Genomic DNA, 57,671 nt, shown 5'->3' with positions numbered 1-57,671 from the left:
ATTTTTAGTGAGTGAAGCTGGTGTATTTTTAGCCAATGTAAATGCTGTAAAACAAACAACCTCTACTGTTTTTGCACAGATAGATACTGGGTTTAATCACTTAATACGACCAATGCTTTATGGTTCGCAACATGACATTGTAAATATTTCTAATCCAAAAGGACGTGAACGCTTTTATTCTGTTGTAGGCTATATTTGTGAAACGGATACTTTTGCGAATAACAGACGTATTGCCGAAATAAATGAAGGTGATATCCTATGTTTTAAAAACGCTGGTGCTTATTGTTTCTCAATGGCAAGCAACTATAATTCGCGCTACAAACCTGCCGAAGTGTTACTCTATAAAGGAAAAGCGCAGCTCATAAGAAAGCGTGAGGTTTTTGAAGATATACTGCACAATCAGATAGAAATTGCTTTATAGACCAAAGTATCTGAGTTAACTTTTTGTCTATATAAGATACAACCTACAATCAATTACGATTATCTTTGATTAAAGTAATATCTTATATATGCCACAAATTGCGCCTAAAATAATCCGTCAAATTTTTGTTTTACTACTCATCTTACTCACAGGAAGTCTGATTTTTAGTGAAATGCTACCGTATTTGAGTGGTGTTTTAGGCGCCATTACGTTTTATATTTTATTGAGAAAACCAATGCGAATGTTGGTTAACAAATACAAATGGAAATCGAGTTTAGCCGCATTAACATTAATGTTGACTTCTTTTATTGTTGTTATGATTCCGCTAAGTGGATTTGGTATTATGTTAGGCAACAAAATAGCAGATGTTGCAAACCATAGCGAAAAGGTAATTAATGCTTTTAAAGATCAAATTGGTAAAATAAAATTTAAAACTGGTATTGACATTAACAGTCAAATAGATACAGCAGCTATTACCAGCTGGCTGTCTGAAAGCGCACAAAGCATGGTTGGCAATACATTTAATCTATTTATTGCCATAGGCTTAATGTACTTTATGCTTTATTTTATGCTTACCAACAGAAAAGAATTGCGCCAATCTTTACGCGATTATATACCAATGGATAATGACAACATTAATAAAATTGGTGACGAGGTACAAACTATGGTAAAGTCTAACGCTATTGGCATTCCTTTAGTCGCTATTGCTCAAGGTCTTATTGCCTTAATTGGTTTTTTAATTTTTGGAATTGACGAACCTTTATTTTGGTTTGTGATTGTAACTATTGGCTCTATGATTCCGTTTGTTGGGACTCTAGTTGGCATATTACCAGTCTTTTTATTAACGCTATCTAATGGTGACCATTATCAGGCTTGGGGCATTTTAATTTATGGTTTTGTTGTGGTTGGCTCAACAGACAATTTAATCCGTTTATTTGTTTTAAAAAAATTAGACAATGTGCATCCATTAATCACACTAATTGGTGTTATTGTTGGTGTTCCTCTATTTGGATTTATAGGTTTAATTTTTGGACCTTTACTGGTAAGTATGTTTATGGCTTTAGTAAAAATCTACAAGGAAGAATACGGAAAAGAAGCGCATCACCAATAATTATATGATAATACGCTGCAGTAGTATTCCAGTAAGCAATACGCTAACAACTCGTTTAATTTAGTATCTAACATAAGGCATCGCAACAGGAAGCCTTTCTTTTGCAGTTTACTCCTGCTCTAATTCTGCCTTATAAGAATCTATATTAGCTTTTTGTTTGGCTGGTAATTCTGGTTCTTTAATATCTGTATATACTTTTAAGGTATCATATAGAATTTTAGCGACAATATATCTTGCGGTTGGCTTATCATCAGCTGGTATATTAAACCAAGGTGCATGTTCTTTTGAGGTTCTGTTTAACAAATCCTCGTAACAGTCTTGATAGTCTTCCCAAAGCTTGCGTTCATCGAGATCGTCTGGTGAGAATTTCCAATTTTTTTCTGGTTTATTTAGTCGTCTAAGTAGTCTATTTTTTTGCTCGTCTTTAGAAAGATTTAAAAAGAATTTAAAAACAATAGTTCCGTTATCTGCGATATGCTTTTCAAAATTATTGATTTCGTCAAAACGACTATCCCAAAATGCGGCATCTACATCATCTAAACTATTAACATTTGGCATATTTTCATACATTAAATATTCTGGATGCACTCTAGTTACCAAAACATTTTCGTAATGTGTTCTATTAAAAATCCCAAACTTACCTCTTGCAGGTAATGCTATATAATGTCTCCAAAGATAATCGTGTTTTAACTCTAATTCTGTAGGTTTTTTAAAGCTATGTGCGACAATTCCTCTTACATTAAATTCTTTAAAAACTTCGCGTATTAAACTGTCTTTACCTGCTGTATCCATACCTTGAATACACATTAATACCGAATACTTACCATGTGCATACATGGTGTTTTGTATATCTGCTAAATCTTTACCTACATCACGTAAGGCTTTCTTTAACGCTTTCTTGTCTGCGTCTATATCAATATGTGTTGGGAGGTCTTTTATATTTATTTTTGACGAAATTCTGAAATCTTCTATATCAATCTTTTTCATAGTTACATTTAACGGTTTTGTATCTGCTGCGTTTTGCACGTTTAATCAACTAATTTAGCAAATAAAAACCGAATAGAAAATCTGAAGACCTTTTTGTAAACAGGTTCATATAACTATGTATGCTATATGACATTACCATCGTTTTTAATCACATCCTCCACAACTGTTGCATCCACTATCGCAAGATGAACAACCAGATATATCGAATTCAGAATCAAATGCGTCTAAAGTGTCGTCAATACTTTCAAAATAAGAATCAAAGCTATAATCGTCTTCAAAAATTTCTATATAAAACCACCAATCACTATCAGATTCATAAGCATCACTATGTTTAACTTTCTGTTCATTTAGTAAGGCTTTATCTATTGTTTTTAAAAGCTGAAAATCTAAATTTTTTAATAAAAAAATATTCCCTCCTATGTTAAGTATCAACTCTAATGCTTGCTGCTGATCATTATGAAGCAAATGATCTATACGATTGTCAATCTCATTTAAATAGTTTGCTATTTCGCTCCCTAATTTTTTGCCGTCTTGCGTGCGTTTGTTCAACTTAAAAAAACTCAACAACACGGATTGCTTAAAATAAGGTTTGATTTCTGTATTGCTTCTTGTTGATTTTATAAAACTCCAGATTCCGTTGGTAGTCTCGCATACCATTTTTATAAAATTCTTAAATAGTATTTCAATAGCTGGACTTTTTGTAAAAGGACTTAAAAAGATGGTTTCGTGGTTTTTGGGTGTGTATGCCTTGAAATTTTTGCCCGCAACAACATAAGTATAGGTTCTAAGATAAGGATCTCTTGGATGTGCTTTTTTGTCAATTTCTTTAATTTCAATCACCTTTTTTAGAAGTAAATCCATAAAAGTAAACTTCATTAACTCCTTTAATTGTACGTCGTCACAATCTTTAATGAGCAGTGTTTCAGCTGGTGTTATTTGAGATAAAATTTTCATTAGTTTTTAAATCGAGGTTTAGGTATGATCCAATTTCGCTTTCTGTTGACCCTTGTAAAGTGAATGTCGCTAAATCTAGTATCGACATCCAACCAAATGTCATTGGGAGGTTTTTCGTTAAATATTGAAGCATACAAATCAAGTGTTTTTACATACTGTTCTTTAAATAACGTTCTTTCTTCTGAACCTTTTGTTGGTCCATGATGTATTTGTTTTTGTATGGTGTTTGTACAAAGCTCAATCCAATAAGATTCTGTGTAAAGTAAATGCAGATGCCAAACTTGGTCTATTTGGTCTGAAGGTGTTTGCGGATAATCTGAAACGGCAATCAGAAAAATAAATTTTTTGTATTCTAATATTGTTCTCAGCGCATATTCTATTGACCAATCATTTTCTCTTGCCAATCGATCTGAAAATGTAAAAGAAGCATCGATGTCGTCAATCTCAAAATTTTTAATTTTATGCCATAACCTTTTTTGTTCTTCTGTCATTTGAGCCGTTAATATTGGTGCTTTTATATGTTTTTTTAAGGGATTGCTACCTACTTCAGCACCTAATTTAGCAAATAAAATATGTAAATCTCTCATTATTTTATTTACCTATCATGAGAATTAAATCTGCAATACAGAATTTAAGTTGCGTCATTTCAATTTATGCTCGTTTTGGATTCCGTTGGCGTAGGTAAATTAATTATCTAATTTTTCTTTTTAAAAACATATAGAATAGAAATTGCACCAATAAATTGGGTGTTAAAAAAATGGCCAGAATGATTGCGAAAAAATATAAATATTCCATATCGAATGCAATCTCGTTTTGAGAAGCACTTATCCAACCCAACATAAGCATCATCAATACGAATAGCATAAGTCCAATTTTAATACTCGGTTTAAATATCTTTTTTAGTATAGTTTCTGTGACTTCTAAGTTTTTATATGACCTATAACCATCGCCATAAAAAGCTAAGGCAGCAAGGGGAATCAAAGCTCCTGCAATTACTCCAAAACTGGAATGTCCTTGAATTGAAGAATTTATTAAAATTCCGCCAACAATTGCATTAATTATTCCTGCTATAATTATAGCAATATTTATATAATGATTTTTGAGTACAGCCATTTTATTACTGAATTTCTATGGGTTTTGTAAATAATTATTGCTGTTTGAGCAACTCATTTTGAAAACTTCTACGAACCGTTAATATTCTAACGGAATATGTGCACGTAAGTACTTCAAATGCCATTAATTTTTCACAGTGTTGACAGGAGTTTTTAATTTTCCTCATTAAATAATAAATTGTGAAGCCTTCCATATCCATACCATTTGCAACCGCTATCTTTTATTTCAAGAACTTCGTCATTATATTCCAATGTATAGTAATCAGTGGATGTACAACAACACGAATTCATATTGATTAATTCTAATTCAAAGTGTCTCAAATATTCGATTTCCTCAGCTGTTAGCTCCTTTTTTTTGCCATTAGTTTCGGCAATTATTTTGTTTCGTGTTTTATTAATTTTCATTCAAATCAATTTCCATCACTCCTGTATACTGATTATAAATTTTGAGTTTATTTGATTCCAAATCAAAATTCAAGACTCCAAAGTATTTTTTAGACTTAGGATATCCGAGTTTAGACATTTCAATTGATCGAGTAAGTCGCAAGTTGTTAAGTGAAAAACTATAAATTTTATGAGAATTTATATCTATTACTTTAACATCGTTTCTATCAACAAAATCAGGTGTTGCTATTCCGCAACTACCAGAAGATATTAGAATGAAGTTTTTTTTAAATACTTCTATAATTCGACATTGATTACCAGAATCAGTTGCTATAGAGTAAACCAATAGTTCATCAATCCAAAATTCATATTTAATTTCATTCCGTACAGTTTTTAAATTTAAACTATCGTAATGAAATATAGATTGTTCATTTTCAATTTCACTTGAAGTTTTGTAACTGCCTAAAAAATCAAGTTCATTTCCAATAAATTTCGGAAAAGTAGTTTTGTTAGTTAAGTTTTGTTTTGGCTTACAAGAAAAAACCATTAAAGTTAACAATAAGAAATATGTTATAAGGTTTGTTTTCATAATTAAGCCCAACACCTAAATATAATGAAGTTTTAATAGTTTTTACTTGATATACTAATTTCACTCCCTTATGAGGGATTTAAAAATACTATTTTGCACAAAAAAAGGCCAACACGAGGTTAGCCTTTTTGTTATTCTATGTTATTATATTTTATTTGTTGTAAAACATCACTTTCTGAGATTTAGAATAGTTATCGCCATAAATTTTAGCAATGTATACACCAGCACTGATGGTCTTAAATGCTACTGATTGTGAATTTACATGAAGCGACAAATCTTGTGTGGTTACCACTCTGCCTTGCATATCTATTAATGCAATTGACGCTTTAGACTGCAATACGCCGTTTACAACCAACACTGTAGAATTTGGGTCATTATAAATTTCTAATGCATCCTTTGTTAAATCATTTGTAGATAAAGCAGTATTAGAAATATTTAAATAAAAGCGTCCTGTACCAGACAAATCATTGGCAGGTGTTATAGTATAATCTGCCGTTGTCAACAAGGTAAAAGTATTAAGTAATGCATCTTGTAAATACACCTCTGTATGCATTGGCAATGTTGATTCATCTATACTAAACGTTAAAGATTCTCCTGCATTAGAATGCACACCAAGTGGTATCGTTACATTATTTAAATCAGAATCATGTAATGATTGAATAGCATACGGTTGGCCTTCATTTCCTTCTACAAGGTTAGAATATAAAGCAAAGTCAGAAATGTTCTCATGCCATGTTACAGCATCATATCCTACATCTAGACCTAAAGTAGAATTACTATTGAAGTAAAATGCCGTTTTGTATAAATCGTCACTCGTATTCGTTTTAAGCTTTAGATACGTTAATGGACTTGAAGCACTTCTTCCTACAATAAAATCGTCTGTATTTCCTGTAGTTCGCATTACTGGCTCAAATCTTATACTTCCAGAAACATTTGGTTCTGTGGCAATAAAGAACCCTTGACCTGGTGTAATAGCTGTTGTAGACGTAGTATTTGCTAAATTATAGATCGTCCAACCATCATGCGCTGCGCCATCATAACCATAAATACCATAGTAGGTTCCATTATTCATAATGGTCTGATTATTTGTATCATTTAAAAAGTCTTGTACACTTAAATAGGAAGGATAAGGATTTCCTATTAAATTCCAATTTAAGTTACTACTCGTAACCACAGGCACCGTAACTGTAGATGTTTCTACTGTGCCAGAAAACGCATATGTGCCATTATCCGTAGAACCTGTACGGTAACCAACACCTGCATCTAAGGTTGAAGCATCATCTCCAGGACCATAGTTGACATAAACATTGGTTGTACTATTATAAGGACCAAATAAAAATGCAGGATTTCCACCTATCGTACCCGATAAAATATTAGAATTAGCAGCTCTAAAATTACCAAACGTTTCGCCTGTTAATGGTGCACTTACCAAATCATTAAATGTTGTTGCATTACCAGACGTAGCAGCCGCATTGATATGTCTATTATAAATAACAGCACCTAGTATTGATCCATCTAATATTAAACTTGAATAACTGGTAGAAACCGATTCTAAAACAACATCACAATTAGCAGTTAATGCTGCTCCTGTATTTACCGTAAGACTTGCACCTGCTTCGACTTTAATTTGATTAGCTTCTACAACACTACTTGCTGCAATAGCCATATCTATACCTGTTGGTATTACAACATTGTCTATAGCTGTTGGTACGCTCGCTGGCGACCAATCTGCTGCTGTAGACCAGTCTGAACCTACTGCTGTTTTTGTAGCTCTTAAAGTTTCAAAAGTAAAGTAAGTACCATCGGCAAAATCTATACCTGCAGGCAATTCCCAACGTGTTCCATTTAATGTTAATTCGGTCATTGTAGCTCCTGTAGTAAAATCGGAATCACTTTGTTTGGTTATTAAATACAAACTTGTATCCTCAGTAGGAAGCTTGCTTGGCTCTGTACTACTGTCATCTGGCACCGAAATATATACAGTACCTACACTACCTGTTTCGTCTATACGCCAAATTCTATTTAATCTTTTATTTGAACAGTCTGTAGCACCAGTTGCACTCCATGTCATAGGTTCATTATTATTTCCCCAAGACATAAATGACAAATTAGTGGCATGGTCTGTTGTACGAGAACTGGCATTATTTGCAGACACAAAATCATTGTCTAATGCAAATGTGACTAGCGCATCTGTATTTTGAGATTTAGATATGCGTTGATTTAAATCTGATCGCTCATCTAGTCCTATTCCTGCAATATCATTGTTATAAGCACTATTGTCTGCTGCATTCCAAATTACAGTCCCAGACGTTCCATCCCAATCACTTGCATAATAATTAGTTGGTGTCGTTTGATTTAGTGTTATTCCATATTTTATGGCTAAATAAGATTCTATGGTTTCTATTTTGGCAGTACTTAATACTTGATTTTCAAAATATATAACCTCAGAGATATCACCTGAATAATAAGAATTATTGCTAGTACCATTAAAACTTGTTGCTTCTGACCCATCACCTACAAATCCGTATCGTGTATTATTACTATTTAGTGCAAGGTTTGTTCTATCTGCAACTAAATCTACAGCACCATTTAATCGAATTGTAGTTTCATTAACGTCATTAAGGTCAAATGTAAATCCACCAATATGCGGAATTCCATTATTAGTTATGGTTGGCGCCTTATTATCTACAATAGTTGAGCCAGACGGATGATAATAAAATCCTAGACGACCATCACCTGACACCGACGTATTAAACCACTCACTCCTATCAAAGTCTAGGAAAGCCCAATTGGTTGTATCATAGGAGTTTGATGCTTGTGAAGCATCAGAAAATGTTGTGGCATAAACGGTCCAAACATACACCTGATTTAAATTATCCGCACTTGTATAATTTTTATTTTCTATTGGTAATCGATCTGAACTCCCATCAAAAGTGAAGGTTGGATTAAAATTCATCAAATCTGCATTAGACGGACGATTGGCTGCACTTGGTTGAAGTAAATTGTTGGCATTTCCTGTTTGATCTGCAACAGCTTCTACATTACCACCACTTAGTGTAACACCATTATTGGCTTTATACCATAATGATGCACCCAATACACCTCCTGGTGCAAAATTGTCTTTTATGATAAAAGAGACTCTATCACCATCATTAACATTCACGCTTGTATAAAAATGCGTAGCATCCGAACTCATTGGTATACGTGTATCTGAATTATCAAACGTATCGTCTGTACTTACAATTAAATCAATAGATTCTCCATTAAATACACTTTTTGGCATTGCTAAATATACAGAGCCTGTTTCTCCGACTTCTGTGAAATACCATTTTCTATTTAAAATTAAATCACTACTTCCAGCATCAAAAACTTGAACACCTGTATTGTTTCCGTTATTACCAAATAATAATGAGGAACCTAAAGGTAAATCCGCTCTACTCACATCATTATTCAATGTTGTATAATCATTAGTGGTTGCTACAGTTAGTTGATCTTGACTATTAGATTGTGTAACTCTTTGATTTAATGCTCCTGTACTGCTGTCGTTTATAATTCCGGCAATATCATTCCAATAGGTTAGGTTATTCCAAATCGTCACATTTGAAGCGTTTACATAACTCCCAAAACTTTGATTAAGTGTTATACCATATTTTACGGCTAAATAAGATTCAATTTTCTGAATATCTGCTGCAGACAAGGCGTTTTGTTCATAAAAAATGATTTCAGCTATTTCTCCATCATAATATATGTTATTTGCGCCACCATTTTCTGCACCTGCTTCGGACCCATCACCAATAAAACCAAATCTATTAGAAAGTGTTACGATATTAGATGATGTGATATCTTCTTCATAATCAATATTTCCATCTAAACGCATTATTGATTCATCTGTAACCGCATTATTAAAAATAAATGTACCAATATGCGCATTATTATCATTTGATGTGGTATTTGCCACAAGATCTCGTGTACCTCCTGATTGATAAGACATGGCTAATCTTCCGTTACCATGTACATAAAAGTTAAAGGTTTCACTACGGTCAAAATCTAAAAAAGACCAATTGGTAGAATAGGACGTATTATTAAAGTCCGTTTTATATACTACAAACGTATAGAGTTGACTGATAGATTCATTAGCAGGATAACTTTTATTTGCAATAGCAAAACGATCGCTATTACCATCAAAAGTAAATGTGCTATTAAAATTCATTGTACTACTTTGTGCCGCCTGAGCACCTGCAGTTGGTTGAAATGCATTGTTACCTAAACCACTATCATCTGACCATGTTAACGTCCCAGAATTAGAGACGCCATAGTCGCCTCTCACCCATAATGACATATCGGTTTTTCCGACACCACCTGGAGATTGTGCAAATAGAGAATAAGTAAAAGCAAAACATAATAAGGTTAGAATAACGCTATTATTTTTCATAATAAAGGGGTTAAATATTAATTAAGGGACTGCAATATACAAACAATTTTACATTTCGTCTAAGAAATTTGCATTTTGTCGAAAAAAATTGCAGTCTTCACTATTTAGACACCTTTATTTACATAAGGTCACATTTCTTACCTATTTACTATTTTGAAGCGAAAGCTTTGACATCACTTTCACTTACTTCTTTTTCTCCTAATATTATTAATCGCTCTACCACATTTCTTAATTCACGGATGTTCCCTGTCCAATCATAGTTTTGTAGTAATTTTATGGCTTTTGCTGAAAATGTTTTTTTAGCGTTTCCTTGCTCTCCAGATATTTTTTCTGCAAAGTAATTTATGAGTAAAGGAATGTCATTACGTCTATCATTTAAAGCTGGTACTTCTATTAAAATAACGGCCAGTCTATGATACAAATCTTCCCTAAACTTACCATCTGCAATTTCTTTTTTAAGATTTTTGTTAGTTGCCGCTACGACTCTAACATTAACTTTTATATCCTTATCACTTCCTACGCGTTGTATTCTACTTTCTTGTAATGCCCGCAACACTTTTGCTTGTGCAGACAAACTCATATCGCCAATTTCATCTAAAAAAATCGTTCCGCCATTTGCAGCTTCAAACTTACCTGCTCTATCTTTTGCTGCAGATGTGAACGCGCCTTTTACATGACCAAATAATTCACTTTCTATTAACTCACTTGGTATGGCTGCACAATTCACCTCAATCATTGGGCCTTTTGATCGGTCGCTTTTTTGATGTAACCAATGCGCTACAAGTTCCTTACCTGTTCCATTGGGTCCTGTAATTAACACACGTGCATCTGTCGCTGCCACCTTATCTATCATATCTTTAATACGACTAATCCCTTCGCTTTCACCAATCATCTCATAGTTTTTACTGACTTTTTTCTTCAGCATTTTATTTTCCACCACAAGTTCTTTTCGGTCTAAAGCAATTCTTACTGTATTTAAAAGTCTATTTAAATCTGGTGGCTTAGAGATATAATCAAAAGCACCTAAACGCATTGTGTTTACCGCTGTGTCTAAATCGCCATGACCAGAAATCATTACCATAGGAATTTCTGGTTTTAACTTTTTTACAGCCTCTAAAACCTCAACACCATCCATTTTAGGCATTTTAATATCACATAAGACTAAATCGTAATCGTTCTTCTTAATTTTCTCAACACCTGCTAAACCATCTTCTGCTTCTTCTACTTGATACGCATCATTCTCTTCAGAAAGAATTTTAACTAATACTCTTCGTATAGCCGCTTCGTCTTCAATTATTAATATTTTTGACATAATTATATTTTAAATTTTATTCCACTTCTAAAATAGAACGTGTTTAAATCAGTTAACTTATAAAGATTATTTCTATTATCATCTCTTAATTGGTTATTCAACCTAAAGGTATAGCCAAGATAAGCATAAGCAACTAAATGCTTCGTAAAACAATATTCATAACCTAAGCCTCCTATAGCAACAGACAACGAAATATTGTCGGCAACACCACCATTGATTTGTATTGGGTTTTGAATATTTGCAAAATATCCGTCTAAAGCTACAAAAGATTGAAATATATTTTTTTCTTTATAAAAGTATTTGATATTAGATTTCGGAACCCCTAAACTATACGACCAATGCTTATTTACCAGTCTAAAATAACTTATAAACGGCAGCGGAAAGGGAACTCCTGTTGTGGTGTTATATGTAAGACCAAGTATTAACCGATAAGGTTTGTCTATATCTTCTGCGTCGGTTCGGTCTTTAATTCCAAAAACACCTCCATTTAAAAACATATCTTCCATAGAAAGGCTATGTGTTAATGTAGACGCAATTCTTGGACTTATTTTAAAACCTAGGCGCCAATCCTCATTCGCTTTAAACGTATAGCCAATGTTTAAATCTATAACATGAAGTTTATTAAGTTGGCTCGTATTGAAAGGATACTCGTCTTCAAGATTTAATAGAATTCTATTATATTCTCCACCTACAATTAAATAATCTTTATCTTTAATCTTTATTGGATAATTGACCAACGCTTTTAATCGCGTATAATGATCATCAGACCTGCTACTCGGAATAAAGGAATATTCTAAACGCGCTAAATCAGACAGTTGAGCTTTGACAATTTGTACACTACCTATTGAAATAAAAATAAACATTGCACAACATTTTGACCAACCAAAACTCATACTATTTATTTTTATTTATAATATGAATATCGCGTTGTGGAAATGGAATAGTGACGTCATTTTCTCTAAAAAGTCTTTCAATTTCGAACCGTAAATCACTTTTTGGAAACTGTGCTTTAAAACTATCTGCCAACGTAAAAACGAGTTTAAAATCTAAAGAACTCTCACCAAAATTAGTAAATATTACAGTAGGCTCAGGACTCGATAATACGTCCTCATGTGTACTAGCGGCTTGAAGCAATAATTTCTTTACTAATTGCACATCGCTTCCGTAAGCAACACCTACTTCTACACTTTCTCTTGTTGTGGTACCATTTTGAGTCCAGTTATACAAACTGTTTTCTAAATACAAATGATTTGGTATCACTAATACCTTATTATCTATTGTAACAGCCCTTGTGGTTCTCAGTTTTATTTCTTCAACACGACCTACTTTTCCATCAATTTCTATGATATCACCAACATGTACCGATTGGTCAATTAATATAAACACACCAGAAATTATATCTTGAAACAAGGTTTGCAATGCCAAACCAATTCCTATAAGTAGTGCGGCTGAAGCGGCGAAAACCGCTGTAACATTTACACCAACACTGTGCAATGTTATTAATAAAATAACAAGATATATTAACCATCTAAAATAACCATAAACGACATTAAATTTACCTTTATCATCATCAGGCAGATTTCTGGTAATAATTTTTAAAACAATTCTTAAAATTACCGTGGTTAAAAAAATTGCGGTTATTACGATGATTATATCTAAAATAGAAATACTGATATCTTTACCAATATCCATATGCAATTCTAAAAAGTGTTTGGTCTTTTCCCAAAATGAACTTTCTGTTATTGCTTCTTCTATTTTACTTAGATCTTGCATCACTTTTTAATATTTTAACCATTTAAATAATTCTTTATAGGTTGGTTTTTTACCATACATTAAAATGCCTACTCTGTAAATTTTAGCAGCAAACCATACAGCCAAAATAAAAGTACCTATTAATAAAAGTAGTGATAATCCTTGCTGCCAAAGCGGCACACCAAACGGAATACGCATTAACATTACAACGGGTGATGTTAACGGAATAAATGAAAACACTGTTGAAACCGTACCATGTGGATCTTCAATAACTGTAAACACACCAACGTAAACCGCCAAAATTAATGGCATAAGAATCGGCAACATAAACTGCTGTGTATCGGTCTCATTATCTACTGCTGCTCCTATGGCAGCATACAATGAGCTATACAGTAAATAACCACCAATAAAGAAAAACATAAATGCAATAATAAGATTGGTCATAGGTAAATGACCTACAGCTACAATTAAATTTTCGGCCATAGCTTGTGCACCTTCTGCTTGCATTGCCTGATTCATCATTTCTTGTTGTGGCGTTTTTACTTGCGTTAAATCAATATTAAAAATGGTCGATACAACGACCATTAAAACACCTCCTAATACGACCCAAATTACAAATTGGGTAACACCAGCCAAAGATGTTCCTATAATTTTACCCATCATTAATTGAATAGGTTTTACTGAAGATATAATAACCTCTATGATTCTACTTGTTTTTTCTTCTATGACACTTCGCATTATCATATTTCCGTAAATTATGATAAACATAAATAACAAGTAACCAGCCGCACCACCAAATGCTAACTTTACAATATTGTCAATTTTAGAGCTCTTTTCACCATCAAAACTTTCTTGCGCAATTTCTATATTAGTTTTAGATGCTTCTATCTGAGCGATGGTCACACCATCTTTTTGAAGTTTTAATTCTCGTAGTCGCTTCTCTATTTTTTGCTCTAATCCCCTAATGATACTTAATGATGGGGAATCTTGCGAGTAGAATTTTACATTATTAGCAAAGACACTTAATGAATCTACAGCTCCGATATGTAACAAACCATAATCTTCCTTTTCTTTAACTACAACTAAAGCATCAGTTAAGCTCAACCCACTTAAATTTGTATAGGTTGTATTTTCTGTATTATCAAAAATATCTTTTAAATACCCAGTTTCATCTAAAATTGATATTGTTCGCTGTTTATCATTGTTTAATTGAGACAAATAAGCAACCACTGCCACGAGCGCAATCATTATTATTGGACTTAAAAACGTCATAATCACAAATGATTTATTCTTCACTTTTGTGAAATACTCACGCCTTATAATTAATGGTAAATGATTCATCCTTAATTATTTTTTATAGTTTGAATAAAAATATCACTAGCCGAAGGTATAACTTCTACAAAGTGATGTACTTGTGCTCTAGATGTTAAAAAGGAAAGCAAGTCATTGGGCGAAGTCTGTTCACCTAACTTTATATTTAACTTAATGTCATCATTTAAATTGCGAAAGGTTGCAGGTAGAACTTCAAATTTCGCCTTGATTTCAGAAAACACCTTATCAGAATCCATTGATTCTAATCCAACTTCAAACGTATTGGTTTTATTTTGACGTTTTATATCATTTAATTTACCATCTAAAACCTTATTCGACTTATGAATTAATGCAATATGATCGCATAATTCTTCAACCGATTCCATTCTATGTGTTGAAAAAATCACAGTTGCACCTTCTTCTCTAAGCTGTAAAATTTCATCTTTTATTAGGTTGGCGTTAATAGGATCAAAACCCGAAAACGGCTCATCAAAAATTAATAATTTTGGTTGGTGCAAAACGGTAACTACAAATTGTATTTTTTGCGCTTGCCCTTTACTTAATTCTTGTATTTTTTTATTCCACCAATCGCCAATCTCAAGTTTTTCAAACCAATATTTTAGTCTTTTTTTGGCTTCAGATTTACTTAATCCTTTTAATTGCGCTAAGTACAAGCATTGTTCTCCAACTTTCATCGACTTATAGAGACCGCGTTCTTCAGGCAAATAACCAATATCCTTAATATGCTCTGGTTTAAGAGGCTGACCATCTAATAAAACAGTGCCTTGATCTGGCATAGTAATCTGGTTTATAATCCGAATTAACGTGGTTTTACCTGCTCCGTTTGGACCAAGCAATCCAAAGATACTACCCTTAGGCACAGCAATAGACACTTCATTTAGTGCTTTAAACTTTCCGAAACTTTTAGAAACGGAATTAGCAACTAATAAGTCATTCATATAAAACTAAATTTTAGAGATTGGTTATTAGGTAAAGATATTAAATGTATTAGATTTTGAATAATTAAATATTACATTTTGCACTATATTTAATTATTCCATTTTAGACATATTTTTTTATTAAAAAAGTCTGTTAAACCATGTCTCAACTGATCTAGACATAACACCCAAAGAGGCAGCAATATATACGATTTTTAGTAGTGCCTAAAAAAACAAAACCCACCCTCATGATTAGACAAGGATGGGAAAAAATTGCTATGAAAAAGAAAAATTATCGCTAATTGCTACTAGCGATAAGTCAAATATAGTATTTTTTCTTAAAAAGAAGCCTTTTATGAAAACATATCTTTCACTTTTTCAAAAAAAGATTTATCTGAGCTTTCTGGTTTAGGCTCAAAATGCTCATCTTCTCTCATACTTTCAAAAAATGCTTTTTGTTTTTTACTTAAGGTCTTTGGCGTCCAGACATTTACGTGCACCAACAAATCACCTTTACCATAACCGTTAATACTTGGAATTCCCTTTCCTCTTAATCTTAAAATTTTACCAGACTGTACACCAGGCTCTATTTTAATTCTTACTTTTCCTGTTACTGTATCAATTTCTTTTGAGTTTCCTAATACGGCATCTGGCAAACTCACATACATATCATAATGTAAATTATCACCTTCACGTTTTAAGGTAGCATGCTCTTCTTCTTGTATGGCAACTAATAGATCACCAGCTATACCATTTCCAGGAGCATCATTACCTTTTCCGGTTACCTTAAGCTGCATACCATCAACAACACCTGCTGGTATTTTAACTTTAACAGTTTCTTCTGCTACTTTTAAACCTTGCGCATCAGCATCTGCAGGTTTTTTATCTATTGATTGACCTGCTCCTCCACAAGTTGGGCAAGCTGCAGACGTCTGCATACGACCCAAAATAGTATTCGTTACTCTTGTGACTTGACCTGTTCCATTACAAGTAGAACACGTTTTATACGTTGTACCTGGTGCTTGAATCTTACGTTTTACTTTAATTTTCTTTTCAACACCATTGGCTATATCTTCTAAGGATAACGTCACTCTAATTCGTAGATTACTCCCTTTGACGACACGTTGTCTGCTGCCGCCTCCACCGAAACCGCCAAAACCGCCTCCAAAAATATCTCCAAATTGGCTAAATATGTCATCCATATTCATTCCGCCTCCACCGAAGCCACCTCCTGCACTACCATCAAATGCCTGATGACCAAACTGATCATAGCGTGCTCTTTTGTCAGCATCACTCAATATTTCGTAGGCTTCTGCCGCTTTTTTAAACTTTTCCTCAGCAGTACTATCATCCGGATTTTTATCTGGGTGATACTTCAAAGCCATTTTACGATAAGCCTTTTTTATTTCAGCTTCCGTTGCACCTTTGCTAATACCTAATACTTCGTAATAATCTTCTTTCATCAACTTTATGTCTTAGTTTCACATCAATTTGAAACTTGTATTCTAAATTCTTACTGCCCTATAACGACTTTAGGAAAACGTATAACTTTGTCTCCTAATTTATAACCGTGTTCTACCACATCAATAATTTTTCCTTTTAAATCATCTGATGGTGCCGGAATTTGAGTTATAGCCTCATGGTCATCTGCATTAAAAGTATCGCCTTTATTCACTTCTATTTTAGATAAGCCTTTTTGCTCTAATGTGTTTACCAATTTATTGTAAATCAACAACACACCTTTTCTTAATTCTTCGGCTTCTTTATCGTCTTCTATATGCATTAATGCACGCTCAAAATCATCTAAAACAGGTAACATAGACACCATTACATCTTGACTTGCTGTTTTAAATAACTCTATGCGTTCTTTAGTGGTTCGCTTTTTATAATTTTCAAATTCAGCAAACAAACGCATAAATTTATCCTTCTCAGCAACTAATTGATCTTGCAATTGCTCTTCTGGAGAACGTTCTTCTGGTGTTTCTACTTCTGCTTCTGCAGTTGTTGTGGCCTGATCCTCAACTTGTGGATCTTCTACTTTTGTATCTTTATCTTTTTTACTCATCTTGAGTTCTATTTTAATCTTAGGTTTTAGAATTCGCAAAAGTACTGCCATTATTATAAAAATGTCAAAATGTCATTAACATTTTTTTATCATTTTTTGATCTTACGATTCACTACCTTTGTTTAACATTAACTTTTACTAAAAAACAAATCAATATGAATACCCGAATTTTTAAAATTTTTAGTCTTATTGCACTAATAACTATGGCAAGCTGTGGCGACAAAGCCAAAGAAGCCGAAACAAAAGATGCCGAAGCAGCTGCAGTTGCTGAAGACACTGCAATTACATACAATGTTAATACCGCAGAATCTGGAATTGATTGGAAAGGCTTTAAGCCAACAGGATCTCATTTTGGTACAATTACGTTATCTGAAGGTACTTTAAATCTCAACGAAGCTACTATTGAAAGTGGAAGTTTTGTAATTGAAATGAATAGTATTGCTGTTTCAGATATACCAGCAGAAGAAGAAGGTAATGCTAAACTTGTTGGTCATTTAAAAAACGCTGACTTTTTTAATGTTGAAGATCACCCAACAGCTAAATTTGAAGTTACTGGTATAAGTACCGTTGAAGGTAAAACCATTCTATCTGGAAACTTAACAATAAAAGAAAAAACAAACAACATTAGCTTTCCTGTAACAACAGAGATTAAAGATGATATGCTGTCTTTAACCAGTGAAACATTTACAATAGATCGTTCTAAATGGAATATTGAATATGGTTCTAAATCATTTTTTGATAATTTAGGAGATAAATTTATCAATGACGACATTGAAATAAAGGTCGCTTTAACAGCAACAAAAGCATAAAGACTTCAAATAAGTCCATTAAAAGCAGTCAAATTATGGCTGCTTTTTTTTATGCAACATGTTCTGTAGCTATATAAAAACAAACTTAATTGCCGCAATCATAGCTATGAAACCAATAAATGCTAATAACACCCAAATTGTCCCTTTGTAATATTTTTTGTGAAGATTAAGATCTTTACGATACTGGTAACCTACAATGAGCACAAATGCAATAAAAAATAATATTCCAAAAATCAATTGACCAGTACTAAACATCTTCTTATTTTTATGCAAAAATAGGAATTAAACTCACAACTATGCAAGACAAAATTAATGCAGTTAAAGCATTTCACACGGCTTTTAAAATTGGACATCGCGAAACGCCTAAAGCAGATCTAGGACATGACAAAAATATGCTACGCTATAAGTTAATGCGTGAAGAAAACGAGGAATATCTCGAAGCTGCAAACAATAATGACTTGGTTGAAGTTGCTGATGCGCTAGGTGACATGTTATATATTTTGTGTGGCACTATAATAGAACATGGTATGCAACACAAAATAGAAGAAGTTTTTGAAGAGATTCAGCGCAGTAACATGAGTAAACTAGGTGCAGATGGCGAACCTATCTATAGAGAAGATGGTAAAGTCTTAAAAGGCCCAAATTATTTTAAACCCAACATAAAAGAGATTTTAGAATCCTAAAAAAAAGCAGCCAATTGGCTGCTTTTTTTATATAAGTATATAAGGTGTATTATTTAACTTCACGTCTCCATCCATGTGCATCATCAGACACATTGTATTGTATGTTTAATAATGTTTGTTTAAATAGTTTGGCATAAGAATCCTCTGCACCAACGCCAGAAATCTCAAATAACTCATCCTTATGTTGAAATGCTGAAATTTCACTTATCACTGCCGCTGTACCTGCACCAAACACTTCCTTTAAACTTCCATCTTTCGCAGCCTGCTTAATTTCATCAACCTTGACCTGTCTTACCTCACAAGTGATACCAAGATCCTCTGCCAACTGAATAATACTCTTACGTGTTATTCCATCCAAAATACGATCACTAACTGGTGCTGTAATCAACTTGTCATTTACTCTAAAAAACACGTTCATCGTACCAGCTTCTTCTAGAAATGAATGTGTATCTGCATCTGTCCAGATTATTTGCTGAAAACCTTCTTTTTGAGCTAAGCTTGTCGGATAAAATTGAGCCGCATAATTACCAGCTGCTTTTGCCGCACCTACACCACCATTGGCAGACCTACTAAACTGTTCTGCTACTAAAACTCGAACTGGCGAGTTATAATACGATTGTGCTGGTGAACAAATAATCATAAAACGATATGTATTTGCTGGCGATGCAGAAATCGCTGGCTCAGTTGCAATTACAAAAGGTCGTATATATAATGAATTGCCTAAACCTGGCTTAATCCAATCGCTATCTAATTTTAATAAAGCTTCTAAACCTTCAAAAAAATAATTTTCAGGAAAAGCAGGCATAGCCAAGCGTTCTGAAGATTTATTGATTCTTTCAAAATTTTGTTCAGGTCTAAAAAGAAACACCTTACCATGATCATCTTTATAAGCCTTCATACCTTCAAAAACTGCTTGTCCATAATGAAAAACACGAGCAGAAGGCTCAAATGTCATCGCTTGGTACGGCATAATTTTAGGCGCTTGCCATTGACCATTTTCATAATCACAGACAAACATATGGTCAGTAAACACTTTACCAAAATCTAACTTACTAAAATCTACCTCATTAATCTTTGTAGTTGTAGATTTTTCAATGCTAATATTCTCTGTCTGAATAGCCATAACTAAATGATGTTTAACTACAAAAATACATAATCAATAGCGTTAAAAAAAAGTAATATTCCTTAAAATTGTGTAAATTTACAAATCGATAAAAATTCAATATAAAATCTATCAATAATGAAAAAAATAATTTTACTTTCTGCCATTTGTTTCGCCATGTTTTCTTGTAAAAATGAAGCAAAAACGAGCACTGAAGTTAAAGAAGAAGTTAAAAAGGAAATAGCTTATGCTTCTTTTGGTAAAGAAATCTCTGATAGCGATGCCTTATCTGCCGAACGTATGGTAGAACACTATAAAGGACTTAAAGCAGGTGACACTATTAACTCTAAAATGAAAGGGAAAATTATTGAAGTTTGCTCTAAAAAAGGGTGTTGGATGACCATTGATGCTGGTACCGAAGAGATCATGGTAAAATTTAAAGATTACGGATTCTTTATGCCATTAAATGCGGAAGGTGAAGTTGTAATTCATGGTAAAGCTTTTGTTTCTGAAACGTCTGTAGATGAATTAAGACACTACGCAGAAGATGCTGGTAAATCTGAAGAAGAAGTAAATAAAATTACAGAACCTAAGTTTGAATACCGTTTTGAAGCTGATGGCGTTTTATTACAACAATAAAAGTCTTAGTATAGTTTTACTTTCATTTCTACTCTTATTAAATTGTAAAAACGAACAAAAAGTAGCCGAACCAACCACAAAAATAGTGGTTGAATACGACATGTATCAACCTTCTGAAATGGCAAACTTAATGAACGCCATGTATGCTTATAACCAACAGTTAAAAGCACAAATTGTGGCTGGCGAAACGCCAACGCATTTGCCTTTGGATTTAGCAAAGTTACATTCGGCAGAAATGACTGATAAAAAAGGAAGAACAGCTGCTTGGAATAGTTTTGTAAATGTATTTATTGAGTCGCAACACACCATTATAGATACCATCTCTAATGTAGATTTAAAAGAACGCTACAATGCATCAATTAATAATTGTTTAGGTTGCCATAAAACGGAATGTACAGGACCAATACCAAAGATTAAAAAACTATTGATTCAATAAATTGAAGCGAAAAATAATTACCACCTCAGATGGTTCTAAAACCATTCAAATAGAAGATTGGAACGAGCAATACCATTCCATTCATGGTGCTATACAAGAAGCAAACCACGTGTTTTTAAAACATGGTTTGCTTTTCTTTAATGCCGAATTCGATTCAGCATCTATAGAACATGCTTCTAAATCTGAACCAATTTCCATTTTAGAAATTGGTTTCGGTACAGGTCTCAATGCATTTTTAACCTTAATTGAAGCCGAAAAATTAAATTTAAAACTCCATTATACTGGTGTTGAAGCCTATCCTGTTCAACTTGAAGAAATTAACCAGCTTAATTATGTGGAATTAATTTCTAAATCTCACGAAGCTGTTTTTAATACATTACATAGCACGTCTTGGGAAACACCACACGATATCACTCCAGATTTTAAATTAGAAAAACAGGAGAAATTCTTTAAAGATATTACAGCTGTCAATGCCTACAATATCATTTATTTTGATGCTTTTGGTGCTCGCGTTCAACCCGATTTATGGACCGAAGATATTTTTAAAATAATGTATAACGCCTTACAAGACAATGGTATTTTAGTAACCTATTCTGCCAAAGGCAGCGTTAGACGTGCTATGCAAGCCGTTGGATTTATTGTTGAGCGTTTACCTGGACCTCCTGGGAAACGTGAAATGTTACGAGCCCTAAAAAAGAGCTCGTAACATTCAGCGACATGCAATGAGCTAAATGTTGAGAGCAACGAAACATTCAGTGAACGAACAGTGAACTAAATGTTACGAGCCAAAAAAAAGGAAAATAAACCTTAAAGTCACTTCGAATGAAATTCCTTTTTTTTGGAATTGCGTATAGAGAAACATCTATAAACATAAGGTTCTCGATACAATTTTTCGTGCCTCTAAAATCACTCGAACTGACGTTTATATTCAATAGCTAATATTTTCTAAACATATATTAACCTTATCGTCACTTCGAGTGAAATTCCCTTTTTAGGAATTTTGTATCGAGAAGCATCCATAACCATAAGGTTCTCGATACAATTTTTTTGTACCGCAAAATCACTTCAACTGATGGAAGCGTTTGCTTCAATATTTCAAACGTTAAATCCTAACAAAACACTTACAGAACCTTTACACCTTTCGTATCTTTACATAAAAAAGCAGAATGACCGTTTTAATAACAGGTGCAACAGGATTAATAGGACAAGAAATTGTAAAACAATGTCATGTTGAAGACATTAATGTACATTACTTAACGACTTCAAAATCGAAACTTAGTACAGCTCCCAATTACAAGGGTTTTTATTGGAATCCGAATAATAGCGAGATTGACCACAAATGTTTTGAAGGTGTTTCTGCCATCATAAATATGGTTGGTGCTTCTATTTCTAAACGCTGGACAGAGGATTACAAAACACAAATCTTAGAAAGCAGAACGAAAACTGCACAACTGCTTCAAGACACCATAAAAACACATAATTATAAGATTGACCACGTGGTTTCTGCTAGTGCTATTGGAATTTATCCAACAAGTATAGTTAATTATTATGAGGAAACAACTTCCGAAATGTCAGATTCGTTTTTAGGAAAAGTCGTTAAGGAATGGGAAACCGCAGTCGACGGATTTAAAACTTTAGGTTGTAAGGTAGCCAAGATAAGAATTGGCTTAGTTTTAGCCGAAGATGGTGGTGCTTTACCAGAAATTGTAAAACCCATAAAGTTTTGCGCTGGTGCTGCTTTTGGTAGTGGAAAACAATGGCAAAGCTGGATTCATGTTAAAGACTTAGCATCTCTCTTTGTCTTTGCGGTGCAACAAAACTTAGAAGGTATTTATAATGGTGTCGCACCTAATGCGGTTACTAACAAGGAACTGACTAAGGTTGCGGCTAATGTGTTACATCGTCCGTTGATTTTACCAAATATTCCAAAATTCGCTATGAAATTAGTTTTAGGGGAAATGCATATGCTTTTATTTGAAAGTCAACGCGTCAGTTCTCAAAAAATAGAAAATGAAGGTTTTAATTTTCAGTTTGCGAATTTGAAAACTGCTTTAGAGGATTTGTTGGGATAGATGGTTGATGGTTGACTGTTGACTGTTGACTGTTGACTGTTGACTGTTGATAAGTTTCAAAAATGCAGAAAAGCCTGTTTTTAATTTACCTCTATCGTCTGTTCGAGTGATTTTGAGGTACGAAAAATTTGTATCGAGAACCTTGGTTAGACCTAAAGCTTCTCGATACTAAATTTCTGAAAAACGAAATTTCATTCGAAGTGACGTTCGGCATGAAAGAGGTTTCGACTGCGCTCAACTTGATATTCATGTATAAATAACCTAATAAATCGTCTGTTCGAGTGATTTTTGAGGCACGAAAAAATTGTATCGAGAACCATAGTTAGTAATAAAGCTTCTCGATACTAAATTTCTGAAAAACGAAATTTCACTCGAAGTGATGTTGGGCATGAAAGAGGTTTCGACTGCGCTCAACTTGACATTCATGTATAAATAACCTAATAAATCGTCTGTTCGAGTGATTTTTGAGGCACGAAAAAATTGTATCGAGAACCATAGTTAGTAATAAAGCTTCTCGATACTAAATTTCTAAAAAACGAAATTTCACTCGAAGTGACGTTGGGTAATGAAAGAGGTTTCGACTGCGCTCAACCTGACATCGCGAATAAATTGAGCAAAAAAAAGAGGCAAATATTACTATTTGCCTCTTTTTTATAATTAGTATTTCATGTTAATCTTCAATCCAACCCATAATGGCATTGGCTACAAATCTTGGCTCAGGTGGTAAAGCATAAATGTCTTTTTCGTAATTTTTATTGTATGGAGAAATATTCATAATATTTCCGTCTACAACCAAAGTACTACTTCCTCCTGGGTCAAAGCCCATCGCTTTATCCATTCCATATTTTAGTAAAATATCTACCATATCAAAATGTGTAGCGCCTACAGATTCTCTAATACGACCGTTAACCATCAACACCATTAATTTACCTTCTTTGGTAATACCAACCGCAATTTTTGGACCTCGCATATCTGTAAAATCTAATCGTGCGGCTTGTGTTTTAATAGAGTTCGTGGTTTTCCAACCTTCGTCTTCCATATTTAGAATTTGTTGGCCTTCATCTATTAACATTGGTCCTGCTTCAATGGCATAAGAAATCTCATCCCATTTATAAGGCTGTTCTTCTGGCTCTAATAATTGAATTGATAACGGCTTACCTTCTTCAAACATGGTATCTGAAAATAAAGCTTCAGGAATAGATAATGTAATTCCAACCGGAATCACGCGTACATCGTCTTTTGGCTTCGTTTTTATAATTTCCTTTACCGTATTTCCCGCAATTCTTACAATCACATTGCCATTGCCAACATAAGATTCTTCAGTATATGACAAATCGTAAAAACATGGTTCTGTTTCGCTATGCGTATTGTAATTATCACTTGTAAATGTTAGTTCTTTTTCTTTTCCTTTAATGGTTAAACCCGCTTTACTATTCACTTTTCTAATATCTACATCACCATTTTTATAAATGATAAACGCAGGTTTATTAAAAAGTGGTGGACAAAACACTTTGTTATCCATAATTAATAAACCTAAAGGCGACCCAATATAAGTTTCTGGCAGTCCGAGTTTACCAACTAACTCTGGATTTAAAATATAACCACCATTCCAAGCCAATTCAATTTTATTAGGATTTTTACTCTTCTTCTTATACTCTTTTACAAGTGCTGGTACATTTTTAGGTTCTTTATTGGCAATATGTGCTGCGAATTTCCAATGGTGTTTTTTGGTGTCAATTTCGGCTAAAACACCACTCCAAGGTAAACCATCTTCATACACTCCACCTGCATACGATGATTTTACTTTATCTTCTGTTTTAGTGAGTTTTAAATCTTCTTTTATTTGAAGTAATAACTTTTCGATTGGTGTACCGTTTTCAATCGCATCTTTAGTGATAATACTTAGCAATTCCTTTTCGCTTAACGTATCTTTTAAATCTTGATACAAATCACTTTTTAAAACGATATCAAAATCTTTAGCGGTTTGTATTGGTGTAGGATACGCTAAGGTTGTACGCACACCTGCTGGTACAAACTGTATGAAGCCACTCCCTTTAGGAATTCCCATAATTTTTGCCGTCATACCATACAGTACTTTCCCGATATGGAAATGGTCTATTTCAATAATATCGGTCATCATGGCAGCCGATTCTCCATTGGTAATTAAGAAGCCGTTCGCCTCTTTAATATCTCGTAAAATCTTAATGGCTTTTGGTCCCATTTGTGGAAAATGCACACCTTCTGACCATTGTTTGGTTTCAATAATACGAACAACGCCAGCCTTATATAACAAACCTAATTCTGGCTCTTTTCCGCTTTCTAAATAGTCTTTAATATCTGCACTAGAGAACCATTTTGTAATTCGTGGTTCGTGAATAAAAATGTAGATTTTTTCTAACTTATCTACATTGGCATCCAGTATTTCTGAGGTTAACTCTTGCTGAATGGTTAAATTTAATTGAGCACGAATGGGTTGTAATACAAAATACTCTAATTCATGCTTAATATAACGACCAGGAAAATAGCCTTTAGGCACATTCTTTTTTAAATTCTTGGTTAATATTTTACGGTCATCTATGCCTAAATATTTACTGTTAGTTAATTGAAAAAGGGCTAATTCCCAATCAGCAAAAAACTGTGGTGCCAAGGTTAAATCTGGTAAATTTTTTGGTTTAAACACCTCTGTATAAATCATATTAACCAAACCTGTAATTTCTTGCAGTGTAAAGGCTTGATAGGCATACGACTTCTTATTTCTATGACGATACGCCAAAGCATGGTCGTGACGAATAGAAATTTCGCCATCTACGTATTTAAAAATATCATCAATAGCATTGTAGTATTTATGAATCAATTCAAGATTAGTATTTACCAAATCTGGAATATCATTTTCCATGGTTCTGGCATAGCGCATTACACGTCCTTTTACCAATTGCTCTTCAACTCTAAAGAAACTTGGGTCAATCAGTGATTTCAAATAATGCATAAAAGACAAACGACCATAACCGGGTAAATAATGTCTGGTTTTTTTATTGAGAATAGCATTGAGGTCGTCATTTTCAAAATCTACAGAGGCTTTATATTGTTTCAATAAGTTAATCACTTGCGGATTATCTTCAATAGACACCGACACCAATTGGTAATACATACGTTGCAAAATATAGCGTATGTTTTTCTCTAAGGCTTCTAGGCTGTAACGTTTTTTAATAACGCTTCTATTATGTGTTACATCTACCATTCTGTTTTGTGGATAAAACACATGGTCGCAAATACGCTCTGCCAATTTCTTTGGCACTTTAGACCCTTTAAATTCTAATACATTAAGACGAAGCGATTCATCTAAATGTCTACCAATAACCTCATCATACACTTCTCTTGGCTCATATTGTCTACAGAAAATTGGTGTTCCGCAAGCTGCAGCTTCTATAATTGGTAAACCGCGTCCTTCGGTTTGACTTGGTAATAAAATAAGCGAAGCCACATCAAAAAGTTGTTTGATATCTAATGGCTTTTTAAATTTCTTTTTAAAATCGTTTTTATCGAATTCACTAAATAAAAAACCAAGTAATACACGCGATTTAAATTCTTTTGGAAGCTCTTTTAAGAATTTTTTGAAATCCTTTTTTAAGTCGTGATAATAGTTTTGTTGACCATGAGGAATGGGTCCAGAAACAATTAAGGATAATTTTAATTGCGGATTAGTGATGAATTTTTCTGCAAAAGAATCGTATGCAAATAAACGTTTAATGAGTTTGAAATTTAACTCAATAGACTTTCTACTAATAACACGTGTTGGTTGTAAGAAGACAATGTTGTTGTTTACAAAATCGAATTTCTTAATGGTTTTATGACCTAATAAAATAGGTTTTAAAGAGCGTTTACTTTCTGTATGATGTGCCGCTGTGTGTACTGTAATGGTCTCCTTTTTATTGGCAAAAATGGTTGACACTTGCATAAACGCTTTAATAATATCGCGCTTACTCATGGCATGTAACTTGGTATCTACTGCAGTACCCAATAAGGCTACGTTTGCAGGATTATGACCATTAACATTGATAAGATGGTCTTGCTGAATTCTGTTGATATTCACGTTCATCCAAGAGCGACTTTCCCATGGATAAATGGTTTCTATAATTGAGAAAAATTCGCCAACATGTGCGTTGTGAAAAAAGAAATCTCTTGGTCCTTTTTTAAGACCTTTCTTTTTAATTTCTACTTCTCTATTACCACCTTCCCAATAAAAATCGTGATTATTATTAATCACAGGAATGCCTAAATATTCTGAAATTAAAACCGTTGCCAACGCCAAAGACACGTTACCAGGATTAGAACAGACATTAATAAGGTATAAAATGGAAATGTTATTCTCCTCAATATAACTTCCTAATTTTTCTACAAGTACTAAAACCTCAGCCCAAAACTTACCAATAAGATTATTGTAAGCTTCGCTACCACGTTCCATTTTAATTTTGAAGAAATCCTCGTACAAAGGCCAAGCATCAAAAGCTTCCATTTCTGGAATTACTTTTTTGAAGGCATCTTTAGGAATTAACTCATCGGCTTCTTCCTTAATTTCTCCAGCAATAAAATGCACTGGAATATTCGGATAAATATTCTTAAAAGTTTTGGCATACTTTTCGGTTTCTACCGTAATACCATCAATGGTAAAATAAAAGGTTAGGAATGCGATACCTCCTTTTTCAATATGTGTATCAAAAGTGGACGCATTGCCTTTAAAAGCAGATGTCTTTTTCTGCTCTTTAAATTTATCCATGAATAAACCTAAGTCAAACCAGGTATTTATTTTTTCATTTTTAAGCGTATTTAAAATCGTTGTAATTTTTGTTGTTTTCTTATCAGTCGTCATGTTCTAATTTTAAAATGTAAATAATTGGCTTAACTTTTCTTCTAATACTTCATACGAAAAGTGTTTTTTACCAATTTCAAAATTGTATTCTCCAATCTCAATACAGCGTTTTGGGTTGTAAATAATATCAGACATTTGCTTAACACTTTCTGGTGTAAGATTTCCATCTGAAATCATGACCGTTTCAAAACCTTTGTTACCAATATCTTGACTATAAACTGGTTTGTAATCATTCACAAAAATTGGTTTTTTAGCTAAAACGGTTTCTACAAAGGCATTACCAAAACCTTCATAGGTACTAAAATAGGTACATGCTCTTCCGTGTGCATACACATCTGATAAATCTTTATGGTCTAAAACTTTGTGTGCTGCAAAAATGACTTGGCTCGATAAATTTAAGTCGTGAATTTGGTCTATTAACTCATTGTAATAGGTCTTGTTTTCATCATCGTTATTATTACCTGTAATAACTAATTTAAGTTTTTTATCGTTTAGTTGGTCTATTAAAGAAATGGCCGTTTCAATCCCTTTTCGTCTTACAATACGTGTCACTTGCAGTAAGGCTATTTCGTCTTTTAAAACACCAACATCTCTAAGGAAAAACTCGTTTTCTGGCGTTGGCACACCATACACGCGATTAAAATCCATAACGTTTGGTACCATTATAGCATCAATATCAAAACGGTTTTTAAAGGTTTCTACACCAAATGTATTAATGACTGCATGCCTAACATCTGGTAATAACAATGGAAAATTATCATCTACATACTTATTGATTTCTGGATGCACAGAGACGTAACGTTCGCCACGTTCCCAATGAAAATCATGGTCGTGTGTTACAATAGGTAAACCTGTAGATTTAACTAATTTTTTAATGGCAACTCCCATTGATAAATGGCAAGGTAAAGCCGAAGCATTCTCAGAAAGCAGTACTTCTATGCGTTTTTCTAAAACCCAAGCTTCCATGGCTTGATGAATTTTATTTGAAGCATCCTCAACGTGACCTAGCAAAGGATAAGGGTCGTCGTCTGGCTCAAAAAAGGCCTTACGTTGTCCCCATTCTGCTTCAACGGAAAAGAAAGATAAAGGTGGATACAGGTAATCGTGGTCGTAATCCATGTCCCAAGATTCAAATTCGCCAGACATAATAAAGACTTCATGTCCTAGTTTTTTTAATACATCTATCCATTTTTCGGTTTCGAGCGCTACACCATCGACACCTCCAATTCTTCCAATAATAATTCCTATTCGCATATGACATTTAAAGTTTTGAGTTCTTTAAATATAGCGAATAGGAAAGTGGATTAAAAGGTTTTGAAGGACTGTATGTACAGATTTATGACTTCAAAAATTTAAGTGATATTTAATTATGTGTACTTTAATTTAGGTCGCTTATCTTAACGAAATGATAATACAGTTCATGCTGTAATGGATGATTTTGAGCTCTAAAAATGCCTAAAACCTCAAATTTAGATTCATTTTTATTCTGAAATTACAAATGCATCTTTCAGTTCTTTTTCGGTTGGATGCTCAAACCAAGTTTCCATAAAATCGAAGTTTTCTTTAGTCACTTCAAACTCAAAAGTAGCACCTTTGTCTTGGTTACGTTTCATCACACGTTCTAAACGTTGGGCTTTAGGAACGTCTAAAAAATGGAGTTTTATCTCGTAGTTATTCATTTCTGCAAATTTTCTAAACTTTTCGCGATGGCCAATTTTAGCCAATCCTAAATCTAAGATCGCGTCTGTCTTTGACGCTTCGAGCTGATGAATTAAATCTAACATTACACGTTCGGACCGTTCTATGCGCTCTAAAAACCAATCTAAACCATCCGTTTCCTTTTTGTCTGGCATAAACAATGTGTTATTCCACACATCAATAGAAAATACCAAACCGTTAATTCGTCGTTTTAACTCGTTAGCATAGGTGGTTTTTCCAGAACCTGTATTACCTACTATAAGATGAATCATTTTTTAAAATGTTTTATAAAACTGATTATTTTAATTGCTCAGCTACCCAATTTTTGAGCTCAGATGCATCCATTTTAATTAATTTCTCAATACGCTTATCTTTCTTTAAACCATTGCCTTTATTGGCAGAATACACTTTTATGAGACTATTAATACCAGAAATATTACCAGCTTCAACATTATCTTTATCATCTGGATTTTCAATAGCATATTTTATCCAGCCACCTATAAAAACAATTAAAAGCTCAGGATTTTTAGTCGTTAAATCTACCTGAAACGATTGCATAGAAATAGTAACGGTTGTTGTACCAGTGGCCCATTTCATTACATAAGCATTTGCCATAAGCCTTTTATCCGCTTCCTCACTCATTGGTGTATTTTCTAACCAATTAATACAGTCTACAATTTGTGGCTCATGTTTTACATAGTCTTCTGCGACTTCTAATTTTACATTCTCTGGAACCTCGAAAGTTTGAGACCAACTTAATTGTGCAACAAATAGGGTTAATGTAAATGCGAAAATGATGTTTTTTAATTTCATGATATTGGTTTGGTTAAATTATAAGTTTCTCTTTAATTCATATTTTACAACTCGTTACTAAACACTACTAATACTCTTGCTCAAAAATGGTGTTTCGTTCCGTGTTTTTCTTGTACATGTTCTTTTCTGGAAGCTCAAAATTTGCTTCAGTATTGTAATTTTTATGGTTTGGGTTGCGCATATAATCTAATTGATGTGCAATCATTTTTTGAAATGGTAACAAGAAATTAGATGTGTCGCAATCTTCTAATCCGCCTTCTTTAAGTAAGTTTAAAACCGTGTAAACCGACTCAATAGTGCTTAAACAAAGTGGCTCTGGTTGTTGTTTAATGATAAATGCTGATGTAATAGTGTTATCAAAACTCACGCGTTTTAAGGCTTGTAAATTCTTACTCAATTTAAGCATTTTGCGCGCACAAGGCCATGTGCCATCTAAAATAAAAAGGTGTGGACTTTTGCCTAAACCCATCTTAATCTCTGCACTACGCGCAACCGATAAGTTGAAACTCGCTTTACCTGGATACAACAAAAAACAATTGTCTTGCGTGGTTAGAATCTCATTAACGCGCTTATGCGTTGTAAAATCGACGCCAACTATAATCTCTGAATTTTGAAGCTGAAGCTTCGTCATGTGGCCTGTTCCGTTTTTCTCTTTTTTGTACTCCTTAGGATGCATCAAAATAATCAACCGTGTTTGCGTGTCTACAGGATTTATATGACTACAAATACATGTACTTTTAGGACTCATACAGTTGTAACAGGTTAGTCTTGGTTCTTTTGTTTTTGGTTGCAAATTGTAGGTTTATGTGTTTTTCTAAGAATAGCGTACATCTATTTATAGTTAAAAGTACAATAATACGCTTATTGTTGTGCGGAAATTACTAAAAGAATTGGTTGTTAGATTCTCGCGCGTATATCCATTATTTATCACATATGCTTAGTTGTGTGATTATTATAATATGAAGAATTAAGCATAAACGGTGTTGGCTGCTGGCTTTTTATATTTTTCTTGGATGGCATTATTTTCAATTATTGTTCTCAAATACTCCATTAATGAGATAATGTCATAGTAAAAGTTTTCAAAGGTTTCATAGTCAATTAAAGTATGTTCTCCATGTGCAATATAATTTCGTTCATTAACTAAATCATTTATCAATTCTTTTTGACTATCGACATGACTATCTTCTAAATCTAAAATGAACAATATTTCTTGTAATACGTTAAAACTTAAATTTGACTTTGTATTAATAATATTTTTTTTGGGAATTTTTGATTGTTTTTCAAGGTCTTCAAAGATGAAATCAATAATTTTTGTTCTGTTGCTAAAACTACTATTGCTTAAGTCGCCCAACTTATTTTGTAATGACAAAGCAATAAAAGATGTTTTAAGTTCTCTGTTTTTAAGGTATTTGTTTGAAACATACTCTAGATAATAGGACATATTGACTTTTACAAAGCCTTCCCAATGAGCATATAACAATGGTATTGTGGCTCTTATAAGTGCTGATTGTAAAGAGTTTTTTTCTTTCGGAATTTTATTTTTTATTAATGTTAATTCCTTTCTTCTCCAAGAAAAATCAGCAACTACTTTGTCAGTTAAACTATCGAATGTGAATAAATTTCTACCCATTATTTAGAGAAATAATCGATTGTAAATGGAATGATATTCGGAATACGAGTTCTTGCATTAGAACCCGAACCTGTATATCTATTAAAAGTAACATCTTGGTGAAGATTCTCTATTAATTTTTTTATTAAATCATTGTCTGTTGGTAAATCATAGCTATCAAAGTTTTTCGATACACCAACTGAAACCGCTTCAAATGCTGATTCTAAAAATTTGCCTTTAAATCTTCCTCCTGCATACCTTTTAAATGCTCCTTTACCTACAATTTCATTAATTAATGAAAATGTTCTATTAAATTGGTATTCCAAATTGTCATAGTCAAATGCATCATCCAAAAGTATCTCCTCAATGATGTCATCAAAATAATCACTTAATTCCTTTTTATTGCTATAGTCATAATGAGTCAATGCAATATGTCTTAAAACCAGTTCCATTGGATACTGTTCATCTATTAGTCTGTCGGTAATTGATATTGAATTTAAGAAGTCCTCATTCATTGATAATTTTTTAAACCAAGTAAAAGTTGGTTTGTTTATCATTATCATAACACTGTTTCTTACTTCTTGACTTGATGCGTAAGTCCCTCCTGTATTTAGTCTTTGGAATACATCAAATTTAGTATTTGCGCCACTGTCGCTTAAAATGATTGAGAAATTAAGTTTAGCTCTTTTAATGAAAAGTTTAAGAGCATTTGGTAGTTCTACATCTCCATCTTTTAAATTTTCCCATACCATCCCTTCTAAACTTGGCAAATACTTGGTGCCTTCAAGAACCAATCTGTCTTTTGTTGGAACATCTTCTACTTCAGGAAGTTTACTCATAAATTGTAGCAAAGTTGATATTCTTTGTAAACCATCTACCAATTCCCAGATACCATCTTCACGTTGAAAAACAAAAATAGAAGGGATTGGAATTCCTAATAGTATTGATTCTATCAGTCTTGATTTTTGAGTGTTTGTCCATCTAAAATATCTTTGAAAATCAGGATTAATCAGTATTTCTCCACTTTTATATAAATTGACCAATTCTCCAATTGACATTGGGTAGCTTTCAGTTCTAAATTCAGCTTTTTTGTTATCTATTTCACTAATTAAGCGTTCTTGTTTTGTCATATGTTTGTTTTTTCAACTTGCTGCCAACTCCTCATATAAAAACTTTTATCGCAGATATCCTGATAAAACTATTAGGTTATCAAAAGTTTTTAGTTGTTTTTGTTTGTAGGTAAAATTACCAAATACTTTCAACTTTTATATGCGTAGAACTACGTATTTTCAAATAAAAAAGAACACGCAAAACGCATTACAAAATAGACTTTGGTAGAATTTTGCGTGTCCAAGTTTTAAGACGTTTGTAGTGATCTACCTCAGCATCTGGATTGTACTCTAAAGTGGTTTCCCAAGAGTTTTCTGGTTGAAACTCTATGTCCATACCTTTTAAAACGCCTTCTGAAATTTGTGGCGAGTTGACAATGACTACACATTCGGTATTTAAATTGGCGCTTCTTGGGTCTAAATTAAAGGTACCAACCACAGTGATTTTTTGATCTATAACCATAGATTTGGCGTGCAAGCCAAAAATGGGTTTGTGCTCTAGGGTTTCTTGCAGTTCGCCTGTCATTATACTTAGACGTTCTTCGGCATCTGGTTTAAATTCAAAAATACGTACACCTGTTTTTAATAAGGTTGCTCTGGTGCTTTGGTAACTACTAAAGGCTTCTAAATTATCGGTTGAGGCTAAACTGTTGGTTAAAATTCTCACTTTTACGCCTCGTTCTGTGGCTTCTCTAAATAAGCGTTGCGATAAACTGCCTGTGATTAAATAAGGTGATTGTATGTCTATCGTAGATTTTGCGTTTTTTACCAACTCTATTAAGGCTGTGGTAGAGCGTCCGCCTCCTCCTAATCCGTTGGTGCCATCGTTTTTTCCGGGAATATCTGAGATAAATTGCACATCGTCTAACCATACTAATTTTCCGGAGTCGTTAATGTTTCTAAACGTTTCTGGCAGGTTAGCAATACGTGTTCTTACTTGTGGCCAGAAATTTTCTGGGTTACAGGCATACTCATGCAAAGCATCAAATCTGTTGGCTTCGGTTGTATTGGTTGGTACATGGTCTACGACTGCGGTAACGTCTTGACTTAAATCGCTGGTCCAGAATTCCTCGAAAGAGGTATTCATAGTTTGCGATACTTTACCTAATAAGAGAATGTCTCTGTCTCTAAAATTGTACTCGTGGTCGTAGTCAAAATATTCGTCAGCAATATTACGTCCTCCTGTAATAGCCACTTTGCCATCTACAATAAAGGTTTTGTTGTGCATACGTTGGTTGGCCGACCTAAAATCGGTTGTGAAGGTCTTTATTTTCCCGAATAGGTTTTTACCTAAGTTCACACCAGGATTATAGATTTTTACGGTAATATTTTCGTGCGACGCAAAGCTTAAAATGTCTTCAATATCAGCATCTACCATAATATCATCGACAAGGATGCGCACTTTTACACCACGATCTGCAGCTCTAATAAGGTAATCGCAAGCGATGAGACCTACGTTATCTAATGAAAATATAAAATATTGAATGTCTATGGTTTTTTCGGCATACTCGCTCAACCACGCTCTAGCGACCATAGAACCGCTGCCATCTTCTAACACATAAACACCTGTTTGGGATTCCATTTTGGTGTTGAGTGATGCGAGTTCTTTAGATAATGAGGTGCTTTCGTCTCTGTGAATACTGGCGCAAAAATCGGTTTTTGCTTGACGTTCTGGTTCGTTTTTACAGGATATGATTACAACGCATGCTAGCCATAAAAACATGATGTTTTGCTTTAGGAAATGGTAATGTGACTGTTTTGGTTGGGTTTGCATTGTTGTTTATTATTTTAGTCTATGAAAACAAAAATATGATAAAACGTCTGTTCGAGTGATTTTAAGGCACGAGAAATTGTATCGAGAACTTATTTTGAGTACGAATCCTTGTTCTCGATACTAATTTTACGCATTGCAATCGTAAAATTCACTCAAACTGACGGATTTGATAAAAACTCTGCAACTATTGGTTCTTCAACTTTTGCTTAAACATTTTTGCTGCAGAAGTGTAACCACCTTCTGTTCCGTCTACAAAGTGGGAGTGTTTGGTTTTTCGGTCTAACACATAACACGACATAATTGAGGCATGCGTCACGTGGATACCATATATGAGTTTCTTGTCTTTTTCGAGTTGATTTAAATAGGCTGTAAAATCATCTATTTGAGATTGTTCTGCCGTAAAAACAGTATTAATCATACCATCTAGCATAAAGGTATGCGATAATTGCCCTATTTGCTGTACATAGTGTTTGCCTTCAGTTGAAAGGTTGAGATAAAATTTACCGATTAAAGTTGAAAACCATTTTTTTAACAAAAAAGCTAAACTTTGTCGGTGCAGCCGAATCTTCATTTCTTCCCAAATAGTGCGAATACTATAATTTAATTTTAAATTATCTGTTTTAATAATTTGACGTTCGTTAAAATCGCCAAACACAGCATCCATTGTATTTATAACGTCTCTGTACACTAATCTTTGATCTTTTTCCTGAAGCGCATCTAGCAACAAACACACTACTTTTTTTTCGGATTGATCTGGCTTTATTTGTTTCCAACGACATTCCATGCCTTCTAAATTCAGCAGCGTTTTTTCGAAATTAGTGCGCTTCTCTTCAAAATGGGTTTTAATAATCTCTTCAGCCTTTTTTAAACCGTTGCCTAAAACAATAGGTATGGTTAATTGGTTGGTTAATTGATGCTTTGCAATTTTTAAACCATAGTCTTGATCTCTTAGGTAACTTACCGAAATATGACCTACTCTTAGCACCAAATTTGTATGATTTTTAATATGAAGACTGTAATTATCTAAGATTTGAATAATATCTTCTAAATATAAGGTCGGAATTATAAATGTGGCGCCATCGCCTCCAAAAAAATAGGGAATCTCAACGCCTTGTTTTGCTTTTCTATTAAAATTTAAAACCGAAATAATAGCGCCTGTTGCTGTTAAATTAACCTTATGGTGTTTACCTTGATCTACGGCTTGTGTAGAATTTAATATATCAACTACAACCACATGCCAAGTATCTGGCACCTCTGTAAATGCAGATGCATTATCTAGCAACGCTACAAGTGTGCCTGCATGTTTTTTAAGATGGCTATAGTATTTTAAGTTTTCTACCATTTTAGGTTAACGCTATTCTATTTATACATATTAATCTTTCGTTGCTACTAAATTATTCCTTTTTTTGAAATGATGTGTAACGCATTCAGCTTTCAAAATTATAATCGATATCATAAAAAAGCACTTACAATAGTGCAAGTGCTTTTCTACAACTATAATTCGTTTACCTTAATTTATAGCAGGCAAATGGCTATAGTGTTTGCTATAGTTTAGCATTTGCTCTGCAAAAGCATTTGGCTGTGTAACTTTAATACTTGTAATTTCACCAGCTTCATTCGTTTCTGGCACTAACACCGGATTTACAAAACCACTGTAAGGCGGCGAAGGAAATTGTTCATTTCGCTTTAACACCTCAGCATGAATGGCTTGATCTACTTTTACACCATACCCTTCTACTAAAGCTTCAACGGCTGCAAAATCGCCTTCCGACTTAATACGCTGTGTTTCTTTAAGTAATTGCCCAAATAAGGTGTGTAATTTTTCGTAATCGTTGATATTAAAATAAGTTTTACCATCTCTAGTCACTTTTTCAATGACGTTATCTGCTTTTCCTTTTTCAAATACCCAAGCAGAAACCCATTGTCTGTTTCTCATATGTGCTTCCTCTACATCATCACCAAGATTTAAACGAATTAATTGGGTCATTAAACCGTTTCTGATGTAACCATCGTAAGCCGCTTTTCCTACTTTTTTCCAGTCTTCCACCAATCCTAAATCTTGTAATTTAGAATCGTACAAATAATACAAACCAACTAAATCAGCACGACCTTCTTCTAAAGTAGATGCATAATTTTTAAGTGTTTCTTTGGTCTCACCAACACCAGGATTTAATTGTCCTGAGGCATGACCAATAACTTCATGCAAAGCTGTGTGTAATTTATCTGCTAATTGTCCATATGCTTCTTCAAGTTGAAGTTCTTCATCGTCATGTACAAACTCTTTTAATCGACCAGAACCACCAGCATTGTTATAGGCATGAATAATGTTTCCTAAGGATACTGATTTACTTCCAACGGCAGCTCTAATCCAGTTTGCATTTGGTAAATTAACACCAATTGGCGTACTTGGCGATGCATCACCAGCTTCACCTGCTACGTTAACTACTTTGTAGGTTACACCAACAACATCTTTCTTTTTGTGTTCTGCCATTAAAGGCGAATTGTCTTCAAACCACTGTGCATTATCAGATAAAACAGCCATTTTTTTAGACATATCAAAATCGTTGATTTGCACAATAGTTTCATAAGAACCTCTGTAACCTAAAGGATCATTGTACACTTCAATAAAACTATTAATATAATCTACATTGCCTTCTGTTGCTGCTGTCCATGCGACATTATAATCATCCCAAGTTTGTAAATCTCCTGTTTTATAATAGTCAATTAATAATCCTAAAGCATTGCCTTGTGCTTCGTTTTCTGCAACACCTTTTGCTTTTTCTAACCACATTACAATCTTATCGATTGCAGAACCGTAGAGTCCACCAGATTTATAAACACGCTCTTTTAAAATCCCATCCGCTTTTACTAATTGCGAGTTTAAACCATACGATAAGGGCTTCTTTGGATCTGGCGATTTTTTAGACTTGTAGAAATCTTCAACATCCTTATTGGTAACGTTTGGCCCATAAAAATTAACAGCAGATTCTAATACATTATCGACACCTTTAGCCTGATTGACTTTTTTAGCATCTTTATCATTAAATAACACCTCAAACGCTTCGCCTTCTAACGTTGCACTCGTTGCAGACAACAACTTATTTAAATAGTCTTTTGAAAATTCTGGCACTAGTTTAGCATTAGAGTAATGATGATGGATACCGTTACTAAACCAAACGCGTTTTAGGTAGGTTTCAAAATTGGTCCAGTCTGACGTGGACTTATCGCCTTTATATTCTGTATAAACCGTTTCTAAAGCTTTTCTGATGGTAAGATTATGTCTGTAGTTTTGATCCCACATGATGTCTCTACCAGCCAAACCAGCTTCCGTTAAATAATACACTAACTTTTGCTCTTTTAGGGTTAAATTATCCCAACCTGGAATTTGATAACGCAACACCTTAATGTCTGCAAATTCTTCAACATTAAAACTGAATTCTTGTTCCACAGTTGCTTCTGCTTCAGCAATTTCAGTTTGAACTTGATCCTTACAACCTACAATAAACAAGGCAAAAACGCCTATTTTAAATAATGTTTTTAAATTCATGTTATATTTTTTAGTTGAAACCAAAGATAAGGTTTATATCACATATCATAAAATGACTATCTTTGAGAAACGCAAAAATCTTCTTAAACATGAAAGCCTTAAAATACATATTATTTTTACTGCTTATCCTTATAATAGGATTGTCAATCTTCATAGCTGTGCAGCCAAATTCTTTTGAAGTCACACGAAGCAGAACTATACAAGCACCACATGCTGTGATTTACAATAATGTTATAGATTTTAAAAATTGGGAGTCTTGGAATTCTTGGAAAGAAGACAACCCAGAACTTATAATGACGCTTAACGAACAAACGAAAGGCGTTGGTGGATCGTACACATGGGAAGACGAAGATGGCATTGGTGTTATGAAAACAATAAAAGCAACACCAAACACTTCGATAACACAAGAAATGCAATTTGGTGAGTTCCCTAAGTCTGACGTTAATTGGAAATTTAAACCCAATAAAGATGGTTCTACCGAAGTAACCTGGTCTATTGTAGGCAAGGATTTACCCTTTGCGTTTAAAATGTTTGCAACGTTTATGGGTGGCATGGAAAAACAAATTGGACCACATTATGAGCGTGGCTTAGAAATGCTAGACAGTGTTGTGCAAAAAGAAATGAAAGTGTATAGTATAAAAAGTGAAGGTGTAACCCAACATAGTGGTGGCTATTACATTTACAACACTACATCTTGTAAGTTTAGTGATTTTAAGAAAAACATGACGTCAATGCTCCCAAAGGTTGGCGCATATGCCATGACACATAATGTGACTATGGCTGGACCTCCTTTTATTTTATACCATAAATGGGATGAAGAAAATGATGCCGTTATTTTTTCGTGCTGTATACCAACAAATTCTAAAATTGTGACCACTGAAGACGATATTTTAACAGGACAATTGGACTCCTTTAGAGCTGTAAAAACTGTTTTAACCGGAAATTACAGCAACTTAAGAGAAGCCTGGGAAACCACTATGAAATATATAACTGATAATGATTTAGTAATGGTTGAAGGTGGCGCAATGTTAGAAACGTATCTTACTGATCCTAGGCATGAATTGAATCCTGCGAAATGGGTAACTGAGATTTATGTAGAAGTTGAGGATAAGACTGATGACTGAAAACTGATGACTGAAAACTGATGACTGAAGACTGATGACTGAAGACTGATGACTGATGACTGATGACTGATGACTGATGACTGATGACTGATGACTGATGACTGATGACTGATGACTGATGACTGATGACTGATGACTGATAACAATAAAGTAAAAGCTGAAATTTGAAACAAATAGTACTTGTATTTCTTGGTGGTGGATTTGGAAGTTCCTTACGATATATTATAGGGAAATGGCTTAATAATTCTGAAACTGGTATTCCTTACGGAACGTTTGCAGCCAATATTTTAGGGAGTTTACTGATTGGTATTATCCTTGGGCTTGCAGCAAAAAACGAAACCTTATCCCAAAGTCAGACGTTACTTTTAGCCACAGGTTTTTGTGGTGGCTTCACTACTTTTTCAACCTTTGCTTATGAAAATCATGTGTTTTTAAAATCTGGAGACTTTATGAGCTTTGCTTTTTACACTATTGCGAGTTTTGCCATTGGGTTTTTAGCAGTGTTTTTAGGCATGTATTTGGCTAAGTAGTCGTTGGAAATTAATTTTTCTCGCTAAAGCGCAAAGCCGCAATGAAAAAATTTCAAATTAGAACTTTGAAGCTCTGAAACGGAGTAAGTCTGAAATTCTGAAACTTTGAAACTTTGAAACTTTGAAACTTTGAAACTTTGAAACTAAAAAAAACCTACTGCTTCACAAACTTCTTTACACCTGCATTTACATCAGTATCTAAATAATTTACTCTTGGTACAATAGGACAAGAGAATTTTTCATTGTAAGCACAATACGGATTATAAGCGGTATTAAAATCGATGGTCATGGTATCACCTTCGGGAATATTTAAATCTATATAACGTCCACCTCCATACGTAGAGTTTCCATTTGTATTATCTAAAAACGGCAGAAAAAGGTAATTTTCAAAGCCTTCTTCTGTCATTAATTCTTTACCTTGATACACATTGAGCTCAAAAGATGTTCCATTTAACTCAAATGACAATACACCATAAACGCGTTCTAATGAACGTCGGTCTGTTGTGGTTTTCATCTCAAACCATTCGGTATCTGGTGTTCGTTTTAATGACGCTGTAACCACATAGGCTGTATCAAAATTAAAAAAATCTAAACCTACAAACACCTCTCTATCCTTTGGTTTTAAAGGCGATTTTGAAGCATCTTTAAAGTCTGCATTCATTTTTTTCTGCCAAGCTGTACCGTCCTTAATGGCCTGCTTACTTTGCGTACAACTCATTGATACTGTTACAAAAAGAAGTAATAAAATAGTCTTCATTTTTTAATTTTTAAAATTCAAAAATACGATTTACAAAAATTTATTGTAGTTTTGACTTCAGTATTTATATAAAAATCATGTTTCAAGTCACTAGATATACAAAGCAAACCACATCGAATTCTTCGGAATACATTCGGATGCATTATCTATTGTAGCTATATACATATATTAATTAACAATATTTAAAAGTCCGACGATAACGTCGGACTTTTTATTTTTATACCAACCACCAAAAATGAAAACACTATTCAACACCTATATTAATAACTTCAAAGGCCTTTCTAAAGAAATTTGGTGGCTTGCTCTTATTACACTTATCAACAGAGCTGGCACCATGGTCATTCCTTTCTTGTCTAAATATCTAAAAGAAAATTTAGAATTTTCTATTCCAGATGCTGGTACCATTCTAATGTTTTTTGGAATTGGTTCTTTTATAGGCTCTTGGTTAGGCGGAAAATTAACCGATAAAATAGGGTTTTATAAGGTTATGTTTTACAGCTTACTCCTAACTGGTATAGGTTTTATTGTCTTACAATATATAACCTCTTTTATAGGATTATGCATTGGCATATTAGTACTAATGAGTATTGCAGATACCTTTAGACCTGCCCTTTTTGTTTCGTTAAAAACGTACAGTAAACCAGAAAACCAAACAAGATCCCTTACTTTATTGCGATTAGCTATAAATTTAGGCATGGCATTTGGACCAATTCTGGCAGGTTTTATAATTGGTTTAGATGGTTATAATTTATTATTTTGGATAGATGGCATTACCTGTATTCTAGCCATTTTACTGTTCAGGTTAATAATAAAAGAAACTGTACAAAAGTTGTCTACAGAAGAAAAATTAATACACAAGCAGAATAGAAACGCGGTTTACAAGGATAAGACCTTCCTTATCTTTTTTGTGATCAGTTTTTTAATTGCTATGTCGTTTTTTCAATTAATAACTTCAATTCCAATTTATCATTTTGATGCTTATGGCTTATCAGAATTACAAACCGGCTTTATTATGTTTATAAATGGTGCCTTAATTGTACTGTTTGAAATGCCATTAATTGCCTATTTAGAAGCCAAAAAAATAGCGCACACTAAACTCATTTTAATAAGCGCTGTGTTATTTGCCATCAGCTACTTTGCGCTTTTATGTAACGCTTGGGTTGGAATTTTAGTTGTAAATATTATATTACTAACTTTTGCTGAAATGATTGGTTTCCCTTACACCAATGCCTTTGCTTTAAACAGAGCAAAAAAAGGCAGTGAAGGTAGTTATATGGCCTTATACACCATGTCTTTTGCTTTGGCTTCTATTGTAGGTCCAAAAATAGGTATGGATATTATATACAATCATGGTTACCAAATCAATTGGGTAATTACAGGATTGTATAGTGTTTTGGCTGTTTTACTCTCATTTTGGTTACAAAAACGTATAAAAATTAACCTCTAATGAATTTAAATCAAATTACAATCTCATCATTAGATACAAGAACATCAGTGAGATTTTACAAAAAATTAGGATTACGATTAATCGTTGACGCTTTACCGCGATACGCGCGTTTAGAATGCCCAAAAGGCGAGGCTACATTTTCTATTCACCATACAGACGATTTAATTATTAACAAAGGTGTTACCCTCTATTTTGAAGTAGAAAATCTTTCTAAAACGGTTTCAGAACTTCAAGAAAAAGGTATTATTTTTAATTCTGAAATTTTAGAACAATCTTGGCTGTGGCAGGAAGCACATTTAAATGATCCTGATGGTAATCCCATAATCATTTATCATGCTGGGAAAAATCGAAAAAACCCACCTTGGCGAATCAATTAAAATTGAAAAATGACTACTGAACTAAAAGATGTTATAATTATTGGTGCTGGACCCATAGGTATTGCCTGCGCTCTAGAATGTAAAAAACGCGGTTGGAATTATACGGTAATTGAAAAAGGCGCTTTAACCAATTCCTTGTTTAATTACCCTTTAAATATGACGTTTTTTTCAACCTCAGATAAATTAGAAATTGATAACATTCCGTTTATTAGCAATAACCCTAAGCCTACACGAAGCGAAGCTTTAGAATACTACAGACGCGTTACAACCTCAAATCAATTACACATTAACTTATTTGAAGAGGTACGTTCTTTTGAAAAAACAGCTGATGGATTTATAGTGATTTCCGATAAAAACAGTTATCAAACCAAAAAGGTAATTATTGCAACTGGCTTTTATGACATACCAAACTTGCTCAACATACCTGGTGAGCATTTACCGAAAGTGCTACATTATTATAAAGAAGCACATCCTTATACCTTACAAAATGTTGCTATTGTTGGCGCGAGTAATTCATCTGTAGATGCCGCCTTAGAAATTTATAGAAAAGGTGGCCACGTCACAATGATTATTAGAAATGATGCCATAGGCGAACGTGTAAAATATTGGGTGCGTCCAGATATTATTAATAGAATTGAAGAAGGCAGCATTAAGGCCTATTTTAATTCTGAAATCAAGGAAATTAAAGCCAATGAAATTCGTGTAAAAACACCTAACGAAACAATAACATTGCCTAACGATTTTGTGATTGCCCTTACAGGTTACCGACCTAATTTTAAATTTTTAGCCAAAGCCGGAATTGAATTCTCTTCAGACGGAAAGCAAATTCCTGTGTATAATGAAAACACCATGGAATCTAATGTAGAAGGTATCTATTTGGCAGGCGTTATTTGCGGTGGACTAGAAACACACAAATGGTTTATTGAAAACTCTAGAATTCATGCAAAAACCATAGCTACTCATATTGAAGAACGTCTAAGTTAATTATTTTAAGGGCTTTATTTCACTATATTTTACAACATGAGATAAAACAATTTGCGTTTTTGTTTCACCGAAACTAATTAGTTGATCAATAAATGTTTCAAGGTGTTTTTGATTTTTTAAAACTACCTCCATTACTATATTTTCATTCCCAGTAATTCGATAACAGTTAACCACCTCATCATAGGTTTTCACCTTTTCTAGAAATGGTTTTAGCATTCCCATAAAAGCTCTTAAGGTAATCAGTGCTTTTAACTGATAGCCCACTTCAAAGGGCGAAATAAATGTTGTATAGCCTTGGATGATTTCAGCATCTTCCATCTTTTTTATGCGTTCAGAAACTGCAGGTGATGTGATACCAACGCGTCGTCCAATTTCTGCATTAGACATCCTAGCATTCTGTTGAAGACACTTTAAAATCTTCCAATTCAATTTATCCATAATTATTTAAAGAAATAATACTGTAATAACATAATTATTAAAGTAAATATACAAAATTGCTTTAATAATTAAAGTCAGTTTTAATTTTTAGTCCTTAATTTCGTCAGTATTGCTATCGAATTTATGAGTTACAACCTACCTTCAAACTTTTCTGACTTGCCTGTGTACCAAAAGGCAATGGATATTATTGTACTTTCTCGAAGCATTTCTACGTATTTAAATCAAGATTTATCTTATTTAAATATGGATGGTTCTGAGAATGAGCATATTTATTTCACAGGAGATATCGTTCAACAATCTACAAATCTTGCACCTCGTATAATTAGTGCAGAACAAGAGCGTTGTTCTTTGAAAAAAAACAAACACCTAGAATCTTTAGATCTTTTAACGACACGCTTATATAGCAATTGTAGACGTCTAGAAAAATCTAATAGTAATGGTAGAGACTATTTGCCTATTCTTAGAGGCGAATTAAGAAAATTTAGAAAGCTGAAGCATCATTGGATGATGACCTTGTAAATTATTATTTCCCTTTTACCAACTGCGCATTACTCATAAATGAATTCTGATAATTCTTTATTTTAGAGTTTAAGACATCGGCAATAATTACAAACTGACATTTAGAAAGACTTTCAGATAAGCGTAATATATGATTGTAGCCATTATTTCGGGCTAAAAAATCGGCATCATCTATCGCAAATAATTGAATTTCGCCTAAATGAATGCCATTTAAAAAATAAAGCTTACTTAATCTAGAAGGTGTAGCGATAACAATATCTTGTCCGTAATACACTTCTGTTTTCTGCTTTTCAATATCGTATTCGTCGTAAAGTGCAAAGACTCTTAAATCTGTAGGATAGGTAAATTTTTCAAATTCTTCTTTCAAATTTAGAGCGTCTTGCTTATCGTTAACTACAATAATTGCTCTTGGTGAATCTTCAAAAGCGGCTGCTTTTAACTTATGTATCGTTGCTATTATTAGCGCTGTCGTTTTTCCTTGTCCTTTTGGCGCAATGACATAGGCATCTGAGCCACCTTTTAAAACAGGTAATACTTTTTTCTGAAAGGGGTTTGATGTTTCAAAACCTGCATTTTCTAAAGATTCTTTTAATAAAGGGTGTAGTTTTTTGAAGGACATGGTACTGATTATAAAAATAACGCACTTAATCATTTAAGCTTGCAGCCTCAAAGATACTATTAATGACAAACTTTACAGTCCGCTTTGTCTTGTATTTCTCCAACCAAATGCCCTTCGTCATTCATTACAAAGCCGCAACAATCCATAAAACCTTCAGCAATTTGTTGCCTAGCACGTTGAATTTGTGATTTTACGGTTGGCAAAGGCAAGTGCAATTGATTGGCAACCTCTTGTTGTTTTAGTCCTTTAATATCTGATAAAAACAAAGGATCTCTATATTTTTTTGGTAAGCTTTTTATAATACCTCGTAAGCAATCTTGCTCAGAATGTGCTTCTGGTTCTGGCTCTGCTTCAAGTTCTAAATCTTCAACAGGTAATTCTTGTTTACTCGTTCTAAAATAATCTAAAATTGTATAACGTGCTATAGAGAACACCCAAGGTTTCAGCTTGGTCTCATCTTTTAAAGTGTGAAGTTTGGTATGTACTTTAATAAAAGTGTCTTGCAGAATATCTTCTGTAATTGATGTATTCTTTACCTTACTTAAAATAAAGTGTTGTACATCTTCTGCATAATTTCCCCAAACTTCTTTTGTAGTCATATTCTAATTTAACTAAAATTAATTCGGACACAAAATTCCGCATCCGAACTAACACTAATTTAACAGTTACAATGGGTACATGTACAGTTATCACAGGTACAATTGTTGCAATTTCCTTTTGAGCAACCTTCGCAGTTGCACGTACAGTCTATAGTTTTCATGATATATGATTTTTATGTTCATATAATAGACGTGGAAGTTTCAAAAAAGATGCAACAGAATACAATTATTTTTTCAAAATGACTTATTTCACAACAATAGTGGCTTCATGACAAATAGGAAAATTACAAGAATTAGCAATAAAACAAAGCGCATTGGCTTTAGCATGAAGACTTAATGCTAAAGCCTTTTGGTCAAAATCTTTGATCGTTACCACTGGTTGCAATCGCACACATTTAAAACTTCCACGACCTGAAGCTACAACTTCTAAATCGCCTTCGGCTTGATCGGTGTAACTTACAACTTCAATATGGTGTTGTGCACACACATATAAATAAGACATCATATGGCAAGACGCTAAAGCCGACAATAATAAATCTTCAGGATTGTATAACGTGTCATCTCCTCTAAAGGGTTTTGCAGCCGACACTTGTAAATCCGAAATCTTATTGGCTATGATTACTTTATGATTTCTGCTAAACGTCCTTGGATTTTTAGTGCTTTCGCCTTCGTTAATTTTCCAATTTACAGTCGCTTTAAAGGTGTGTTGCATTGATATTTTTTATTGAAAGTAAAAAAAGCGTTTCTAAAAATGAAACGCTTTTTGTTATAAATATAATTATAGTGCCTCGAGAAATCCTTCGCTTTACTCTGAAGGACTACTTCTGCTAAAGAAAAGTGATTCTCTGAGATACTTAGGCTTCGCTCAGCATAAGCGATTCACACACTTTTTGCAAAAAGGCAAAAAGTGGTTCTCTGAGATACTTCGGCTTCGCTCAGCATAAGCGATTCACACACTTTTTGCGAAAAGGCAAAAAGTGGTTCTCTGCTTACATGTTTCTGCGATACTGACCACCAACTTCAAACAAAGCTGACGTAATTTCACCTAAACTACACACTTTACATACATCCATTAAAGCTTCAAAAATATTCTCGTTATTAATGGCTTTGTGCTGTAAGTCTTTAAGCATCGCTTTAGTATCATTGGCTTTATGTAAATTCTCTAGAGTTTTTATCTGGAATTGCTTCTCTTCTTCCGTTGCTCTAATCACTTCCGCAGGAATTACTGTTGGCGAACCTTTAGAACTTAAAAATGTGTTTACACCAATAATTGGGAATTTTCCGTTGTGTTTCAAGGTTTCATAATACAAACTCTCTTCTTGTATTTTACTGCGTTGGTACATGGTTTCCATAGCGCCTAAAACACCACCACGCTCTGTAATTCTGTCAAATTCTTGTAATACTGCTTCTTCAACTAAATCGGTTAATTCTTCAATTATAAAAGAGCCTTGAATTGGGTTTTCGTTTTTATTTAACCCTAATTCTTTATTGATAATTAATTGAATGGCCATGGCACGTCTTACCGATTCTTCAGTTGGCGTTGTAATTGCCTCATCGTAAGCATTGGTGTGTAATGAGTTACAATTATCGTAAATAGCATACAAGGCTTGTAGCGTTGTACGAATATCATTAAAGTCAATTTCTTGTGCGTGTAAGCTTCGTCCAGACGTTTGAATATGGTATTTAAGCATTTGCGCTCTTGCATTGGCTCCATATTTGTGCTTCATGGCTTTTGCCCAAATTTTTCTAGCCACACGACCAATCACTGCATATTCTGGATCGATTCCGTTTGAGAAAAAGAAGGATAAGTTTGGACCAAACTTATTGATATCCATACCACGACTTAAATAGTATTCCACGTAAGTGAAACCGTTAGATAAGGTCAGTGCTAATTGGGTAATAGGGTTTGCTCCTGCTTCTGCAATATGATATCCAGAAATAGACACCGAATAAAAATTACGCACGTTATTGGCAATAAAATATTCTTGCACGTCTCCCATTAATCGTAATGCGAATTCGGTAGAGAAAATACAAGTATTTTGTGCTTGATCTTCTTTTAAAATATCGGCTTGAACCGTTCCTCTTACTTGTGCAATGGTATTCTTTTTAATCTCTGCATACACGTCTGGTGGTAATACCTGATCACCAGTAACACCTAATAACATTAAACCTAAACCATTGTTTCCTTCTGGTAATTCACCATTGTATTTAGGACGTTCTTTATCCTTATAAAGCTTCGCAATTTTTGCTTCTACGTCGTCTTCAAGACCATTTTCTTTAATGTATAATTCACATTGTTGGTCAATGGCTGCATTCATAAAAAAACCTAGCAACATTGGCGCAGGACCATTAATGGTCATACTTACCGAGGTCATAACATTTGCTAAATCGAAACCAGAATATAGTTTTTTAGCATCGTCTAAACAACAAATAGAAACACCTGCATTACCAATTTTTCCGTAGATATCTGGACGTAAATCGGGATCGTTTCCGTAGAGGGTTACACTATCAAAAGCAGTAGATAAACGCTTGGCTGGTAAACCTGCACTGACATAGTGAAAACGTCTGTTGGTACGTTCTGGTCCACCTTCGCCAGCAAACATACGTGCTGGATCCTCTCCTGTACGTTTAAATGGGTATAATCCTGAAGTATACGGAAATTCTCCTGGCACATTTTCTTGTAATGACCAACGTAATAAATCTCCCCAAGCCTGGTATTTTGGTAAAGCTACTCTTGGAATTTGTAAGTGCGATAAGGATTCAGAATGGGTTTCGATTTTTATTTCTTTATCTCTAACTTTAAAGCTATAAATCGGATTTTTATATTGGTTTACTTTGTCGTCCCAACCAGTTATCACTTCCCAATTGTAAGGGTCTAAGTTTAATTTTACACGGTCGAATTCTGCAATAAGTAATTTTATAAAGTCTTTATTGTCATCCTGAACTTGCTTCAGGATCTCATCTTGATTAAGTCCTTGCTTACCAATAAGAGACATCTCGACTGCGCTCGATGTGACATCCATTACCGAACAAATGGTTTTATAAATTCCGTAAAGTTTTTGAGCCACCTCAACTTGAGTCTTTGCTGTTTTATTGTAAGCACGATTATTTTCAGCAATTTCAGATAAATAACGTGTTCTACTTGGAGGAATTACAAAAATCTTTTCGCTCATTTCATCAGAAATATGAAACGTAGATTTTAAGTCTGAATCTGCTTTTTCAACCAACTTATCCATGATGGCTTTGTATAGCGTATTCATTCCTGGATCGTTAAATTGCGACGCAATAGTTCCATAAACAGGTAAATCTTCTTGTGGTGTATCCCAAAGATTATTGTTACGCATGTATTGTTTTTTTACATCACGTAAGGCATCTAAAGAACCACGTTTATCAAATTTATTAATGGCTACTAGATCTGCAAAATCTAGCATGTCTATTTTTTCTAATTGTGTTGCTGCTCCAAATTCTGGTGTCATTACATAAAGAGAAACATCAGAATGTTCAATAATTTCGGTATCAGACTGTCCAATACCTGAGGTTTCTAGGATAATTAAATCGTATTCTGCAGCTTTTAAAACCTCAACCGCTTCATTAACATATTTAGATAATGCTAAGTTAGATTGACGTGTTGCCAAACTACGCATATATACTCTTGGTGAGTTAATCGCATTCATACGAATACGATCGCCTAAAAGTGCGCCTCCTGTTTTACGTTTAGAAGGATCTACAGATACTAAGCCAATCGTTTTTTCTGGAAAATCTATTAAAAAACGACGTACTAATTCGTCTACTAAAGAGGATTTTCCTGCGCCTCCAGTTCCTGTAATCCCTAAAACTGGAGCCCCTTCTAACTTCCCCAAAGGAGAAGAATTCTTACTCGTTTGAGAAAATAACTTCTCAAACTTATCATGTTGATTTTCCGCAAAAGATATTAATCTAGCGATCGTATTAACATCTTTATCTTTTAAGCTCTGCGTAATTTCCTTCCCTTTGGGAAGGATTAAGGATGGGCTAAGATAATCTGACTGCTCTACCAAATCGTTAATCATGCCTTGCAAACCCATAGCACGACCATCGTCTGGAGAATAGATTCGCGCAATACCATAATCCATTAATTCTTTAATTTCTGAAGGCAAAATTACACCTCCTCCACCACCAAAAATCTTGATGTGCTCTGCACCTCTTTCTTTTAAAAGATCGTACATATATTTAAAATACTCGTTATGACCACCTTGGTAAGAGGTTAAACAAATGGCATTGGCATCTTCTTGAATGGCTGTATTTACAACCTCGTCTACACTTCTATCATGGCCTAAATGGATAACCTCTACACCTGTAGATTGAATAATACGACGCATAATATTGATAGACGCATCATGGCCATCAAATAAAGACGCAGCAGTTACAATTCTAACTTTATGTTTGGGTTTATACGGAGTAGCTTGTATCATTCTTAAAAAATAATCTGATTTAGGCTTGCAATTTACGGATTATTCAAAAATATATTACAATAATCAACAAATATCTAAAACTTTAAAAAAAGCCATATAGCTTACATTTTTAATTACTTTTATCCACTCATTTAAGTTTAGTTTTATGCAGAAAATAACATTACTTATTAATTGTGAAGACCAGTCCAACATTATTGCTTCTGTGACTTCATTTATGGCTTCTAATGAAGGTAATATTGTTTATATCGATCAGCATGTCGATAGAGAGCAAAACATCTTTTTTATGCGATTAGAGTGTGAGTTTAATTCGAGTTCATTTTCAGTAGAAGATTTTAAACAGTTATTTAAAAGCGCATTAGTGGCTAAATTTAAGCTTAAATGGCGTATTTATGCGGCAGAAAAGAAACCCAAAATGGCATTGTTCGTTTCAAAATACGATCATTGTTTATATGACATTCTTAGTCGGTACAACTCAGGAGAATTATTTCTAGACATTCCTTTTATTTTAAGTAATCATCTGGATTTAAAACCTATTGCAGAAAGTTTTAATATTCCGTTTTATCATGTTCCTATTACAAAAACCACAAAACGGGAAGCCGAACAAGAGCAATTAAAACTTTTAGAAGCGCACAATATTGACTTCATTGTTTTAGCACGTTATATGCAAATTGTTTCTAAAACGTTGATAGATAAATATCCTAATAAGATCATCAATATTCATCATTCTTTCTTACCTGCTTTTGTTGGTGCTAAACCTTACCATTCGGCTTACAAACGTGGTGTTAAAATTATTGGAGCAACAAGTCATTATATTACAGAAGAATTAGATGCAGGACCAATAATTGAACAAGATGTTACACAAGTATCGCATACACATTCTATTAAAGACTTAATTGCCAAAGGACGCGACTTAGAAAAAATTGTATTGTCTAACGCAATAAAACTGCATGCGAATAGGAAGGTCATGGTATTTAATAATAAAACGGTTATTTTCTCTTAAAAACACCTCAAAACTTACGAAGTCGCAATTAATTTTGATAAAAAATACGTTTTACGCAAATATTATGTTAATATTATCATAATTTTTTATACATTGCAACCCCTCGATTTAAAATCAAAATCCAAATCTATTATTCGCTAAACTTTCAGCATTAATTTCCCCCTAACTAAAATTAATGTGACCTATGTTATATTATTGCATCTAATATGATGTGAGAGATTAAGTTTTCTTGCTAAAAAAAATGTAAACTATTAACTATTTAATTATTTATCCATGAAACAAAAACTATTATTATTGGTATGCTTTATTGCCGGAATCGGATTTTCTCAAGCGCAAGGTTTACCATCAAACCCAGAACCAGGAAAGTGTTACGTAAAATGTATTACTAAGGATTCTTTTAAAGAAGTAGAAGAAACAATACAAACGTATCCTGCTTATACTACTTTAAAAGTAGTTCCTGCAACGTATAAAACTGTTGAAGAGCGCGTATTAGTAAAAGAAGCTTCAAAAAAGTTTGTTTACGTACCTGCTACATACGAAACTGTAGAAGTACCTTACGTTAAACAAGAAAGCCGTACAGATTTAAAAGTTGTACCTGCTACTTTTGGAAATGACTCAAGAACTTTTGAAGTTTACCCTCAAACTTCAGGATGGGAGTACAAAATTCTAGAAGATTGTCCTTCAGTAAACAAAGATGACTGTGTTGCCGCTTGTTTTGTTGAGTATCCTGCACAATCAAGAGATGTTGGATTTACAACATTATCATCAGATGCTAGTACAAATTCTGTACCAGTACCAGAACAAACAACAACGTACAAGAAAAGAGTTATTAAAACGCCTGCAAGAATGGATGAAATTGAAATTCCTGCAGAATACACTACAATAAAAAGAAGAGTTATTGATACACCTGCTTCTACGACAACAAATACAATTGCTGCACAGTACCAAACTGTAACAAGAACTGTATTAGATAAAAAAGGTGGTATTACTACTTGGGAAGAAGTTGAGTGTGAATTATTAGATCCTAACGTATTACCAGTTTATTATGAGTTAGGTAGCGCAAGATTAACAGCTGCGTCTAAAAAGACAATTGACAGTACTTTATTACCAATCTTAACTGATTCTAACGTAAGTATTGAAATTATGTCTCATACAGATTCTAGAGGTAACGATGATTTCAACCAGTCTTTATCACAACAAAGAGCTAATTCTGTAGTAAACTATTTAGTATCTAAAGGGATCTCAAGAAGCAGATTAACTGCAAGAGGATTTGGAGAAACTAAATTAAGAAACAGATGTTCTAACGGTGTAGATTGTACTGAAACACAACACCAAAATAACAGACGTACAGAATTTAGAGTAATCAGCAACTAAGAAAACCTAAATAACAACCGTACGAAAAAGCTCCTTATTTAAGGAGCTTTTTTTTGTATATGATATACAGGATAGGACACTATTTTCTTTTCTGCAATTATCCCAAAGTTATCTTCGAGATCAGATTGCATTAATTGAAAAAACTTATAATGAAAGTCCCAATCATGAAGCGATAAACTAACCAGATTATCATCTGGAACTATAATAGGCATATCTAAAACGTAAGCTAATTGATAAGCTACATCACGCAATGAAACGTTATCTGCCTGTATTTGCGCATCACCAACCAAATACTTGGCATTGTTTTTTCCCCAATCGATTTGTTGGGTATCCCAAAATTTTGAAGCATCTGCAGAAAAACTAATCCCTTCACCGTCTTTGTAGGTTCTCACAACACCAAGATTCATTTCATTAACAAGTTTTACCGCCAAGTTTTCGTTCTCATTCATAGGTTTTTTAAAATACACCTCATAATTGGTGTTTAGATGCTCCTCAATGACAATTTGATTTTTATAAATTTTTGCTAAGTAACCTACGATTTGCTTTAGAGACCCAGTTAATTTTAAATAATTCTCAGTATCTACAACCGATAATTCTTCAACATTATTACTAAGCGCATTTATCTCTAAATCTTCAATTGGCACATATTCTGAAATACTTTCATCCTCAATAGTTTCTATCTTAAAAAAAGAACTCAAGGACGATTTAGACGATTGTTGTCTTAGGAATTTGGAAACAATTTCTTTTTTTAAGTCTGGAGCACCTCCTCGCCAAAGCACCTTACCTTGACTATTAAAGAGTACACCATCTGGCAAAACAGCAACTTCATAGCTCTTAAATGTTTCTTTATTATAATCTATAGCAATAGCTAAATCTGCAGGCTTCTTTTTAAGGAAGCGCTCAACCACCAAAGGGTTTTCTGATGTGAGTGAAACGATATACAAATCATTAGGAAACTGTTTTTGCAGCACACCCAAATGCTCTTTTGCCGTTATACATGGTCCACACCACGTAGCCCAAAAATCAACAAAATATAATTTATTGTTATCTGTAGTTGCAATTTTAGACTCCTGTAAAAATTCTGAGACTTTTATCTGGCTGTGAAGACCATGACTAAAACTCACAAAAATTAATAAAATACCTAAGATTCTATTTCTAATTAATTCCATTAAATATGATACTTTTATTAGCTGTAATCAAATATGATGCTAAAGTAATAATTTGAAAAATTAAATTTAACATTATAGCAATTACTATTAACAATTATTGGTTAATAATTAAACCTCTTAGAACTAAGTTTATTTTATATTTGCAAAAAAAATATAATTATGAGACGATTATTAGCAGCAGTCCTTTGTTTTACTTTATTATTTAACTCTTGTGATGAATTACAAGAAGTTGTCAACCAATTACCTCAAACAGAAGGTGTATTAAGCAGTACAGATATTGCAGCCGGATTACGAGAAGCTTTAGATGTAGGTATAGATAAACAAGTTACCAAATTAACCCAAGAAGATGGTTTTTTTAAAAATGAACTTGTAAAAATAGTTTTACCCGAAGAATTACAAAAAGTAGATTCTGGTTTACGTAAAATTGGCTTAGGTAGTTTAGCAGATGAAGGTTTAAAAGTGCTTAATAGAGCAGCAGAAGATGCAGTAAAAGAGGCAACACCTATTTTTGTGAGTGCAGTAAGCGATATTACTTTTGACGACGCAAAAAACATATTATTAGGCGAAGATAATGCAGCGACATCTTACTTAACAACGAAAACAGAAACTGCACTTTACGCTAAATTTAAACCTGTTATTGAAAATTCATTTAGTAAAGTAGGTGCAGATCAAATCTGGTCGAACCTCATCACTAAATACAATAACATACCATTAACCAATAACGTCAATCCAGATTTAACAGATTACGTAACTACAGAAGCACTTAAAGGTGTTTACACCATGATTGCTGTTGAAGAAAAAGAAATTAGAACAAAAGTTTCTTCTCGTGGCTCTGATCTTTTAAAGAAAGTATTTGCGCTACAAGACTAATCCACTTTTTATTATTCTTTTTTCTGATTTAAAAGTTAAATCATTAACTTTCTGCAACTAACTAATAATATATTACGTTGTGGTTCATTTAAATCAGCTGATTAACAAAAAGAAAAAACTCAATACTAAATATAAGCGTCTTATTGAAGACGCTTATAATTTTAGGCAAACAGACCATGCGTTAAGCGATTTTTCTGAATTTAAAGCAACTAAAATTCTTCATAAAATAAATAAACTCAAATTTATTTTAGGAGATACTAATGTTGTCGCAAATTAATTTAGAAACATTACTGTTTTAAAAATTACAGTATAGTAATCTTAATCTAATACTCACTTAACATCAAGCTGATATAAATTAATCACCTTTGTATCACATAAAGATTGAGTTAGTAAACGTCTTTTATTAGATTAAGATTGTTAGTTCAAAGTCGGTATTTAGGGAAATATCGACTTTTTTATTGCATTGCGTAGACCATTAAAATACGTATACGATTGCAACAGACGACTCCCATACCACGAGAACAATTCTCCATCAACAATTTTTATTAATGTCTCAGGGCATTGGGTTTTAAATTCTAAAACGTCTTGTGCACTAAATGGAAATGGCTCACTAGACAATAATACCACATCAGCTTCTTTTAATAAAGGCGAATTTAGTTCTATTATTGGATACCTTTTTTGATCTTTAAACACATTTACAAAGCCTGCTTCGCTTAGCATTTCATCTATAAAATTATCTGAAGCCACCACCATCCATGGGTTTTTCCAAATAAAATAAGCCACCTTTATAATAGGTTGCTTTAAAAGCTTAAATCTATTGCGTTCCTTTGCAATAGCTTGTATTAATTCTAATGCCTTAGCTTCTACATTAAACAAGTCTCCATACATATGAATGAGCTCAAAACAATCATTGAGATTATACACATCACTAATATGAATTGGCGCTATGGTTGCCATAGATGCAATCATTTCTTTTGTGTTCTCTTCTTTATTACAAAGAATTAGATCTGGATGTAAATCTTTAATTTTTTGAAGATTAACCTGTTTTGTTCCACCCACTACACCTGCAGATTTTCGTATCGTGTTAGGATGAATACAGAATTTTGTAACACCAACGATTACTGATTCTAGTCCTAAATCTACTAACAATTCGGTTTGCGAAGGCACTAACGAAATGATTCGCTTTGGTATTTTGTTAAGAATAACCGTTCTATTAAGCTGATCGTTATAGGTCATCGTTGCTGTTAAAAACTTAATGTTTTGTGCATATAAGGTATCTTGAATCTCCTTTCAAAATGTAATACGCAAATTAATAATCTTTGTATTGGCCCTAAATACCATACTATTGAATTGCTATTTATAGCTTGCTATAATATTGTTTCCCACCCTTAATTCTGCTATAGCAATTAGCAACACTATTATAATTTCGATTATGACGTATAACCAACCAAAAACTGTAATAGAGTCAATATGATAGCAGGTAATTCCTAACGAGAGGCAACAATATAATATATTAATGACAGCAATTCCTTTTAATAATAAACCAACGTTATTTCCTGTTTGCATATAGCTATAAATATCATACACAAGAAAGAACAAGGGTAAAACAGCAAGACCGTATAAAACAGGTATTGGCATCCCAAAAATCTGTTCAAATTCCACTAATACAACACCTAATAAAAAAGAAGAAAGTATAGCGCCAAAACCATCTAATAAAAAAAGTCGTCTTGGATTTGAAGTTGCATTTTTTACGATCTTATTAATTATCATTTTATTGGAGTGAAGCCAGTTATTTCTTAAACGTCATAAAAGTAGCAGCACCTATTCCGATACTAGGATACAGATTTTCTATTTTAAATTCGGAACTGTTTATAATCTCAATTTCAAAATTTTGTACTGTAGAACCCTCTGTAATTGGTGTTAATTTTAAAACATTTCCTATTATTTCGTAATTAAACTCGTCTACAATTGCACTGTTAGATTCTAATTTTTCTAGGGTATTTTCATTGATAAAATTTAATTGAGAACGTCCTTCTTCCGGAAACGTTTCAGAATACAGACCTGCTAATTGTTGCGCATTACCATCATCGCTAGTTTTGCAAGAGATACACATACTCAACAGAAAAAGAAATAGTATAATTTTAAAATTTCTCATTGCTTACATTTTGATTACACCTACACCTCTCAAAGGTTTAATACACAATTACTTTGACTGGATTATGAACTAAAGTTAGTAAACAAAAACGAACGTAGAAAATTTTAAAACACTTAACTCAACTATATTAAGCCGTCTTACCCTTTATTATTTTAAAATACAGTCAAAAATAGGCACTAGGCTAACGTAGCACCTCTGCCATTTGCGATTGCATTTTTTTTGCTTCTTTTGCCGCTGATTGTGCAAAATTTTCATCATTTGAAGCATATATAATTCCTCTTGAAGAATTGATTAACAAACCAACAGCATCATTTAAACCATATTTACAAACTGCTTTGAGATCGCCTCCTTGCGCACCAACGCCAGGTACTAATAAAAAACTATCTGGAATTATATTTCTTATTTCTCCTAAAAATTCAGCTTTAGTTGCACCAACAACGTACATTAAATTTTTAGAATTTTCCCAAGATTTAGATGTTTCTAGAACCTCCTTATATAATTCTACACCATCTACCATTTTAGTCTGAAAATCAAAAGCACCTTGGTTAGAGGTTAAGGCTAAAAGAATAGTATGTTTATCTTTAAACGCTAAAAAAGGTTCTACCGAATCTTTTCCCATATAAGGCGCAACCGTAACACTATCAAACCCTAAGTCATCAAAAAACGCTTTAGCATACATAGAACTCGTATTCCCAATATCACCTCGTTTAGCATCTGCAATGGTGTAAATAT

The 57,671-nt window shown here is 33.5% G+C and carries 53 protein-coding genes (2 of these 53 running past the window's edge); 18 read left to right on the top strand and 35 right to left on the bottom strand.

The window, feature by feature from the left end; translation table 11 throughout:
• Window positions 1–421 carry the end of a diaminopimelate decarboxylase gene (gene lysA / locus HNV08_RS06125; protein ID WP_173280292.1) on the top strand. 785 nt of this gene lie to the left of the window's left edge, so 421 of the gene's 1,206 nt are visible here — the last part of the coding sequence; the start codon falls outside the window, past its left edge; the stop codon is at window positions 419–421.
• 88 nt (window positions 422–509) lie between these two features.
• The gene (locus HNV08_RS06120) at window positions 510–1,532 is read left to right on the top strand and encodes an AI-2E family transporter (protein WP_173280291.1); all 1,023 of its coding nucleotides are present in this window, start codon (window positions 510–512) and stop codon (window positions 1,530–1,532) included.
• Window positions 1,533–1,640: 108 nt separating this feature from the next.
• Here the strand turns inward: HNV08_RS06120 and HNV08_RS06115 are convergent, their stop codons facing one another.
• From HNV08_RS06115 to HNV08_RS06055, 13 genes are all read right to left on the bottom strand, one after another.
• Window positions 1,641–2,519: a PPK2 family polyphosphate kinase gene (locus tag HNV08_RS06115; RefSeq protein ID WP_173280290.1), complete on the bottom strand. Its 879-nt coding sequence runs from the start codon at window positions 2,517–2,519 to the stop codon at window positions 1,641–1,643.
• Between the two features lie 144 nt (window positions 2,520–2,663).
• Window positions 2,664–3,473 (bottom strand): hypothetical protein, encoded by an 810-nt coding sequence (locus HNV08_RS06110; protein WP_173280289.1) that lies wholly within the window; start codon window positions 3,471–3,473, stop codon window positions 2,664–2,666.
• Window positions 3,473–4,060 carry a glycine-rich domain-containing protein gene (locus HNV08_RS06105; protein ID WP_241697186.1) on the bottom strand — a complete coding sequence of 196 codons (588 nt, stop codon included), beginning with the start codon at window positions 4,058–4,060 and terminating at the stop codon, window positions 3,473–3,475. The genes HNV08_RS06110 and HNV08_RS06105 overlap by 1 nt, the downstream gene beginning before the upstream one ends.
• 103 nt (window positions 4,061–4,163) lie before the next feature.
• Window positions 4,164–4,586, bottom strand: coding sequence for a hypothetical protein (locus tag HNV08_RS06100; protein ID WP_173280288.1), 423 nt, complete (start codon window positions 4,584–4,586; stop codon window positions 4,164–4,166).
• Window positions 4,587–4,979: 393 nt separating this feature from the next.
• Window positions 4,980–5,558, bottom strand: a complete 579-nt coding sequence (locus HNV08_RS06095) for a hypothetical protein (protein WP_173280287.1) — start codon at window positions 5,556–5,558, stop codon at window positions 4,980–4,982.
• Between the two features lie 151 nt (window positions 5,559–5,709).
• Window positions 5,710–9,990, bottom strand: a complete 4,281-nt coding sequence (locus tag HNV08_RS06090) for a T9SS type A sorting domain-containing protein (protein WP_173280286.1) — start codon at window positions 9,988–9,990, stop codon at window positions 5,710–5,712.
• A gap of 148 nt (window positions 9,991–10,138) precedes the next feature.
• A complete protein-coding gene (locus HNV08_RS06085; protein ID WP_173280285.1) occupies window positions 10,139–11,302 on the bottom strand; it encodes a sigma-54-dependent transcriptional regulator in 1,164 nt (387 codons plus the stop codon).
• Between the two features lie 2 nt (window positions 11,303–11,304).
• Window positions 11,305–12,165, bottom strand: coding sequence for a DUF6268 family outer membrane beta-barrel protein (locus HNV08_RS06080; RefSeq protein WP_173280284.1), 861 nt, complete (start codon window positions 12,163–12,165; stop codon window positions 11,305–11,307).
• 31 nt (window positions 12,166–12,196) lie between these two features.
• Window positions 12,197–13,075: a mechanosensitive ion channel family protein gene (locus HNV08_RS06075; RefSeq protein ID WP_173280584.1), complete on the bottom strand. Its 879-nt coding sequence runs from the start codon at window positions 13,073–13,075 to the stop codon at window positions 12,197–12,199.
• Window positions 13,076–13,081: 6 nt separating this feature from the next.
• Complete coding sequence (locus HNV08_RS06070) at window positions 13,082–14,395, bottom strand: ABC transporter permease (RefSeq protein ID WP_173280283.1); 1,314 nt, start codon at window positions 14,393–14,395, stop codon at window positions 13,082–13,084.
• 2 nt (window positions 14,396–14,397) lie between these two features.
• The gene (locus tag HNV08_RS06065; RefSeq protein WP_173280282.1) at window positions 14,398–15,324 is read right to left on the bottom strand and encodes an ABC transporter ATP-binding protein; all 927 of its coding nucleotides are present in this window, start codon (window positions 15,322–15,324) and stop codon (window positions 14,398–14,400) included.
• Window positions 15,325–15,656: 332 nt separating this feature from the next.
• The gene (gene dnaJ / locus HNV08_RS06060) at window positions 15,657–16,766 is read right to left on the bottom strand and encodes a molecular chaperone DnaJ (protein WP_173280281.1); all 1,110 of its coding nucleotides are present in this window, start codon (window positions 16,764–16,766) and stop codon (window positions 15,657–15,659) included.
• Window positions 16,767–16,816: 50 nt separating this feature from the next.
• Complete coding sequence (locus HNV08_RS06055; protein WP_173280280.1) at window positions 16,817–17,368, bottom strand: nucleotide exchange factor GrpE; 552 nt, start codon at window positions 17,366–17,368, stop codon at window positions 16,817–16,819.
• A 155-nt stretch (window positions 17,369–17,523) separates the two neighbouring features.
• Between HNV08_RS06055 and HNV08_RS06050 the strand changes: the two genes are divergently transcribed.
• Both HNV08_RS06050 and HNV08_RS06045 read left to right on the top strand, forming a co-directional pair.
• Window positions 17,524–18,177 carry a YceI family protein gene (locus HNV08_RS06050; protein WP_173280279.1) on the top strand — a complete coding sequence of 218 codons (654 nt, stop codon included), beginning with the start codon at window positions 17,524–17,526 and terminating at the stop codon, window positions 18,175–18,177.
• Between the two features lie 296 nt (window positions 18,178–18,473).
• Window positions 18,474–18,860 carry a pyrophosphohydrolase domain-containing protein gene (locus tag HNV08_RS06045; protein WP_173280278.1) on the top strand — a complete coding sequence of 129 codons (387 nt, stop codon included), beginning with the start codon at window positions 18,474–18,476 and terminating at the stop codon, window positions 18,858–18,860.
• Window positions 18,861–18,909: 49 nt separating this feature from the next.
• On the opposite strand, the gene HNV08_RS06040 is transcribed toward HNV08_RS06045, so the two are convergent.
• The gene (locus HNV08_RS06040; RefSeq protein WP_173280277.1) at window positions 18,910–19,983 is read right to left on the bottom strand and encodes a branched-chain amino acid aminotransferase; all 1,074 of its coding nucleotides are present in this window, start codon (window positions 19,981–19,983) and stop codon (window positions 18,910–18,912) included.
• Between the two features lie 117 nt (window positions 19,984–20,100).
• Here HNV08_RS06040 and HNV08_RS06035 point away from each other — a divergent pair, with 117 nt between their 5' ends.
• The 4 genes from HNV08_RS06035 (at window position 20,101) to HNV08_RS06020 (ending at window position 23,109) form a co-directional block, all read left to right on the top strand.
• Complete coding sequence (locus HNV08_RS06035) at window positions 20,101–20,601, top strand: DUF4920 domain-containing protein (RefSeq protein WP_173280276.1); 501 nt, start codon at window positions 20,101–20,103, stop codon at window positions 20,599–20,601.
• Window positions 20,579–21,037 (top strand): hypothetical protein, encoded by a 459-nt coding sequence (locus HNV08_RS06030; protein ID WP_173280275.1) that lies wholly within the window; start codon window positions 20,579–20,581, stop codon window positions 21,035–21,037. Before HNV08_RS06035 ends, HNV08_RS06030 begins: the two co-directional genes overlap by 23 nt.
• Window position 21,038: 1 nt before the next feature.
• Entirely contained in the window at window positions 21,039–21,743 is a 705-nt protein-coding gene (gene mnmD, locus HNV08_RS06025; RefSeq protein WP_173280274.1) for a tRNA (5-methylaminomethyl-2-thiouridine)(34)-methyltransferase MnmD, read from the top strand.
• Between the two features lie 460 nt (window positions 21,744–22,203).
• Entirely contained in the window at window positions 22,204–23,109 is a 906-nt protein-coding gene (locus HNV08_RS06020) for a TIGR01777 family oxidoreductase (RefSeq protein WP_173280273.1), read from the top strand.
• Between the two features lie 670 nt (window positions 23,110–23,779).
• On the opposite strand, the gene HNV08_RS06015 is transcribed toward HNV08_RS06020, so the two are convergent.
• The 10 genes from HNV08_RS06015 to HNV08_RS05970 form a co-directional block, all read right to left on the bottom strand.
• Window positions 23,780–27,976, bottom strand: a complete 4,197-nt coding sequence (locus HNV08_RS06015; protein ID WP_173280272.1) for a phosphodiester glycosidase family protein — start codon at window positions 27,974–27,976, stop codon at window positions 23,780–23,782.
• 9 nt (window positions 27,977–27,985) lie between these two features.
• Complete coding sequence (locus HNV08_RS06010; protein ID WP_173280271.1) at window positions 27,986–29,230, bottom strand: glycosyltransferase family 4 protein; 1,245 nt, start codon at window positions 29,228–29,230, stop codon at window positions 27,986–27,988.
• A 227-nt stretch (window positions 29,231–29,457) separates the two neighbouring features.
• On the bottom strand, window positions 29,458–29,946 hold the full coding sequence (locus HNV08_RS06005) for an AAA family ATPase (protein WP_173280270.1): 489 nt from the start codon (window positions 29,944–29,946) through the stop codon (window positions 29,458–29,460).
• A gap of 25 nt (window positions 29,947–29,971) precedes the next feature.
• A complete protein-coding gene (locus HNV08_RS06000) occupies window positions 29,972–30,487 on the bottom strand; it encodes a hypothetical protein (RefSeq protein WP_173280269.1) in 516 nt (171 codons plus the stop codon).
• Between the two features lie 67 nt (window positions 30,488–30,554).
• Entirely contained in the window at window positions 30,555–31,280 is a 726-nt protein-coding gene (locus HNV08_RS05995; RefSeq protein WP_262886684.1) for a tRNA-uridine aminocarboxypropyltransferase, read from the bottom strand.
• A gap of 174 nt (window positions 31,281–31,454) precedes the next feature.
• Window positions 31,455–32,117, bottom strand: coding sequence for an MAE_28990/MAE_18760 family HEPN-like nuclease (locus HNV08_RS05990; protein ID WP_173280267.1), 663 nt, complete (start codon window positions 32,115–32,117; stop codon window positions 31,455–31,457).
• Window positions 32,117–33,226, bottom strand: coding sequence for a DUF262 domain-containing protein (locus tag HNV08_RS05985; RefSeq protein ID WP_173280266.1), 1,110 nt, complete (start codon window positions 33,224–33,226; stop codon window positions 32,117–32,119). Before HNV08_RS05985 ends, HNV08_RS05990 begins: the two co-directional genes overlap by 1 nt.
• A 187-nt stretch (window positions 33,227–33,413) precedes the next feature.
• Window positions 33,414–34,928 carry a phospholipase D family protein gene (locus HNV08_RS05980; protein WP_173280265.1) on the bottom strand — a complete coding sequence of 505 codons (1,515 nt, stop codon included), beginning with the start codon at window positions 34,926–34,928 and terminating at the stop codon, window positions 33,414–33,416.
• Window positions 34,929–35,163: 235 nt separating this feature from the next.
• Complete coding sequence (locus tag HNV08_RS05975; RefSeq protein ID WP_173280264.1) at window positions 35,164–36,321, bottom strand: DUF3095 family protein; 1,158 nt, start codon at window positions 36,319–36,321, stop codon at window positions 35,164–35,166.
• Between the two features lie 168 nt (window positions 36,322–36,489).
• On the bottom strand, window positions 36,490–38,526 hold the full coding sequence (locus HNV08_RS05970) for a dipeptidyl-peptidase 3 family protein (protein WP_173280263.1): 2,037 nt from the start codon (window positions 38,524–38,526) through the stop codon (window positions 36,490–36,492).
• Between the two features lie 89 nt (window positions 38,527–38,615).
• On the opposite strand from HNV08_RS05970, the gene HNV08_RS05965 reads away from it, so the two are divergent.
• Together HNV08_RS05965 and crcB are read left to right on the top strand one after the other, a co-directional pair.
• Window positions 38,616–39,650 (top strand): SRPBCC family protein, encoded by a 1,035-nt coding sequence (locus HNV08_RS05965; RefSeq protein ID WP_173280262.1) that lies wholly within the window; start codon window positions 38,616–38,618, stop codon window positions 39,648–39,650.
• 164 nt (window positions 39,651–39,814) lie between these two features.
• Window positions 39,815–40,180, top strand: coding sequence for a fluoride efflux transporter CrcB (gene crcB / locus HNV08_RS05960; RefSeq protein ID WP_173280261.1), 366 nt, complete (start codon window positions 39,815–39,817; stop codon window positions 40,178–40,180).
• A 154-nt stretch (window positions 40,181–40,334) separates the two neighbouring features.
• Here crcB and HNV08_RS05955 read toward each other — a convergent pair whose 3' ends face one another.
• The gene (locus HNV08_RS05955; RefSeq protein ID WP_173280260.1) at window positions 40,335–40,937 is read right to left on the bottom strand and encodes a DUF1684 domain-containing protein; all 603 of its coding nucleotides are present in this window, start codon (window positions 40,935–40,937) and stop codon (window positions 40,335–40,337) included.
• A 235-nt stretch (window positions 40,938–41,172) separates the two neighbouring features.
• Here HNV08_RS05955 and HNV08_RS05950 point away from each other — a divergent pair, with 235 nt between their 5' ends.
• Genes HNV08_RS05950 through HNV08_RS05940 form a run of 3 tightly spaced genes read left to right on the top strand, consistent with a single transcriptional unit; the run spans window position 41,173 to window position 43,745 of the window.
• Complete coding sequence (locus HNV08_RS05950; protein WP_173280259.1) at window positions 41,173–42,384, top strand: MDR family MFS transporter; 1,212 nt, start codon at window positions 41,173–41,175, stop codon at window positions 42,382–42,384.
• Window positions 42,384–42,761, top strand: a complete 378-nt coding sequence (locus HNV08_RS05945; RefSeq protein ID WP_173280258.1) for a VOC family protein — start codon at window positions 42,384–42,386, stop codon at window positions 42,759–42,761. The genes HNV08_RS05950 and HNV08_RS05945 overlap by 1 nt, the downstream gene beginning before the upstream one ends.
• Window positions 42,762–42,770: 9 nt before the next feature.
• Window positions 42,771–43,745 (top strand): YpdA family putative bacillithiol disulfide reductase, encoded by a 975-nt coding sequence (locus HNV08_RS05940; RefSeq protein ID WP_173280257.1) that lies wholly within the window; start codon window positions 42,771–42,773, stop codon window positions 43,743–43,745.
• Here HNV08_RS05940 and HNV08_RS05935 read toward each other — a convergent pair whose 3' ends face one another.
• Window positions 43,746–44,189, bottom strand: a complete 444-nt coding sequence (locus HNV08_RS05935; RefSeq protein WP_173280583.1) for an Lrp/AsnC family transcriptional regulator — start codon at window positions 44,187–44,189, stop codon at window positions 43,746–43,748.
• Window positions 44,190–44,306: 117 nt separating this feature from the next.
• Between HNV08_RS05935 and HNV08_RS05930 the strand changes: the two genes are divergently transcribed.
• Window positions 44,307–44,702 (top strand): hypothetical protein, encoded by a 396-nt coding sequence (locus HNV08_RS05930; RefSeq protein ID WP_173280256.1) that lies wholly within the window; start codon window positions 44,307–44,309, stop codon window positions 44,700–44,702.
• Between the two features lie 4 nt (window positions 44,703–44,706).
• Here the strand turns inward: HNV08_RS05930 and HNV08_RS05925 are convergent, their stop codons facing one another.
• The 4 genes from HNV08_RS05925 to HNV08_RS05910 all read right to left on the bottom strand — a co-directional run bounded on the left by HNV08_RS05925 (window position 44,707) and on the right by HNV08_RS05910 (window position 50,371).
• Window positions 44,707–45,321, bottom strand: coding sequence for a DEAD/DEAH box helicase (locus tag HNV08_RS05925; RefSeq protein WP_173280255.1), 615 nt, complete (start codon window positions 45,319–45,321; stop codon window positions 44,707–44,709).
• A 59-nt stretch (window positions 45,322–45,380) separates the two neighbouring features.
• The gene (locus HNV08_RS05920; RefSeq protein ID WP_173280254.1) at window positions 45,381–45,920 is read right to left on the bottom strand and encodes a sigma-70 family RNA polymerase sigma factor; all 540 of its coding nucleotides are present in this window, start codon (window positions 45,918–45,920) and stop codon (window positions 45,381–45,383) included.
• A 244-nt stretch (window positions 45,921–46,164) separates the two neighbouring features.
• On the bottom strand, window positions 46,165–46,632 hold the full coding sequence (locus HNV08_RS05915) for an OsmC family protein (protein ID WP_173280253.1): 468 nt from the start codon (window positions 46,630–46,632) through the stop codon (window positions 46,165–46,167).
• A 277-nt stretch (window positions 46,633–46,909) separates the two neighbouring features.
• Window positions 46,910–50,371 (bottom strand): methylmalonyl-CoA mutase family protein, encoded by a 3,462-nt coding sequence (locus HNV08_RS05910; RefSeq protein ID WP_173280252.1) that lies wholly within the window; start codon window positions 50,369–50,371, stop codon window positions 46,910–46,912.
• A gap of 145 nt (window positions 50,372–50,516) precedes the next feature.
• Here HNV08_RS05910 and purU point away from each other — a divergent pair, with 145 nt between their 5' ends.
• Together purU and HNV08_RS05900 are read left to right on the top strand one after the other, a co-directional pair.
• Entirely contained in the window at window positions 50,517–51,371 is an 855-nt protein-coding gene (purU, locus tag HNV08_RS05905) for a formyltetrahydrofolate deformylase (protein WP_173280251.1), read from the top strand.
• A gap of 273 nt (window positions 51,372–51,644) precedes the next feature.
• A complete protein-coding gene (locus HNV08_RS05900; RefSeq protein ID WP_173280250.1) occupies window positions 51,645–52,745 on the top strand; it encodes an OmpA family protein in 1,101 nt (366 codons plus the stop codon).
• 38 nt (window positions 52,746–52,783) lie between these two features.
• Here the strand turns inward: HNV08_RS05900 and HNV08_RS05895 are convergent, their stop codons facing one another.
• Window positions 52,784–53,914 (bottom strand): TlpA family protein disulfide reductase, encoded by a 1,131-nt coding sequence (locus HNV08_RS05895; protein ID WP_173280249.1) that lies wholly within the window; start codon window positions 53,912–53,914, stop codon window positions 52,784–52,786.
• 159 nt (window positions 53,915–54,073) lie between these two features.
• On the opposite strand from HNV08_RS05895, the gene HNV08_RS05890 reads away from it, so the two are divergent.
• Window positions 54,074–54,784, top strand: a complete 711-nt coding sequence (locus HNV08_RS05890) for a DUF4197 domain-containing protein (protein ID WP_173280248.1) — start codon at window positions 54,074–54,076, stop codon at window positions 54,782–54,784.
• 79 nt (window positions 54,785–54,863) lie between these two features.
• Window positions 54,864–55,061 (top strand): Lacal_2735 family protein, encoded by a 198-nt coding sequence (locus HNV08_RS05885; protein WP_173280247.1) that lies wholly within the window; start codon window positions 54,864–54,866, stop codon window positions 55,059–55,061.
• A 158-nt stretch (window positions 55,062–55,219) separates the two neighbouring features.
• Here HNV08_RS05885 and HNV08_RS05880 read toward each other — a convergent pair whose 3' ends face one another.
• From HNV08_RS05880 to pyrF, 4 genes are all read right to left on the bottom strand, one after another.
• The gene (locus HNV08_RS05880) at window positions 55,220–56,020 is read right to left on the bottom strand and encodes an ABC transporter substrate-binding protein (protein WP_173280246.1); all 801 of its coding nucleotides are present in this window, start codon (window positions 56,018–56,020) and stop codon (window positions 55,220–55,222) included.
• 117 nt (window positions 56,021–56,137) lie between these two features.
• Entirely contained in the window at window positions 56,138–56,554 is a 417-nt protein-coding gene (locus HNV08_RS05875; RefSeq protein WP_173280245.1) for a hypothetical protein, read from the bottom strand.
• A gap of 19 nt (window positions 56,555–56,573) precedes the next feature.
• The gene (locus HNV08_RS05870; RefSeq protein ID WP_173280244.1) at window positions 56,574–56,939 is read right to left on the bottom strand and encodes a hypothetical protein; all 366 of its coding nucleotides are present in this window, start codon (window positions 56,937–56,939) and stop codon (window positions 56,574–56,576) included.
• Window positions 56,940–57,120: 181 nt separating this feature from the next.
• Window positions 57,121–57,671 carry the 3' portion of an orotidine-5'-phosphate decarboxylase gene (gene pyrF / locus HNV08_RS05865; RefSeq protein WP_173280243.1) on the bottom strand. 262 nt of this gene lie beyond the right edge of the window, so 551 of the gene's 813 nt are visible here — the last part of the coding sequence; the start codon falls outside the window, past its right edge — the gene reads right to left on this strand; its stop codon occupies window positions 57,121–57,123.

The sequence above is a fragment of the Winogradskyella eckloniae genome (assembly GCF_013249045.1).
In the GTDB taxonomy this organism is placed as follows: Bacteria; Bacteroidota; Bacteroidia; order Flavobacteriales; family Flavobacteriaceae; genus Winogradskyella; species Winogradskyella eckloniae.
Note: the sequence above shows the minus strand (reverse complement) of the source record. Positions and strands in the feature narration are given on the sequence as shown.

What these genes read in the sequence shown, in the direction of transcription:
- HNV08_RS06120 (WP_173280291.1), top strand. Translation starts at nt 510, where the DNA reads ATGCCACAAATTGCGCCTAAAATAATCCGTCAAATTTTTGTTTTACTA.
- HNV08_RS06115 (WP_173280290.1), bottom strand. Translation starts at nt 2,519, where the DNA reads ATGAAAAAGATTGATATAGAAGATTTCAGAATTTCGTCAAAAATAAAT.
- HNV08_RS06110 (WP_173280289.1), bottom strand. Translation starts at nt 3,473, where the DNA reads ATGAAAATTTTATCTCAAATAACACCAGCTGAAACACTGCTCATTAAA.
- HNV08_RS06105 (WP_241697186.1), bottom strand. Translation starts at nt 4,060, where the DNA reads ATGAGAGATTTACATATTTTATTTGCTAAATTAGGTGCTGAAGTAGGT.
- HNV08_RS06100 (WP_173280288.1), bottom strand. Translation starts at nt 4,586, where the DNA reads ATGGCTGTACTCAAAAATCATTATATAAATATTGCTATAATTATAGCA.
- HNV08_RS06095 (WP_173280287.1), bottom strand. Translation starts at nt 5,558, where the DNA reads ATGAAAACAAACCTTATAACATATTTCTTATTGTTAACTTTAATGGTT.
- HNV08_RS06090 (WP_173280286.1), bottom strand. Translation starts at nt 9,990, where the DNA reads ATGAAAAATAATAGCGTTATTCTAACCTTATTATGTTTTGCTTTTACT.
- HNV08_RS06085 (WP_173280285.1), bottom strand. Translation starts at nt 11,302, where the DNA reads ATGTCAAAAATATTAATAATTGAAGACGAAGCGGCTATACGAAGAGTA.
- HNV08_RS06080 (WP_173280284.1), bottom strand. Translation starts at nt 12,165, where the DNA reads ATGTTTATTTTTATTTCAATAGGTAGTGTACAAATTGTCAAAGCTCAA.
- HNV08_RS06075 (WP_173280584.1), bottom strand. Translation starts at nt 13,075, where the DNA reads ATGCAAGATCTAAGTAAAATAGAAGAAGCAATAACAGAAAGTTCATTT.
- HNV08_RS06070 (WP_173280283.1), bottom strand. Translation starts at nt 14,395, where the DNA reads ATGAATCATTTACCATTAATTATAAGGCGTGAGTATTTCACAAAAGTG.
- HNV08_RS06065 (WP_173280282.1), bottom strand. Translation starts at nt 15,324, where the DNA reads ATGAATGACTTATTAGTTGCTAATTCCGTTTCTAAAAGTTTCGGAAAG.
- dnaJ (WP_173280281.1), bottom strand. Translation starts at nt 16,766, where the DNA reads ATGAAAGAAGATTATTACGAAGTATTAGGTATTAGCAAAGGTGCAACG.
- HNV08_RS06055 (WP_173280280.1), bottom strand. Translation starts at nt 17,368, where the DNA reads ATGAGTAAAAAAGATAAAGATACAAAAGTAGAAGATCCACAAGTTGAG.
- HNV08_RS06050 (WP_173280279.1), top strand. Translation starts at nt 17,524, where the DNA reads ATGAATACCCGAATTTTTAAAATTTTTAGTCTTATTGCACTAATAACT.
- HNV08_RS06045 (WP_173280278.1), top strand. Translation starts at nt 18,474, where the DNA reads ATGCAAGACAAAATTAATGCAGTTAAAGCATTTCACACGGCTTTTAAA.
- HNV08_RS06040 (WP_173280277.1), bottom strand. Translation starts at nt 19,983, where the DNA reads ATGGCTATTCAGACAGAGAATATTAGCATTGAAAAATCTACAACTACA.
- HNV08_RS06035 (WP_173280276.1), top strand. Translation starts at nt 20,101, where the DNA reads ATGAAAAAAATAATTTTACTTTCTGCCATTTGTTTCGCCATGTTTTCT.
- HNV08_RS06030 (WP_173280275.1), top strand. Translation starts at nt 20,579, where the DNA reads ATGGCGTTTTATTACAACAATAAAAGTCTTAGTATAGTTTTACTTTCA.
- HNV08_RS06020 (WP_173280273.1), top strand. Translation starts at nt 22,204, where the DNA reads ATGACCGTTTTAATAACAGGTGCAACAGGATTAATAGGACAAGAAATT.
- HNV08_RS06015 (WP_173280272.1), bottom strand. Translation starts at nt 27,976, where the DNA reads ATGACGACTGATAAGAAAACAACAAAAATTACAACGATTTTAAATACG.
- HNV08_RS06010 (WP_173280271.1), bottom strand. Translation starts at nt 29,230, where the DNA reads ATGCGAATAGGAATTATTATTGGAAGAATTGGAGGTGTCGATGGTGTA.
- HNV08_RS06005 (WP_173280270.1), bottom strand. Translation starts at nt 29,946, where the DNA reads ATGATTCATCTTATAGTAGGTAATACAGGTTCTGGAAAAACCACCTAT.
- HNV08_RS06000 (WP_173280269.1), bottom strand. Translation starts at nt 30,487, where the DNA reads ATGAAATTAAAAAACATCATTTTCGCATTTACATTAACCCTATTTGTT.
- HNV08_RS05990 (WP_173280267.1), bottom strand. Translation starts at nt 32,117, where the DNA reads ATGGGTAGAAATTTATTCACATTCGATAGTTTAACTGACAAAGTAGTT.
- HNV08_RS05985 (WP_173280266.1), bottom strand. Translation starts at nt 33,226, where the DNA reads ATGACAAAACAAGAACGCTTAATTAGTGAAATAGATAACAAAAAAGCT.
- HNV08_RS05980 (WP_173280265.1), bottom strand. Translation starts at nt 34,928, where the DNA reads ATGTTTTTATGGCTAGCATGCGTTGTAATCATATCCTGTAAAAACGAA.
- HNV08_RS05975 (WP_173280264.1), bottom strand. Translation starts at nt 36,321, where the DNA reads ATGGTAGAAAACTTAAAATACTATAGCCATCTTAAAAAACATGCAGGC.
- HNV08_RS05970 (WP_173280263.1), bottom strand. Translation starts at nt 38,526, where the DNA reads ATGAATTTAAAAACATTATTTAAAATAGGCGTTTTTGCCTTGTTTATT.
- HNV08_RS05965 (WP_173280262.1), top strand. Translation starts at nt 38,616, where the DNA reads ATGAAAGCCTTAAAATACATATTATTTTTACTGCTTATCCTTATAATA.
- HNV08_RS05955 (WP_173280260.1), bottom strand. Translation starts at nt 40,937, where the DNA reads ATGAAGACTATTTTATTACTTCTTTTTGTAACAGTATCAATGAGTTGT.
- HNV08_RS05950 (WP_173280259.1), top strand. Translation starts at nt 41,173, where the DNA reads ATGAAAACACTATTCAACACCTATATTAATAACTTCAAAGGCCTTTCT.
- HNV08_RS05945 (WP_173280258.1), top strand. Translation starts at nt 42,384, where the DNA reads ATGAATTTAAATCAAATTACAATCTCATCATTAGATACAAGAACATCA.
- HNV08_RS05940 (WP_173280257.1), top strand. Translation starts at nt 42,771, where the DNA reads ATGACTACTGAACTAAAAGATGTTATAATTATTGGTGCTGGACCCATA.
- HNV08_RS05930 (WP_173280256.1), top strand. Translation starts at nt 44,307, where the DNA reads ATGAGTTACAACCTACCTTCAAACTTTTCTGACTTGCCTGTGTACCAA.
- HNV08_RS05925 (WP_173280255.1), bottom strand. Translation starts at nt 45,321, where the DNA reads ATGTCCTTCAAAAAACTACACCCTTTATTAAAAGAATCTTTAGAAAAT.
- HNV08_RS05920 (WP_173280254.1), bottom strand. Translation starts at nt 45,920, where the DNA reads ATGACTACAAAAGAAGTTTGGGGAAATTATGCAGAAGATGTACAACAC.
- HNV08_RS05915 (WP_173280253.1), bottom strand. Translation starts at nt 46,632, where the DNA reads ATGCAACACACCTTTAAAGCGACTGTAAATTGGAAAATTAACGAAGGC.
- HNV08_RS05910 (WP_173280252.1), bottom strand. Translation starts at nt 50,371, where the DNA reads ATGATACAAGCTACTCCGTATAAACCCAAACATAAAGTTAGAATTGTA.
- purU (WP_173280251.1), top strand. Translation starts at nt 50,517, where the DNA reads ATGCAGAAAATAACATTACTTATTAATTGTGAAGACCAGTCCAACATT.
- HNV08_RS05900 (WP_173280250.1), top strand. Translation starts at nt 51,645, where the DNA reads ATGAAACAAAAACTATTATTATTGGTATGCTTTATTGCCGGAATCGGA.
- HNV08_RS05895 (WP_173280249.1), bottom strand. Translation starts at nt 53,914, where the DNA reads ATGGAATTAATTAGAAATAGAATCTTAGGTATTTTATTAATTTTTGTG.
- HNV08_RS05890 (WP_173280248.1), top strand. Translation starts at nt 54,074, where the DNA reads ATGAGACGATTATTAGCAGCAGTCCTTTGTTTTACTTTATTATTTAAC.
- HNV08_RS05880 (WP_173280246.1), bottom strand. Translation starts at nt 56,020, where the DNA reads ATGACCTATAACGATCAGCTTAATAGAACGGTTATTCTTAACAAAATA.
- HNV08_RS05875 (WP_173280245.1), bottom strand. Translation starts at nt 56,554, where the DNA reads ATGATAATTAATAAGATCGTAAAAAATGCAACTTCAAATCCAAGACGA.
- HNV08_RS05870 (WP_173280244.1), bottom strand. Translation starts at nt 56,939, where the DNA reads ATGAGAAATTTTAAAATTATACTATTTCTTTTTCTGTTGAGTATGTGT.